Annotated in this window: 53 protein-coding genes and 3 tRNA genes (2 of these 56 cut by a window edge); 22 read left to right on the forward strand and 34 right to left on the reverse strand. The window is 34.5% G+C overall.

Annotated elements, in window-relative coordinates; genetic code table 11:
• A protein-coding gene (locus ACXX80_RS02895) for a hypothetical protein (RefSeq protein WP_458551910.1) crosses the window boundary here: on the reverse strand, window positions 1–382 show its start. 1,262 nt of this gene lie to the left of the window's left edge; the window shows 382 of its 1,644 coding nt (coding positions 1–382); the start codon lies at window positions 380–382; its stop codon lies beyond the left edge, outside the window.
• A gap of 180 nt (window positions 383–562) precedes the next feature.
• On the opposite strand from ACXX80_RS02895, the gene fabD reads away from it, so the two are divergent.
• Both fabD and ACXX80_RS02905 read left to right on the forward strand, forming a co-directional pair.
• Entirely contained in the window at window positions 563–1,438 is an 876-nt protein-coding gene (gene fabD / locus ACXX80_RS02900; RefSeq protein WP_458551911.1) for an ACP S-malonyltransferase, read from the forward strand.
• Window positions 1,439–1,546: 108 nt separating this feature from the next.
• Window positions 1,547–1,798 (forward strand): hypothetical protein, encoded by a 252-nt coding sequence (locus ACXX80_RS02905; RefSeq protein ID WP_315206576.1) that lies wholly within the window; start codon window positions 1,547–1,549, stop codon window positions 1,796–1,798.
• Window positions 1,799–1,833: 35 nt separating this feature from the next.
• Here ACXX80_RS02905 and galE read toward each other — a convergent pair whose 3' ends face one another.
• Both galE and ACXX80_RS02915 read right to left on the reverse strand, forming a co-directional pair.
• Window positions 1,834–2,847 (reverse strand): UDP-glucose 4-epimerase GalE, encoded by a 1,014-nt coding sequence (galE, locus tag ACXX80_RS02910; protein ID WP_458551912.1) that lies wholly within the window; start codon window positions 2,845–2,847, stop codon window positions 1,834–1,836.
• Window positions 2,848–2,927: 80 nt separating this feature from the next.
• On the reverse strand, window positions 2,928–4,058 hold the full coding sequence (locus ACXX80_RS02915) for a DegT/DnrJ/EryC1/StrS family aminotransferase (protein WP_458551913.1): 1,131 nt from the start codon (window positions 4,056–4,058) through the stop codon (window positions 2,928–2,930).
• A 229-nt stretch (window positions 4,059–4,287) separates the two neighbouring features.
• Between ACXX80_RS02915 and ACXX80_RS02920 the strand changes: the two genes are divergently transcribed.
• The 4 genes from ACXX80_RS02920 to ACXX80_RS02935 all read left to right on the forward strand — a co-directional run bounded on the left by ACXX80_RS02920 (window position 4,288) and on the right by ACXX80_RS02935 (window position 8,567).
• A complete protein-coding gene (locus ACXX80_RS02920; RefSeq protein WP_458551914.1) occupies window positions 4,288–5,529 on the forward strand; it encodes a 3-deoxy-D-manno-octulosonic acid transferase in 1,242 nt (413 codons plus the stop codon).
• Window positions 5,516–5,962, forward strand: coding sequence for a GNAT family N-acetyltransferase (locus ACXX80_RS02925; RefSeq protein ID WP_458551915.1), 447 nt, complete (start codon window positions 5,516–5,518; stop codon window positions 5,960–5,962). Before ACXX80_RS02920 ends, ACXX80_RS02925 begins: the two co-directional genes overlap by 14 nt.
• A gap of 23 nt (window positions 5,963–5,985) precedes the next feature.
• Complete coding sequence (locus ACXX80_RS02930; protein WP_458551916.1) at window positions 5,986–8,154, forward strand: S46 family peptidase; 2,169 nt, start codon at window positions 5,986–5,988, stop codon at window positions 8,152–8,154.
• A 188-nt stretch (window positions 8,155–8,342) separates the two neighbouring features.
• Window positions 8,343–8,567 (forward strand): hypothetical protein, encoded by a 225-nt coding sequence (locus ACXX80_RS02935; protein WP_099714386.1) that lies wholly within the window; start codon window positions 8,343–8,345, stop codon window positions 8,565–8,567.
• 166 nt (window positions 8,568–8,733) lie between these two features.
• Here the strand turns inward: ACXX80_RS02935 and ACXX80_RS02940 are convergent, their stop codons facing one another.
• The 4 genes from ACXX80_RS02940 to mutS all read right to left on the reverse strand — a co-directional run bounded on the left by ACXX80_RS02940 (window position 8,734) and on the right by mutS (window position 12,168).
• Window positions 8,734–9,081 carry a DUF1508 domain-containing protein gene (locus tag ACXX80_RS02940; protein ID WP_458551917.1) on the reverse strand — a complete coding sequence of 116 codons (348 nt, stop codon included), beginning with the start codon at window positions 9,079–9,081 and terminating at the stop codon, window positions 8,734–8,736.
• Window positions 9,082–9,209: 128 nt separating this feature from the next.
• Window positions 9,210–9,295, reverse strand: a tRNA-Leu gene (locus ACXX80_RS02945).
• Window positions 9,296–9,307: 12 nt separating this feature from the next.
• A tRNA-Gly gene (locus ACXX80_RS02950) sits at window positions 9,308–9,383 on the reverse strand.
• Window positions 9,384–9,531: 148 nt separating this feature from the next.
• Window positions 9,532–12,168 carry a DNA mismatch repair protein MutS gene (gene mutS / locus ACXX80_RS02955; protein WP_458551918.1) on the reverse strand — a complete coding sequence of 879 codons (2,637 nt, stop codon included), beginning with the start codon at window positions 12,166–12,168 and terminating at the stop codon, window positions 9,532–9,534.
• 157 nt (window positions 12,169–12,325) lie between these two features.
• Between mutS and ACXX80_RS02960 the strand changes: the two genes are divergently transcribed.
• From ACXX80_RS02960 to ACXX80_RS02970, 3 genes are all read left to right on the forward strand, one after another.
• Window positions 12,326–12,775, forward strand: a complete 450-nt coding sequence (locus ACXX80_RS02960; RefSeq protein WP_458551920.1) for a DUF1573 domain-containing protein — start codon at window positions 12,326–12,328, stop codon at window positions 12,773–12,775.
• Window positions 12,776–12,844: 69 nt separating this feature from the next.
• Window positions 12,845–13,381, forward strand: coding sequence for an RNA methyltransferase (locus ACXX80_RS02965; protein ID WP_458551921.1), 537 nt, complete (start codon window positions 12,845–12,847; stop codon window positions 13,379–13,381).
• Between the two features lie 40 nt (window positions 13,382–13,421).
• A complete protein-coding gene (locus ACXX80_RS02970) occupies window positions 13,422–17,918 on the forward strand; it encodes an FIDD domain-containing protein (protein WP_458551923.1) in 4,497 nt (1,498 codons plus the stop codon).
• Between the two features lie 14 nt (window positions 17,919–17,932).
• On the opposite strand, the gene folK is transcribed toward ACXX80_RS02970, so the two are convergent.
• Window positions 17,933–19,069, reverse strand: coding sequence for a 2-amino-4-hydroxy-6-hydroxymethyldihydropteridine diphosphokinase (gene folK / locus ACXX80_RS02975; protein ID WP_458551924.1), 1,137 nt, complete (start codon window positions 19,067–19,069; stop codon window positions 17,933–17,935).
• A 138-nt stretch (window positions 19,070–19,207) separates the two neighbouring features.
• Here folK and sppA point away from each other — a divergent pair, with 138 nt between their 5' ends.
• Window positions 19,208–20,968: a signal peptide peptidase SppA gene (sppA, locus tag ACXX80_RS02980; protein ID WP_458551925.1), complete on the forward strand. Its 1,761-nt coding sequence runs from the start codon at window positions 19,208–19,210 to the stop codon at window positions 20,966–20,968.
• Window positions 20,969–21,156: 188 nt separating this feature from the next.
• Window positions 21,157–23,769, forward strand: coding sequence for an AsmA family protein (locus ACXX80_RS02985; RefSeq protein WP_458551927.1), 2,613 nt, complete (start codon window positions 21,157–21,159; stop codon window positions 23,767–23,769).
• Window positions 23,770–23,946: 177 nt separating this feature from the next.
• Here ACXX80_RS02985 and ACXX80_RS02990 read toward each other — a convergent pair whose 3' ends face one another.
• Window positions 23,947–24,741 carry a DUF2797 domain-containing protein gene (locus ACXX80_RS02990; RefSeq protein ID WP_458551928.1) on the reverse strand — a complete coding sequence of 265 codons (795 nt, stop codon included), beginning with the start codon at window positions 24,739–24,741 and terminating at the stop codon, window positions 23,947–23,949.
• A 94-nt stretch (window positions 24,742–24,835) separates the two neighbouring features.
• On the opposite strand from ACXX80_RS02990, the gene ACXX80_RS02995 reads away from it, so the two are divergent.
• Together ACXX80_RS02995 and ACXX80_RS03000 are read left to right on the forward strand one after the other, a co-directional pair.
• Entirely contained in the window at window positions 24,836–26,359 is a 1,524-nt protein-coding gene (locus tag ACXX80_RS02995) for a GH3 auxin-responsive promoter family protein (protein WP_458551930.1), read from the forward strand.
• Between the two features lie 11 nt (window positions 26,360–26,370).
• Window positions 26,371–26,520, forward strand: a complete 150-nt coding sequence (locus ACXX80_RS03000) for a hypothetical protein (protein ID WP_458551931.1) — start codon at window positions 26,371–26,373, stop codon at window positions 26,518–26,520.
• Window positions 26,521–26,576: 56 nt separating this feature from the next.
• Here ACXX80_RS03000 and serB read toward each other — a convergent pair whose 3' ends face one another.
• From serB to ACXX80_RS03035, 7 genes are all read right to left on the reverse strand, one after another.
• Window positions 26,577–27,815: a phosphoserine phosphatase SerB gene (serB, locus tag ACXX80_RS03005; RefSeq protein ID WP_458551932.1), complete on the reverse strand. Its 1,239-nt coding sequence runs from the start codon at window positions 27,813–27,815 to the stop codon at window positions 26,577–26,579.
• 193 nt (window positions 27,816–28,008) lie between these two features.
• On the reverse strand, window positions 28,009–28,443 hold the full coding sequence (locus ACXX80_RS03010; protein WP_458551933.1) for a VOC family protein: 435 nt from the start codon (window positions 28,441–28,443) through the stop codon (window positions 28,009–28,011).
• A gap of 24 nt (window positions 28,444–28,467) precedes the next feature.
• Window positions 28,468–28,908: an SRPBCC family protein gene (locus ACXX80_RS03015; protein ID WP_458551934.1), complete on the reverse strand. Its 441-nt coding sequence runs from the start codon at window positions 28,906–28,908 to the stop codon at window positions 28,468–28,470.
• Window positions 28,909–28,919: 11 nt separating this feature from the next.
• Window positions 28,920–29,330, reverse strand: coding sequence for an SRPBCC family protein (locus ACXX80_RS03020; protein ID WP_458551936.1), 411 nt, complete (start codon window positions 29,328–29,330; stop codon window positions 28,920–28,922).
• A 176-nt stretch (window positions 29,331–29,506) separates the two neighbouring features.
• Window positions 29,507–30,739 (reverse strand): ATP-dependent Clp protease ATP-binding subunit ClpX, encoded by a 1,233-nt coding sequence (gene clpX, locus ACXX80_RS03025; protein WP_417950574.1) that lies wholly within the window; start codon window positions 30,737–30,739, stop codon window positions 29,507–29,509.
• Between the two features lie 85 nt (window positions 30,740–30,824).
• Window positions 30,825–31,499, reverse strand: coding sequence for an ATP-dependent Clp endopeptidase proteolytic subunit ClpP (clpP, locus tag ACXX80_RS03030; protein WP_039108847.1), 675 nt, complete (start codon window positions 31,497–31,499; stop codon window positions 30,825–30,827).
• A gap of 409 nt (window positions 31,500–31,908) precedes the next feature.
• Entirely contained in the window at window positions 31,909–33,234 is a 1,326-nt protein-coding gene (locus tag ACXX80_RS03035; protein WP_099714372.1) for a trigger factor, read from the reverse strand.
• A gap of 493 nt (window positions 33,235–33,727) precedes the next feature.
• On the opposite strand from ACXX80_RS03035, the gene ACXX80_RS03040 reads away from it, so the two are divergent.
• From ACXX80_RS03040 to ACXX80_RS03055, 4 genes are all read left to right on the forward strand, one after another.
• Window positions 33,728–34,156 carry a hypothetical protein gene (locus ACXX80_RS03040; RefSeq protein ID WP_458551937.1) on the forward strand — a complete coding sequence of 143 codons (429 nt, stop codon included), beginning with the start codon at window positions 33,728–33,730 and terminating at the stop codon, window positions 34,154–34,156.
• A 436-nt stretch (window positions 34,157–34,592) separates the two neighbouring features.
• Window positions 34,593–34,853: a hypothetical protein gene (locus tag ACXX80_RS03045; RefSeq protein WP_458551938.1), complete on the forward strand. Its 261-nt coding sequence runs from the start codon at window positions 34,593–34,595 to the stop codon at window positions 34,851–34,853.
• Window positions 34,854–34,914: 61 nt separating this feature from the next.
• The gene (locus ACXX80_RS03050) at window positions 34,915–35,637 is read left to right on the forward strand and encodes a hypothetical protein (RefSeq protein ID WP_458551939.1); all 723 of its coding nucleotides are present in this window, start codon (window positions 34,915–34,917) and stop codon (window positions 35,635–35,637) included.
• A gap of 268 nt (window positions 35,638–35,905) precedes the next feature.
• Window positions 35,906–38,092, forward strand: coding sequence for a T9SS type B sorting domain-containing protein (locus tag ACXX80_RS03055; protein WP_458551940.1), 2,187 nt, complete (start codon window positions 35,906–35,908; stop codon window positions 38,090–38,092).
• 233 nt (window positions 38,093–38,325) lie between these two features.
• On the opposite strand, the gene ACXX80_RS03060 is transcribed toward ACXX80_RS03055, so the two are convergent.
• The 18 genes from ACXX80_RS03060 to ACXX80_RS03145 all read right to left on the reverse strand — a co-directional run bounded on the left by ACXX80_RS03060 (window position 38,326) and on the right by ACXX80_RS03145 (window position 54,229).
• A complete protein-coding gene (locus ACXX80_RS03060) occupies window positions 38,326–38,703 on the reverse strand; it encodes a hypothetical protein (protein WP_458551942.1) in 378 nt (125 codons plus the stop codon).
• 56 nt (window positions 38,704–38,759) lie between these two features.
• The gene (locus ACXX80_RS03065; RefSeq protein WP_458551943.1) at window positions 38,760–38,888 is read right to left on the reverse strand and encodes a hypothetical protein; all 129 of its coding nucleotides are present in this window, start codon (window positions 38,886–38,888) and stop codon (window positions 38,760–38,762) included.
• Window positions 38,889–39,318: 430 nt separating this feature from the next.
• A tRNA-Glu gene (locus tag ACXX80_RS03070) sits at window positions 39,319–39,390 on the reverse strand.
• Window positions 39,391–39,835: 445 nt separating this feature from the next.
• Window positions 39,836–39,970 (reverse strand): hypothetical protein, encoded by a 135-nt coding sequence (locus tag ACXX80_RS03075; RefSeq protein WP_458551944.1) that lies wholly within the window; start codon window positions 39,968–39,970, stop codon window positions 39,836–39,838.
• 515 nt (window positions 39,971–40,485) lie between these two features.
• On the reverse strand, window positions 40,486–40,989 hold the full coding sequence (locus ACXX80_RS03080) for a CAP domain-containing protein (protein WP_458551945.1): 504 nt from the start codon (window positions 40,987–40,989) through the stop codon (window positions 40,486–40,488).
• Window positions 40,990–41,732: 743 nt separating this feature from the next.
• A complete protein-coding gene (locus ACXX80_RS03085; RefSeq protein ID WP_458551947.1) occupies window positions 41,733–44,378 on the reverse strand; it encodes a multicopper oxidase domain-containing protein in 2,646 nt (881 codons plus the stop codon).
• Window positions 44,379–44,386: 8 nt separating this feature from the next.
• Entirely contained in the window at window positions 44,387–46,921 is a 2,535-nt protein-coding gene (locus ACXX80_RS03090; protein WP_458551948.1) for a heavy metal translocating P-type ATPase, read from the reverse strand.
• A 56-nt stretch (window positions 46,922–46,977) separates the two neighbouring features.
• Window positions 46,978–47,427, reverse strand: coding sequence for a heavy metal-binding domain-containing protein (locus ACXX80_RS03095; RefSeq protein WP_458551949.1), 450 nt, complete (start codon window positions 47,425–47,427; stop codon window positions 46,978–46,980).
• A 106-nt stretch (window positions 47,428–47,533) separates the two neighbouring features.
• Window positions 47,534–48,094: a helix-turn-helix domain-containing protein gene (locus tag ACXX80_RS03100; protein WP_458551950.1), complete on the reverse strand. Its 561-nt coding sequence runs from the start codon at window positions 48,092–48,094 to the stop codon at window positions 47,534–47,536.
• Window positions 48,095–48,099: 5 nt separating this feature from the next.
• Window positions 48,100–48,828, reverse strand: a complete 729-nt coding sequence (locus ACXX80_RS03105; RefSeq protein WP_458551951.1) for a DUF3347 domain-containing protein — start codon at window positions 48,826–48,828, stop codon at window positions 48,100–48,102.
• A gap of 98 nt (window positions 48,829–48,926) precedes the next feature.
• Window positions 48,927–49,736: a hypothetical protein gene (locus ACXX80_RS03110; RefSeq protein ID WP_458551952.1), complete on the reverse strand. Its 810-nt coding sequence runs from the start codon at window positions 49,734–49,736 to the stop codon at window positions 48,927–48,929.
• Window positions 49,736–50,266, reverse strand: a complete 531-nt coding sequence (locus ACXX80_RS03115; RefSeq protein ID WP_458551953.1) for a heavy-metal-associated domain-containing protein — start codon at window positions 50,264–50,266, stop codon at window positions 49,736–49,738. Before ACXX80_RS03115 ends, ACXX80_RS03110 begins: the two co-directional genes overlap by 1 nt.
• A 6-nt stretch (window positions 50,267–50,272) precedes the next feature.
• Window positions 50,273–50,743: a TlpA family protein disulfide reductase gene (locus ACXX80_RS03120; protein ID WP_458551955.1), complete on the reverse strand. Its 471-nt coding sequence runs from the start codon at window positions 50,741–50,743 to the stop codon at window positions 50,273–50,275.
• A gap of 20 nt (window positions 50,744–50,763) precedes the next feature.
• Complete coding sequence (locus ACXX80_RS03125) at window positions 50,764–51,639, reverse strand: DUF3347 domain-containing protein (RefSeq protein ID WP_458551956.1); 876 nt, start codon at window positions 51,637–51,639, stop codon at window positions 50,764–50,766.
• Window positions 51,640–51,793: 154 nt separating this feature from the next.
• Window positions 51,794–52,165, reverse strand: coding sequence for a hypothetical protein (locus ACXX80_RS03130; protein ID WP_458551957.1), 372 nt, complete (start codon window positions 52,163–52,165; stop codon window positions 51,794–51,796).
• A gap of 87 nt (window positions 52,166–52,252) precedes the next feature.
• Window positions 52,253–52,597, reverse strand: coding sequence for a phage holin family protein (locus ACXX80_RS03135; RefSeq protein ID WP_091165627.1), 345 nt, complete (start codon window positions 52,595–52,597; stop codon window positions 52,253–52,255).
• Between the two features lie 54 nt (window positions 52,598–52,651).
• Window positions 52,652–53,410, reverse strand: a complete 759-nt coding sequence (locus ACXX80_RS03140; protein ID WP_458551958.1) for an alpha/beta fold hydrolase — start codon at window positions 53,408–53,410, stop codon at window positions 52,652–52,654.
• Between the two features lie 105 nt (window positions 53,411–53,515).
• On the reverse strand, window positions 53,516–54,229 hold the full coding sequence (locus ACXX80_RS03145) for a pyridoxine 5'-phosphate synthase (RefSeq protein ID WP_282727453.1): 714 nt from the start codon (window positions 54,227–54,229) through the stop codon (window positions 53,516–53,518).
• Window positions 54,230–54,343: 114 nt separating this feature from the next.
• Here ACXX80_RS03145 and ACXX80_RS03150 point away from each other — a divergent pair, with 114 nt between their 5' ends.
• The 5 genes from ACXX80_RS03150 to ACXX80_RS03170 form a co-directional block, all read left to right on the forward strand.
• Window positions 54,344–55,003 carry a CBS domain-containing protein gene (locus ACXX80_RS03150; protein WP_458551959.1) on the forward strand — a complete coding sequence of 220 codons (660 nt, stop codon included), beginning with the start codon at window positions 54,344–54,346 and terminating at the stop codon, window positions 55,001–55,003.
• A gap of 84 nt (window positions 55,004–55,087) precedes the next feature.
• Window positions 55,088–55,972 carry an NAD kinase gene (locus ACXX80_RS03155; RefSeq protein WP_315206437.1) on the forward strand — a complete coding sequence of 295 codons (885 nt, stop codon included), beginning with the start codon at window positions 55,088–55,090 and terminating at the stop codon, window positions 55,970–55,972.
• A 168-nt stretch (window positions 55,973–56,140) separates the two neighbouring features.
• Window positions 56,141–56,824 carry a type IX secretion system protein PorG gene (gene porG, locus ACXX80_RS03160; protein ID WP_458551960.1) on the forward strand — a complete coding sequence of 228 codons (684 nt, stop codon included), beginning with the start codon at window positions 56,141–56,143 and terminating at the stop codon, window positions 56,822–56,824.
• 4 nt (window positions 56,825–56,828) lie between these two features.
• The gene (gene uppS, locus ACXX80_RS03165) at window positions 56,829–57,569 is read left to right on the forward strand and encodes an undecaprenyl pyrophosphate synthase (RefSeq protein WP_458551961.1); all 741 of its coding nucleotides are present in this window, start codon (window positions 56,829–56,831) and stop codon (window positions 57,567–57,569) included.
• Window positions 57,502–57,671, forward strand: partial view of a BamA/OMP85 family outer membrane protein gene (locus ACXX80_RS03170; protein WP_458551962.1) — the 5' end (the start) only. It continues 2,542 nt past the right edge of the window; the window shows 170 of its 2,712 coding nt (coding positions 1–170); the start codon lies at window positions 57,502–57,504; the stop codon falls past the right edge of the window. The genes uppS and ACXX80_RS03170 overlap by 68 nt, the downstream gene beginning before the upstream one ends.

Below are 57,671 nucleotides of genomic sequence, written 5' to 3' on the forward strand. Positions count from 1 at the left end.
CCTCATCGACCACACGGATTTTATCAATAGAAATTGGAGCAATGTGATTGGTGATTTTTTGACCGTTTTTAACCTCACCAATTAATTTTTGATACGAATCGATTCGGAAAATTTTTATGCTGGTTACAAAAGGAAGCGCAATACAATATACCAAAAGTACTCCTGCCAAAACGAATAAAATCTTGTTTGGCTTAGAGACAATCTTGACCTGCTTTGTTTGCTGCGAGACGGTTAATCCAAGAGAAAATACAGTCGCAAGAATTACTAAAATAAGCAAAATAAAGGCAAAACCCGTAAATCCATAATTGATTACCGGAAGGATGCCATAAAATAATAAAAACCCAAAAAGGAATAAGAAAACAATACCAACTATCTTTTTCATAAAGCTATTTTTTTATACTTCAATATTAGTCTTTAATACTACTGAATGTTACACTAAAAAAGTGTCAATTTTAAAGAAAATAGGAACCTTATTTACAATACCGTAAAAAATAGTATTTTTGCAGTCAGCTTGAAATTCATTTTTCAATCTATACATTTTTTCAATCTTTAAATTAGACACATGAAAGCATACGTATTTCCAGGTCAAGGCGCACAATTCACAGGAATGGGTAAAGACTTATATGAAAATTCTGCACTTGCAAAAGAATTATTCGAAAAAGCCAATGAAATTTTAGGTTTCCGCATCACAGACATCATGTTTGAAGGAACTACTGAAGAATTGAAAGAAACCAAAGTGACACAACCGGCCGTTTTCTTGCATTCGGTGATTTTAGCAAAAACGTTAGGCGATGATTTCAAACCAGAAATGGTAGCGGGACATTCATTAGGTGAATTCTCAGCTTTAGTGGCGAACGGAGCTTTATCCTTTGAAGACGGATTAAAATTAGTTTCACAACGCGCTTTGGCAATGCAAAAAGCCTGCGAAATAAAACCTTCAACTATGGCAGCTGTTTTAGGATTGGCTGACAATATTGTTGAAGAAGTTTGTGCTTCAATTGACGGAATTGTAGTGGCTGCAAATTACAACTGCCCGGGACAATTAGTGATTTCTGGAGAAACATCAGCAGTTGAAAAAGCATGTGAAGCGATGAAAGCAGCGGGTGCAAAACGTGCGTTGTTATTACCGGTTGGTGGTGCTTTTCACTCACCAATGATGGAACCGGCTCGTGAAGAACTGGCTGCAGCTATTGAAGCAACCGCTTTCTCTACTCCTATTTGTCCGGTATATCAAAATGTGACGGCAAACGCAGTTTCAGATCCAAGCGAAATCAAGAAAAATTTAATTATCCAATTGACAGCTCCGGTAAAATGGACGCAGTCTGTTCAACAAATGATTGCTGACGGTGCTACTTTATTTACTGAAGTGGGTCCTGGAAAAGTATTGGCAGGATTGATTGGAAAAATTGATAAAGAAGCGATTACTACAAATGCATAATTAGCCTTTAGTGTTCAAAATAGTATCCTCATAAACTCTGGTTTATGAGGATTTTTTTTATCTTTATAAAACGAGTTCAAAATAATTTTAATTTTTAAAATGAAAAAAATGAAAAAAGCACTTTTAGGATTAGCATTTATTGCAACTTTAATGACTTCTTGCAAAAAAGAAACAAAAGACGAAGTAAAAGAGGCTACTGAAGCCGTAGGTAATGAAATGGAAGATGCTATCGATACAGCAGCTGTAAAAGTTGATGCTGCAGCTGATTCCACAAAAGTTAAAGCAGGAAAAGTTCTTGAAAAAGGAGCTGACAAAATGAATCAAGCCGCTGAAAAATTGAAAGAAGCCGCAAAAAAATAATTCAAAAAAATAGGCTGTCAATGACAGCCTATTTTTTATTTCCTAATTTTCTGTTCCCATTTCCAGGCACTGGCCATCGCTTCTTCTAGCGTAGATTGTGCTTTCCATCCCAGAACAGTATTGGCTTTATCCGTATTGGCATACGCTGAAGTTATATCTCCTTCTCTTCGTCCTACTATTTTATATGGCAATTTTTTACCGCTTACTTTTTCGAAAGTGTGAATCACTTCTAAAACAGAGCTTCCGGTTCCGGTTCCTAGATTAAAGGTTTCTACTTTTTCCGTGTTTTTTTTATTCAGTAAGCGTTGCAAAGCGATTACATGGGCTTTCGCCAAATCTACTACGTGAATATAATCACGAACTGCTGTTCCGTCTGGAGTTGGGTAATCATCACCATAAACCGAAAGTTCTTTACGCAATCCAAAACCGGTTTGTGTAATAAACGGCACTAAATTCTGAGGAACTCCAATTGGTAATTCTCCAATTTCAGTAGAGGAATGCGCCCCTATTGGATTAAAATAACGCAATAAAATAGCGCTGATATTCGTGACTTTGGCAGTATCAGTAATAATTTCTTCTCCTATTTGTTTCGTATTCCCGTAAGGAGACATCGCAGTTTGAATTGAAGCATTCTCAGTTATCGGCATGGTTTCCGCCTGACCATAAACCGTACATGAGGAGCTGAAAATGAAATTTGCTTCCGGTTTTTGCTGTAATTCCTGCAAAATATAGACCAGCGCATTGATATTATTTTCATAATACAGCAATGGATTTTCTACGCTTTCACCCACCGCTTTTGAAGCTGCAAAATGAATTACACCTGAAATATCATGATGTCTTTTGAAAAAATCCTGAACCTTTTCTTTTTCGCGCAAATCTAATTTTTCGAAAGCTGGAACTTTACCCGTAATATTCTGAATTCCGTCCAACACATCCATTGATGTATTCGATAAATTATCGACAACGATAACTTCATAACCTTCGTTTTGCAATTCCACTACGGTATGTGAACCTATGAAACCCAAACCACCTGTAACTAATATTTTCATGATTTCTTTTTTGTACCGACACGATGTATTGCGTCTTCTCGTTTAAACAAAAGACACGATAAATCGCGTCTCTACTATAATTATCCTAAATATTCTAAAACTGAATCCGTGATAAATTTAATTTGCTCGTCATCTAATTCTGTATGCATCGGTAATGAAAGTACTTCCGTCACTAATTGATTGGTTACTGGAAAATCTTCTTCTTTGTAACGAGAATCAGCATATGCTTTTTGCGAGTGCAAAGGAATTGGATAGTAAATAGCACATGGAATGCCTTTGTCAAGCAAATGTTGCATCAAACCGTTCCTGTCAGCATCTATAATTCGCAATGTATATTGATGGAAAACGTGACAGTCGCAAATATCACAAATACTTGGCGCAACGATATTTTTATGCCCTTCAAAAGCAGCTGAATATTTTCTGGCAGCCTCTTGTCTTGCTCTTCCATATTCATCTAACAAAGGTAACTTAGCATTCAAAACCGCAGCCTGAATACTGTCTAATCGAGAATTAACACCTACTACATCGTGGTGGTATCGCTCGTACATTCCGTGATTTACAATGCCGCGAAGTTTGTGAGCTAATGCATCGTCATTCGTGAAAATCGCTCCACCATCGCCGTAACATCCCAGATTTTTGGAAGGAAAAAATGAAGTCGCTCCTACATGTCCAATCGTTCCCGCTTTCTTTTTAGTACCATCCGAAAATTTACAATTGGCACCAATAGCTTGCGCATTATCTTCAATAACGTATAAATTATATTCTTTAGCGATAGCCATAATAGCCTCCATATTAGCGGCACGGCCAAATAAATGAACTGGCACAATCGCTTTTGTTTTTGGTGTAATCGCTTTTTTAATCCCTTCGATAGAAATATTCATATTATACATATCCACATCGACTAAAACGGGTGTCAATTGCAGTAAAGCAATTACTTCCACTGTCGCTGCAAAAGTAAAATCGGCTGTTATTACCTCATCGCCGGGTTTTAAATCCAATCCCATCATCGCAATTTGCAACGCATCAGTTCCATTTGCACAAGGAATTACGTGTTTTACGTCAAGATATTCTTCTAATGATTTTTGAAACTGATGAACTTGAGGTCCATTAATGTAAGTATTAGTATCTAAAACTTCCTGAATAGAAACATCAACGGTGTCTTTTATTTTTTCATATTGACTTTTTAAGTCAACCATTTGGATTTTTTTCATTGTAATTTTTGTTTAATGTTCGAAAGATTACCGTTTCTAAACACAGCAAATACTTTCTTAAAACGAAGAACAAAAATAGTTATTTATGAGTTTAAACCAATGCAACCCACATTAAAAAAAGATATTATTCCAATGAAATAAAAAGTAGGTTCCTGACAACCAAAATTTATATATTGCTGCGGAAGAAATAAACCTAAAGAAAACGTATTTTAGCCCCAAAATTTCAATGATGCTTTTTCTTTATAATCTAATTGTTCAAATTGCTGCATTTTTATTAAAAATAGTGGCTCTTTTCAGTCCAAAAATGAAACTTTTTGTGGACGGCAGGAAAGAAGTTTTTCCTGTTTTGGAACAAAAAATAAAACTTACTGACAAAACAATCTGGTTTCATGCTGCCTCTTTGGGCGAATACGAGCAAGGTTTACCCGTTATTGAAAAGATAAAAGAGCAATTCCCATTGCACAAAATCGTGGTTACTTTTTTTTCTCCTTCGGGTTATGAAGTTCGTAAAAACAATACTGTTGCTGATGTTACGGTTTATTTGCCTTTGGACACCCAGAAAAATGCACAACAATTTCTACAACTCGTTCATCCGGATTTAGTATTTTTTATCAAATATGAGTATTGGCCAAATTATTTATCTGAACTCAAAAAACGGAATACCAAAACCTATTTAATTTCTGGAATTCTCAGAAAAAATCAACTGTTTTTCAAATGGTACGGTGGTTTTTATAGAGACGCGCTGGATGCGTTCACCTACTTTTTTGTTCAAAATGAAACTTCAAAAAAACTACTGCAACAAGTAGGTAAAACGAATGTTTCGGTTTCTGGAGATACTCGATTTGACCGAGTTGCCACAATTTTAGAAAAAGACAATTCCTTGGGTTTTATTTCTCAATTTAAAGACAACACATTAACTATTGTAGTGGGAAGTTCTTGGCCAAAAGATGAAAATTTATTAGTGGATTTTATTAATTCGAATACATTAAATATCAAGTTTATAATTGCGCCGCACAATATTAAAGAAGAACAAATTCAGGATTTAAAAAATTCAATTACAAAAAAAACAGTTTTGTTCTCTGAAAAAGAAGGTAAAAATCTCGCTGATTTTGACGTTTTTATAATTGACACAATTGGTATTTTGACAAAAATCTACAGCTATGCCGATATTGCGTATGTAGGCGGTGGTTTCGGGAATTCCGGAGTTCATAATTTACTGGAACCGGCAACTTTTGGAGTTCCAATTCTCATTGGCCCCAACTATTCGCATTTTGCAGAAGCTACTGCACTGGTAAATATGGAAGCGTGTATTTCTATTAATAATAGTAAAGAACTAGACGAAGCATTTAAAAACCTAATCCAGAATGATGACATTCGACAAGAAAAAGGACATATGTGCAGCACTTTTGTTCAAATGAATAAAGGAGCCACTGCCAGTATTTTAAAACACATCTTGAATGATTCAATTTAAACCATTAGCAATTGCTGACATTGAAACGATTGTGACCATGATGCAAGAGTTTTATGCAATTGATAATTACCCCATTGACATTGACGTTTCCAAAACTTTATTTGAGGAATTTATTAAACATGAAAATTTAGGAAAATCATGGCTCATTGTATCTGATAATGAACTTATAGGATACATTATTCTAACCTTTGTTTTTAGTTTTGAATACCAAGGAAAAATTGCTTTTTTAGACGAATTATATCTTACCGAAAAAGTGAGAGGCAAAGGAATTGGCGGTAAAGCGCTCGAATTTATTCAAAGTGAAAGTCATAAACTATCGTTAAAACTGATTTATCTGGAAGTGGAAAAGCACAATGAAAAAGCACAAAAATTGTACCTTACGCACGGTTTTGAATTGCACAACAGAAAATTGATGAAATACAGAATCAGATAAAATTACACCCTAAATTTAATACCATGAAATTTTTAAAATTATTCTTATTACTATTTGTCATTCAGGCGCAGGCACAGCAAGGCGGCATGTGGATTCCTTCACTTTTGAAAGGAATGAATGAAACAGAAATGAAAAACTTAGGCATGAAAATGTCTGTGAAAGAGATTTACGATGTCAATCAATCGAGTTTAAAAGATGCGGTTCCGCACTTTAATGGAGGTTGTACCTCTGAAGTTATCTCTCCAAAAGGTTTGATTTTAACGAATCACCATTGCGGATTTTCACAAATTCAATCACACTCTACAGTAGATCATGATTATCTGACTGATGGATTTTGGGCCTACAAAATGGAAGATGAATTACCAAACGAAGGTTTGACAGTAACTTTTATGGTGAAAATTGAAGATGTAACAACATCTGTTCTAGAAGGCACTGCAACTCTTACTAACGAAGCTACTAAACAAAAGAAAATTCAAGAAAACATTACGGCATTATCTAAATCGTTGCCAAAGGAAAATTGGCAGGAGAATAAAATTAGGACTTTTTTCGAAGGCAATCAATACATCCTTTTTGTAACGGAAACCTTTACGGATGTCCGTTTAGTTGGCGCTCCGCCTTCCGCTATCGGGAAATTTGGTTCTGATACTGACAACTGGGTTTGGCCACGTCATACCGGAGATTTCTCATTGTTTAGAATCTATGCTGACAAAAATAATCGTCCGGCAGCCTATTCTAAAGACAACGTACCATACACCCCGAAACACTTCTTGCCTATTTCACTAGATGGCGTAGCCGAAGATGATTTCACATTAGTTTTTGGTTACCCAGGAAAAACAAACGAATATTTACCTTCGGTTGCGATTGAGCAAATTGTAAACGAACTGAATCCAGCAAAAATCGAAATCAGAGACAAAGCATTGAAAGTGGCTGATGGTTTTATGAGAAAAGACAATGCAATAAAAATTCAATACGCCTCTAAATATGCAAGTATTGCCAATTATTGGAAAAAATGGATTGGCGAAACACAAGGATTAAAAAAATCAAATGCAGTCGCCGTAAAAAAAGAATCTGAAAAAGAATTCCAGCTAAAAATTGTAAAAGCAGGCAAAGAAAAAGAATACGGAACACTTTTAGCTGACTTTGACAAAAACTACACGGAAATTAATCCTTATGCAGTAGCAAGAGACTATTTTACAGAAGTAGTACTACGTAATACTGAATTACTAAGTACGGGACATAAATTATACCAATTGGAAGAAGTTTACAAAAGTAAAGGAGAACAGTCTTTCAATGACCGAAAAAATAATTTAATAACTGGACTGGCTGATTTTTACAAGAATTTCAATGCAACTGTTGATGAAAAAGTTTTTGAACAATTGATTGAATTATATGCTACCAAATCTCCAAAACAATTTTTGCCACAAAGTTTAATGAATGTAAATGCTAAGAATCTGGCTTCTGAAATATATACCAAATCCAAACTTAAAAATTATGCAGGTCTAAAAGAATTATTAACCGGCGACACGAAAACCGTTTTAACGAGTTTAAATAATGACCCAGGTTTTTTACTGGTAAAGGAACTAGCTGACAAATATTCGAAAGAAGTTGCGCCAAAATACGACGAAATCAATTTAAAGATTACTGCGCTACAACGCACGTACATGAAAGCGCAATTGGAATTGAATAAAGACAGTAGAATTTTTCCAGATGCCAATAGTACATTACGAGTTACTTATGGAAAAGTAAAAGGTTACGAACCGAAAGATGCTGCGCTTTACACACCTATAACTTACTTAGATGGAGTAATGGAAAAATACATTCCCGGAGATTATGAGTTTGATGTTCCAGCCAAATTAATAGATCTATACAAAACCAAAGATTACGGTCCTTATGGTGAAAACGGAAAAATGCCTGTTAACTTTATCGGTACAAATCATACTACTGGTGGTAACTCCGGAAGTCCAGCGCTAGACGCTAATGGAAACTTAATAGGACTTAATTTTGACCGGGTTTGGGAAGGAACCATGAGTGATATCTATTACGACACAAGTATTTGTAGAAACATTATGGTAGACATACGCTACGTCCTGTTTATTATGGATAAATATGCTGGTGCAAAAAACTTGATAAGTGAGCTAAAAATGGTTCACCCAAAGAAAAGCAAACCTTTGAAAAAGAAAAACTTAAAGTAAAATCAAGGACTCCACAACGATATAAAGTATTTATTAATTATTTGACTAAATTGGCATAATAATTGTAATTTGTTTCTGCGTTGACAAAAAATATTATTTTTTAAAAAAAAAATAAAAAAATATTTTACATATTAAAAAATTTATATCTTTGCCACGAATTAATAATTAACCTTTTATATTAAATTAAGATGAAAAAAGTATTTTTAAGTTTAGCTGCTGTTGCCGTATTGACTGTTGTATCATGTAAAAAAGCTGATGCTCCTGCTGAGGACGCTGCTGCTGTAGTTGATTCTGCTGCTGCTGTTGTTGATTCTGCTGCTGCTGTAGTTGATTCTGCTGCTGTTGTTGTTGATTCTGCTGCTGCTGTTGCTACTGAAGCTGCTGCAACTGCTACTGAAGCTGCAAAAAAATAATTAGAACTCAAATTCTAAAAATTTTAAAGCCATCCGCTATGCGAGATGGCTTTTTTAATTTGTAACATTTCCAATCCTTTAATAAGAGAAGTACAAATAAAAAAGAGAGTCGTGAAATTTAAATTTCACGACTCTCTTTTTTATTTACCCGTTAATTCAAAAACCTTTAATCCGAAAAAATAAAATCATTTCCAGAAAAATCCAACACCTCTGAATTTGAACCATACCGTACAATTTCATCAATTCCTTTTTGGAGACGTAACGAAGTGGTATATTTTCTACTTGTTGCAAAATGATTTCCTTCCAACATCAATTTAAAATAGAATTTCCCACCAGAAGACTTAAACTTTAAAAAGTCGGCAGTTTCAATCGTAGCTTTAAATTTATCAATATCTTCCTCACACTCAAACTTAAGTTCGTAACTCAAACTTGCAAAAACAACTTTCCCCTTCCTGGAAGTAAAAACAAATTTATATTCGTCGTTATATCTTTTACTAATTACAAAAGCCCCCATAGTTTATTAAAATAAAAAAATTCAAATTATAAATCACAAAAAAGAAGGAGTTGATATTAGTTCCAATAGATTTAGTTTTATGAAAAACCATAAAACAAAAAAAAACCGCTTCAATTGAAGCGGTTTAGTACTCAGAGCGGGACTTGAACCCGCACGAACATTGCTGTTCACTGGATTTTAAGTCCAGCGTGTCTACCAATTTCACCATCCGAGCATTATGTGGTGTTGGAGCGAAAAACGGGGCTCGAACCCGCGACCTCGACCTTGGCAAGGTCGCGCTCTACCAACTGAGCTATTTTCGCATTTTCAATTCTTAGAAAGAACCGCGATACTTGTTCTGTATTGCGGATGCAAATTTAGGACATTTATTGAATTATACAAGCCTTTTTTATAAAAAAATTACAGATAAAAGTTAATACTCTGATAACCTAAACTTTAAAATAAAATAAATTATTTTCTAGTCAACATTCTTTTAATTTCGTTCAATTTCATGAGCGCTTCCATAGGCGTAATGGTATTAATATCCAGACTTATAATCTCTTCTTTGATTTCTTCTAACAAAGGATCATCCAGATTAAAAAAACTCATTTGCATTTGCTCCGCCTGTTCGCCTTTCAGGCTCGAGCCATCTTTTGAAGCTTTAATTCCGTTCAGCGCATCACTGGAATGATTTTTTTCTAATTTCTTCAAAAGCTTCTGCGCTTTCAAAATTACAATCTGAGGCATTCCGGCCATCTTCGCCACATGTATTCCAAAACTGTGTGCGCTCCCTCCTTTTACCAATTTTCGAATAAAAAGCACGGTATCTTTCAATTCTTTCACAGCCACATTATAATTCTGAATTCTAGGCAATGATTCGCTCATTTCATTCAACTCATGATAATGCGTTGCAAATAAGGTTTTGGGTTGTGAAGGATGCTCGTGTAAAAATTCTGCAATTGCCCAAGCTATGGAAATTCCGTCATAGGTACTGGTTCCTCTTCCAATCTCATCTAAAAGCACTAGACTCCTATCAGAAATATTATTCAAGATAGAGGCAGTTTCATTCATTTCAACCATAAAAGTAGATTCTCCCATCGAAATATTATCACTCGCTCCTACTCTGGTAAATATTTTATCTACAATTCCCATTCTAACGCTGTCTGCAGGAACAAAACTTCCCATTTGAGACAAGAGTACAATCAGCGCCGTTTGACGCAAAATAGCTGACTTTCCAGACATATTTGGACCTGTAATCATAATCAATTGCTGTGTTTCTCTATCCAAGAAAACATCATTGGCAATATAAGGCATTCCAACCGGCAATTGTTTTTCGATAACAGGATGCCTTCCGTTTTTGATTTCTAATTCGAAAGTTTCGTCAAGTTCAGGACAAACATATTTATTTTCGATAGCCAATTGTGTAAAAGAACACAAACAATCCAGTTGCGCCACCAGATTAGCATTCATTTGAACCGGCTTTATATACGTGCCAATCCAGCTAACCAATTGTTCGAATAATTCTACTTCGATTTTATGAATTTTTTCTTCGGCACCAAGAATTTTTGTTTCATATTCTTTTAATTCCTCAGTAATATAGCGTTCCGCATTAACCAAAGTTTGTTTTCGAATCCATTCCGTAGGAACTTTATCCTTATGCATGTTCCGTACTTCGATGTAATAGCCAAAAACATTATTAAAGGAAATTTTCAACGAAGAAATTCCCGTTAATTGTGATTCTCGCTTTTCAATTCCTTCCAAAAATTCTTTTCCAGAAGTTGATATCGCACGCAACTCATCTAATTCTGCATTGATTCCTTTGGCAATCGCATTTCCTTTGGCAATAGCCACAGGCGCATCTTGATTTAAAACGGTTTTTATTTTTTCGCGCAACAATTCGCAACTGTGCAAACTGTCACCAATTACTTTTACGGCTTCTTGCGGACTTTCTAACGCCAAAGTTTTTATTGGAATAATGGCATCCAATGATTCTTTCAAATAAACCACCTCCCTAGGCGATACTTTTCCGGCAGCAATTTTTGAAATTAAACGCTCCAAATCAGAAATTTGCTTGATTTGATTCTGAATATTCTTTAAAACATCTTGATTATCTTTTAAATAAGAAACTACTTGGTGACGACTTTTTATTTTAGCACTGTCTTTCAAAGGAAGCGCCAACCACCTTTTTAACAAACGCCCACCCATTGGCGAAAGTGTTTTATCAATAACATCGAGAAGCGTCACCGCGTTTGGATTATAACTGTGGTACAATTCCAGATTACGAATGGTAAAACGGTCCATCCAGACATAGGCGTCTTCAGCAATACGCTGAATCGCTGTTATATGTTGCACTTTATTATGCTGCGTTTCGGATAAATAATACAAAATGGCTCCGGAAGCAATAATTCCTTCTTTCAATTCTTCGATTCCAAATCCTTTTAAGGAAACCGTTTGAAAATGCTTGGTTAAGGTTTCGAATGCGTAGTCTTCTTTGTAAATCCAATCTTCCAAATAAAAACTATGGTAATCATCTCCGAAAATTTCCCGGAAATCATTCTTATTATTTTTTGGAATCAGAACCTCACTTGGATTAAAATTCTGTAACAATTTATCAATATATTCTGCATTGCCTTGCGCCGTTAAAAATTCACCTGTAGAAACATCTAAAAACGAAATTCCTATAGATTTATTGGCAAAGAAAATGGACGCTAAAAAGTTATTCGTTTTTGATTGTAAAACCTCGTCATTCATAGAAACTCCCGGAGTCACCAGTTCAGTAACACCACGTTTTACAATGGTTTTAGTCATTTTTGGATCTTCGAGTTGATCACAAATTGCTACACGAAGTCCTGCTTTGACTAATTTTGGTAAATAGGTATTCAAGGAATGATGCGGAAAACCAGCCAACGCCGTTTCAGTTTCAGAACCTGCTCCGCGCTTCGTTAAGACAATTCCTAATATTTTTGAAGCACGAACTGCGTCTTCTCCAAATGTCTCATAAAAATCCCCAACACGAAACAAAAGACAAGCATCAGGGTACTTTCTTTTTATCTCATTGTACTGCTTCATTAACGGAGTTTCCTTAACTACTTTATCTTTAGATGCCAATTGTATTTGTGTTTAAAAATGAAAAAATATCAGCGAATTTATATATTTTAAAACAAATAAATAAGGGGTTCAAAAAATTAAACTATTTTAAGAAAGATTTAAGTCATAATTTCTATTTTTTATTTAGATTTGTGGATACTTTTAAATTGAAAGAGATATGAAAAAAATAATTACCCTAGCTATGCTAGTTGTTTTAGGAGTAGCAACTTCTACTGCACAAGAAACTTCAAAAAAATTGAAAGCAACTACTGCTAAAGTTGCTGCTGCAAAAGTGAATGGCGCAGGAATGGTTTTCGTAACTGAAACTATTGACTATGGTACTGTTGCTTATAACTCTGATGGTAAACGCGAATTTGTTTTCACAAATAACGGTAACAAACCTTTAATCATTACTAATGCTCAAGGATCTTGTGGTTGCACAGTTCCTACTTATCCTAAAGAGCCAATTGCTCCGGGAGCAAAAGGAGTTATTGGAGTAAAATATGACACTTCAAGAGGTGGTCAAGCTTTTACTAAAACAGTAACATTGACAACTAATGCTGTTGTTCCTACCAAAACACTTACAATAAAAGGAAATGTTTTAGCCGCTGAATCTTCAAAAAGCTAAATTTTAACTAAATATACAAAAAAGCTTCCATTAACTTCGGAAGCTTTTTTTTTGAATAATTTACAAAATATGAGAAAGCTAGAAAACAGCGAACTAGATCGAAAATCTATTGAAGCATTTAAACAATCTGAAAAAACACCGCTGATTTTAGTATTAGATGATATTCGCAGTTTGCATAATATTGGCTCCGTATTTAGAACTGCCGACGCTTTTCTAATTGAAAAAATATATTTATGTGGTATTACTGCCACACCACCAAACAAAGAAATTCATAAAACCGCACTTGGAGCCACTGAAACTGTTTCTTGGGAACATCACGAGAATGTTCTTGCCGTTATTGAAAAATTAAAAGCGGAAGATGTAATGACACTTGCCATAGAACAAGTGGAAAGCGCAATTTTTCTGCAAAATTTTGAGGTTAAAAAGGGAGAAAAATATGCTTTAGTTTTTGGAAACGAAGTATATGGTGTTTCTCAAGAAGCAGTTGCACTATGCGATGGCTGTATTGAAATCCCACAATTAGGCACGAAACATTCTTTGAACATATCAGTTAGTGCAGGAATTGTAGTTTGGGACTTATTCCAAAAACTGAACTGGCCAAAATGATTTTTTTAATTGAATTTTCCTAATTTTTTTCTATCATTTCATGAAAAAGCTATACCATCTTATTACACTATTCTCTGTTTTTTTTTGCTGTGCCCAAAATACTTTGATTCCAGATGTGAATTTTGAAAGTGCACTAATTAATAAAGGCATTGATATTGGTGCTATTGATGGAAAAGTGCTTACTAGTAATGTGAGTGGAATTACCAGTTTGGACATTTCGGCTAACAATATCAGTAATTTAACCGGAATACAGGATTTTGTAAGTTTGACTTTTTTAGAGTGTTCCCGCAATAAATTATCGAGTTTAGATTTAACTAACAATACATCATTAACTCTATTAAATTGTTGGGGTAACAACATAACGAATTTAGATCTTACAAGAAACACCAAGCTGACCTACTTGTCTTGTTTCCAAAATAAATTAACAAGTTTAGATCTTAGCAAAAATACCCTTTTGACTCAACTATTTTGTAGTTGGAATGAACTGACTAGTCTAAATTTAAAGAACGGCAACAATAGAGATTTATTCGCTTTAAATGCATTTAATAATCCAAATCTAAGCTGTATTCAAGTAGATAATGAAGCAGTTTCAAATTCTTGGGATCCTTCCAAAAAAGATGCCACCGCCCGCTATTCTGAAGATTGTAGTAAAACCGCAGCTACAATCGATCCGCCCAAAATTACAGCAACAGGAAATCAAACCTATTGCCCAGGAACTTCTTTAAAAATAGTTGAAACCATTTCTATTACCAATGACCCTTCTGAACCTAGCACCAATGCTATTTACATTCAAATCTCTTCAGGATATGTTTCTGGTCAGGATTTATTGAAACTCGCCAACTTAACAGCACATCCCAAAATAAATACAATTTGGGATGTAATTACTGGAAAGCTAAAGTTATATAGTCAAACGGGTTTGCAAATACCTTATGCAGACTTTGTCTCAGCGATAAAAGATGTTGAGTTTAGCAATGCATCGCCTTCACCTTCAGGAACTCGAAGTTTTTCCATCACAATTGGACAGGCAAATTTCCTTCCCTCCACAGGTCACTATTATGAATTTGTCTCTAATGTGGGCATCACTTGGACTGCTGCAAAAACAGCCGCAGAAGCACTTAATTATTATGGCTTAAAAGGGTATTTAGCCACGATTATGGCCGCAGATGAAGCGCAAATCTCTGGCGAACAAGCCAAAGGAGCGGGATGGATTGGTGGAAGTGATGCTACGACAGAAGGTGTATGGAAATGGGTAACAGGTCCAGAAGGCCTAGCAAATGGCGGAACTGGAATCACTTTTTGGAATGGAGTTGCTAATGGCTCTACTCCCAATTATGCCAAATGGAACACAGACGAACCCAACCAATATAATGGTGCCAATGAAGATTATGCCCATATTAAATCCAATAATGCACCAGGGATTCCTGGTTCTTGGAATGATTTAACCAATACCGGAGATGCAAGCGGCAATTATCAACCCCAAGGTTATATAGTTGAATATGGCGGTATGCCAGAAGATCCAATTCTTCAAATATCAACAAGTACGACAGTTACAATACCTAAAATAACCAGCACAACTCCCAGTTCTATTTGTGGATCAGGGGTTGTTACTCTTCAAGCAACTTCAACTGATGGTATCGTTAGTTGGTATACTTCAAATACTAGTAAAACTCCGACAGCAACAGGAAATTCATTTACAACTCCAACTCTTACCACTACAACTTCTTATTATGTTGATGCCTCAAATGGAAATTGCCCAAATGGTCCAAGAACTGAAATTATCGCCACTATAAAAGCTTTGCCTAGTTTACCTCAAATCGCAATATCTTCTACAAGTCCCGTTTTATATTGCCTGAATGCACCAGCTATTCCTTTAGCTGCAACCGCCTCGACAGATTGCTTTTTAAATTGGTACACTTTGCCAACTGGAGGAGTTCCTTCAACTACAAGTCCTACACCCCTTACAACAGTTGCAGGTTCCACCACTTATTATGTAAGCCAAACGAACACAGTAAACGGTTGCGAAAGTCCTCGAGCTGCAATTATAGTAACTGTAAATCCATTGCCTACTGCACCAATTGTGAGTAATGCAAACTATTGCAATAATGAATCTGCTGTGTCTTTATCAGCAACAGCTTCTGCAAATTGCACTTTAAATTGGTACACAACAGCTTCGGGAGGGACGTCTAGCCCAACAAGCCCTACACCTTCTACTACAACTTTAGGCTCAACAAATTACTATGTGAGTCAAACCATAACTTCCACAGGTTGTGAAGGACCAAGAGCTGAAATCATTGTAATTGTAAATCCATTACCGACGGCTCCAATAACAAGTAATATTGACTATTGTCATAATGAAGTTGCAATTCCTCTAACGGCAACCGTTTCGGCAAATTGTACTCTTAATTGGTACACAATTCCAACAGGCGGGACATCAAGCGCAACAAGCCCTACTCCATCGACGGCCACTGTAGGCACAACAAAATATTACGTAAGTCAAACCATCACAGCTACTGGATGTGAAGGACCGAGAGCTGAAATCTCAGTAATCATTAATCCATTGCCGATAGTAAAAGATGTTGAAATTATCCAATGTGATACTGATTTAATTGTAGATGGAAGGACATTATTTAATTTAACCGTAAATAACAATGCAATTTCAGCAAACTCTATTAATGAAAACTTTACTTATTATACTTCTTTAAACGGAGCAAATAATGCCGTTTCAGCAGATTTGATTTCAAATGAATTGGCTTTTGAAAATACAACTCCAACAATAATGGATATTTGGTCGAGAGTCAGTAACAAAATAACAGGTTGTTATAGTGTTGCGAAAATCACTTTGAAAGTTCCCGCTACGAACATTATTCCAAACTACAAAATTACTTTTCCTCCTGTTTGCGATGACTTTTTGGATGTTAATGGAAATAATAATGGAAACAATAACAATCGTGATGGGATTACCACTTTTGATTTCTCTTCGACAAAAGCGATTATAGAAGGACTATTACCTACTTCTGATGCTTATACTATTACTTACTACAAAAACGAAACTGATGCTTTGGCAGAAACTAACGTAATTACAGATATTTCGAATTATAGAAATATTGGCTACCCTAATTCTCAAGATATTTGGATACGGATTGACAGTGATTTGGATAATGCTTGTTACGGTCTTGGCCCGTATTTAACTTTAATTGTTGAAGCTTTACCTGTTGCAAATACAGTTGTTATTCCTCGACAATGCGACGATAACAACGATAGAATATTCACATTCAATACTTCTTCGTTGGAATCTGATTTATTACAAGGACAAACCAATGTAACGGTTACTTATTTCGATCAAGCCAACAATCCTCTGAAAGATGCCAACGGAGTTTCGATTACAAGTCCATTTCCGGTAAATTTCACAGCAACCTCGCAAACCATTAAAGCGGTTGTAACCAATAATACAACTCAACAATGCTTTGATGAAACCATCATAACATTTATTGTAGATGCTTCGCCAATTGCTAATGCTGTTCCTTCAGCCCTTACAACAACTTGTGACGACGAAGCGAATCCAATCAATCAAGATGGTCAATTTGCTTTTGATACCTCATCATTCGAAACCACCATTCTTGGCGGACAAACTGGAATGATTGTCAAATATTACGATCAAAATAATATGCTTTTGCCAAGTCCATTACCCAATCCATTTGTAACCAAAACACAAAATATTACTGTAAATGTTCAGAACCAATTAAACACAATTTGTACGGCATCGACGACATTAAATTTTGTTGTCAACCCTATTCCTAATATTGACTTGAATTTAGATGGCCTTTCAAACGAACTAGTTTGCTCCAATCTTTCGAGCTTTTTTGTAACGCTGGATGCAGGTGTATTAGATGGTTCGCCAACAAGTAATTACGATTATATTTGGACGAAAGATGGAATAATTGTCGGGACAAATTCCCCAACATTAGATGTAAATACCGTGGGAGATTACACCGTTGAAGTAATCAATAATGTAGGTTGTAGCAGAATTAGAACCATTACTGTCACTGCATCAAATACAGCAACTATAAACTCTGTGGATGTTGTAGATTTAACAGACAATAACACCATAACTATCACCGCAACTGGACCTGGAGATTACCAATACAGTTTGGATGAACCAAATGCATCTTGGCAAGACTCTAGTTTTTTTAATAATGTACCTGCAGGAATCCATATAGTGTATATCAATGATAAAAATGGGTGTGGTCTTGTTTATCAAGAAATTATAGTTGTTGGCGTGCCAAAATTTTTCACACCAAACGGCGATGGCCATAATGATTATTGGAGTATAAAAGGGGTGAATGAAACTTTTAATTCTAAATCTATAATCTACATTTTTGATAGATATGGCAAGCTACTAAAACAGTGGGTTCCCTCTTTAAATCCAGGTTGGGATGGCACTTTTAATGGGATGCCCCTACCAGCAGATGATTATTGGTTCACTCTAAAACTGGAAGACGGCCGAGAAAAAAAAGGACATTTTTCTTTAAAGAGATAAATAGCTAAAGTAAACTATTTTTGAATTTTTAGTTTTATTTCATCTAGAATGTACAGATAATCTTCTTGATTTTTTACAAAATCCTTATCAGAAACATCAATAATTAGAACATTCAAATCGGTTTGTGATTTAATATAATCGAGATAACCGCTATTGATTTTATCCAAATATTCCGCTGGGATTTTTTGTTCGTAGCTTCTGCCGCGTTTTTTAATATTTTGCAAAAGCCTTTCTGAATTTTGATACAAATAAATGTACAAATCCGGTTTTGGCATTTCTCTATAAATGATATCAAAAAGATTGCGGTACAAACGATATTCATCTTCAGCCAGTGTTATTTTGGCAAAAATCAAAGACTTAAAAATATGATAATCGGCAACCAGAAAGTCTTTAAACAAATCAAATTGCGCCAAATCATCTGATAATTGCTGATATCTGTCCGCAAGAAAAGACATTTCAAGTGGAAATGCATATCGGTTCTGATCTTTGTAAAATTTGGGTAAAAAAGGATTATCAGCAAAACGTTCCAATACTGTTTTCGCATTAAAATCCTCAGAAATTTTTGTCGCCAAAGTTGTTTTTCCAGCTCCAATATTCCCTTCAAAGGCAACATAATTAAATTGCTCTAAAGAAATATTTTGCAAAGGACTTACCAAATCCTGAACGACCTCACAAACACTGTCATCTGGAGATACAATCAGCAATTCAGTAATATTTTTTTGAAGAATGGGATGTTTCCAATCTAAATTTAAATCTTGAATAGGCAACAAAACAAAATTCCTGTTTTGCATCAAGGGATGTGGAACCTGCAGTTTTTCGGTAGCAATAATTTCGGAATCGAAAGCAATCAAATCAATATCAATCGTGCGAGATTGGTATTCTTGAGTTTTGTTTCGCAAACGACCCAATCTTTTTTCGATTTTTAAAATCTGAGTCAGAATTTTATGAGCAGAGGAAAAAGTGTGTAAAACTAATGCACAATTATAAAAAGCATCGCTTTCAAAACCCCAAGCTGGAGTTTCGTATAATCTGGAAACTTTAATTACAGTACCAATTTCTTGATGTATCAATTCTAAGGAACGCTCGATATTTTCCAAACGATTGCCTTGATTACTACCTATAGATAAAATGACCTGATGTTGTGATTTCATAATTAGGTGCAAATTAACTAAAAGAATTTTAGAATTAGCAATATATTTGCATCCTGTGTTGATAATTAAACTAGAAAATACCAAACGATTGTTTGTAACATTTCTACCTTTTTTGCGACATATTAAAAAAATATAATTATGAGATTTTTAGGAAATGTATTGGCGACCATTATAGGTATTTTTGTTTTTTTCATGTTGTTCTTTTTTGGAATCATACTCATTGGAGCCATTTTTGGCGGTGAATCTGAAGGCATTACAGTGAAGAATAATTCTGTGATTGAATTGAATTTGGAAGACATAAGAAATGATTATGCCGGAAAATATAAAGATCCGTGGGTGACTATTTTTTCAGAAAACAAAAAAGTAGGTTTATCAGACATTATAAATGCTATCGAAGAGGCTAAATCAGATAATGACATCAAAGGAATCTCTATTTTAAATAACGTTTCTTCGCTGGGAATGGCGCAAAGTAAAGCGCTGAGAGATGCTCTGGAAAGCTTTAAAAAATCAGGCAAATTCGTTATGGCTTATGCCAATTCGTATTCTCAAAAAGAATATTATCTAAATTCTGTTGCCAGCCCAATTTATATCAATCCGGTTGGAGAATTGGATTTCAAGGGATTATCTTCTGAAATTATGTTCTTTAAAGATTTTCAGGAAAAATCAGGATTAAAAATGGAAGTCATCCGTCATGGGAAATATAAAAGTGCTGTAGAACCGTTTTTAGAAAATAAAATGAGTGATGCCAACAGAGAACAAACTACCGCATTATTAAATTCTGTTTGGAATTCTATCACCGCTGATATTTCTAAAAGTAGAAATATATCAGTGGCTAAATTAAATGAAATTGCCAATGGGCTTCTTGCTCGAACTCCGGAAATGGCAAAATCCCAAAAATTAGTTGACATTATTGCCTATGAAGATGTGTATCATAACGCGATAAAAAAAGCACTTAAAGTGGCCAATGACGAAGACTACAATAAAGTGTCTGTTATTGATTATGCTCAAAAAATAGCTACTACTTCACAAACTTTTGATAGTGAAGACGAAATCGCCATTATTTATGCGCAAGGAGAAATTCTAGGTGGTGAAGGCGATGTGAATGTGATTGGTGAAGGTTCTATGCGCCGTTCGTTACAAGAGGCTCGAAAAAATAAAAATGTAAAAGCTATTGTACTCCGCATTGACAGTCCAGGTGGAAGTGCTTTGACTTCTGATTTAATTTGGAGAGAAATTGAATTAACTAAAAAAGTAAAACCTGTCGTGGTTTCTATGGGAAATTATGCAGCTTCAGGCGGATATTATATTGCTTGTAATGCCAACACCATTTTTGCCGAAGAAAATACAATTACCGGTTCAATAGGCGTTTTTGGAATATTACCTAATTTCACACCATTAGCCACTAAAATTGGAATTCATACCGAACAAGTTAAAACGCACCAAAACTCAGCAAACTATAGTCCTTTTGTTCCAATCGATGAGAATTTCAAAGCAGTTACTTTAGAAGGTGTGGAACACATTTATAAAACTTTTGTTACACACGTGGCACAAGGTCGAAAAATGACATTTGCACAAGTGGATGCTATTGCACAAGGAAGAGTTTGGACAGGTTCTGAAGCCTTAAAAATTGGACTTGTAGACAAAATTGGAGGTTTAGATGATGCTATTGCAAAAGCCGCTTCTTTGGCAAAAGTAAAAAGCTATAGCACCCAAAATTATCCGGAATATGAGAAAAACTTTAATGATCTTTTAGCTAATCTTCCTTTTGCAAAATCGAAAGCTGACATTATAAAAGAAGAAATTGGGGAAGAAAATTATCGTATGATGCAGGAAATAAAAAAACTGCAAGCCAGAAAAGGGGTGCAAGCCATAATGCCATTTGAAATCAACATGCATTAAATAAATAATAAAAGCTTTTATACTACATCCGTTTTCGCACTTGCTGAAACGGATTTTTTCATCCATTAAAGTTAAATTATTGTTTATAAAAACGCCGCAAAAGGTAAACTATACTAAAAATACTATTTTTGTAAAAGAATACAAGGCAGCATTGTTGCTAAACTTATAAATCTAAAGACAATCAAATTATGCTAAAGAAAGTTTTAAAAATCATTGGAATACTTTTTATCCTAGTCATCGTAACTTTATTTGCAGCGCCTTATTTATTTAAAGATCAAATAAAAACTAAAATTTCTGAGGCTATCAATGCCAAAGTAGATGCCAGAGTCTCTTTTGCAGAAGCGGATTTAAGCTTATTCAAAAATTTTCCAAATGCGAATGTAACTTTGGAAAAATTAGTCATTATCAACAAAGCTCCTTTTGAAGGTGATACTTTGATTTCACTTGGTGAATTGAATTTAAAAATGTCTATCAAAGAACTTTTTAAAGGCAAAAACGAAGCGATATCTATTGACGGAATCACTTCGAAAAACGGATTAATCAATATAATTTTCAACAAAGATGGAATCGCGAATTATGACATTGCTTTGAAAGAGGAAAACACTGTAGCAAATGGAAAAAGCAGTCCGTTATCATTAAAAATCCAAGAGTATAAAATTGAGAATTTTAAGTTTCGTTATTTTGACGAAAGTTCAAAAATAAAAATGGTAATCGACAGTTTGAACCATGAAGGAACAGGCGATTTTGCAGCACAAAAATTAGATTTGGTTACCAAATCAACTGCAAAAGTATCGCTGGATATGGACAAAGTCAATTACATGAATAATGTTGCTTTGACCTTGGACGCAGTTTTGGGAATTGATTTAGAAAAAAGTAAATACACCTTCAAAGAAAACAAAGCTTTAATCAATCAATTGCCGTTAGAATTTGATGGATTTATTCAAATGGTGGAAGCCGGTCAACAGTATGATTTGAAATTTAAAACGCCAACTTCGTCTTTCAAAAATTTCTTGGGAATCATTCCTGCAGCGTACGCCTCGAGTTTAGATAACGTGAAAACAACCGGTGATTTTACCGTTGCGGGTTTTGCAAAAGGCTTGTATTCTGACACAACAGTGCCAAAATTCAACATTGAAATTGCTTCCAATAACGCATCGTTTCAATATCCTAATTTACCTAAATCAGTTCAAAATATCGTTATTGACACTAAAATCATCAACGAAACAGGGATTCTAAATGATACATACGTTAATTTGGACAAGCTCTCTTTCAAAATAGACCAAGATGTTTTTAATGCCAAAGCCAACATTAGGAACATCACTCAAAATGCAATCGTTGATGCTGCTTTAAAAGGAACTATCAATTTAGCCAATCTTTCTAAAGCGTATCCTATAAAGCTGGACAAACCACTATCCGGAATTTTAAAGGCTGATGTGACTACAAAATTTGATATGCAATCAGTTGAGAAAAGTCAGTACCAAAACATCAATAATGCGGGAACCATGAGTTTATCTGGTTTCAACTATGTGGATGAAAACGGCAAAACAATGAACATCAGCACTGCTTTAGTTCAATTTAATCCTAGCCAAGTCAATTTGAAACAACTGAACGCAACGACAGGAAAAAGCGACATTAGTGTAACGGGAATTTTGGGGAATTTTTACGGATTTATATTTAGAAACCAAGAATTGAAAGGAAATTTCAACATGAATTCCAAGCAATTGGCTGTTGATGATTTTATGACAACCGGTGAAACCACTAAAACCACAACAAAAAAAGCAGAGGCAATGAAGATTCCTGCTTTTTTAAATTGTACGCTTACCGCAAAAGCGACTACGGTTTTATATGATAATTTGACTCTGAAAGATGTTTCCGGAAAACTAATCGTGAAAGACGAAAAAGTAACTTTAGAAAATGTAAAAACCTCAATTTTCGGTGGAACAATTGGAGTAAATGGAGCTGTTTCCACAAAAGGAAAAACGCCAGTTTTCAATATGGATTTAAAATTAAATCAAGTCGATATTGCGCAATCGTTCACCCAACTGGACATGTTGAAAAAAATAGCACCAATTGCGGGAATCATCAACGGAAAATTAAATTCAAGCATCAAATTGAACGGAAATCTTGATGCAACAGAACTAACTCCTGACTTGAAAACGCTTACCGGAGATTTATTAGGACAACTGCTTTCTACGACTGTAAATTCCAGTAATTCGACTTTATTGACCGCTTTAGGCTCTAACTTGAAATTCATTGACGTGAGTAAAATCAATTTGAATGATTTGAAAGCTGCGGTAACTTTCAAAGACGGAAAAGTAAATGTAAAACCATTTGATATCAAGTACAAAGATATCAAAGCAACAATTGGAGGCACGCATGGTTTTGACCAAAGCATGAATTACAATCTAAAATTTGATGTTCCTGCTAAATATCTGGGCTCAGAAGCGAATGCGCTAATCGCAAAATTATCTGCTGCCGATGCTGCAAAATTAGAAAGCTTTCCTATAAATGCTGTATTAGTAGGTAATTTTACAAATCCAAAAATTACAACCGACATCAATAGTGCGGTGACTAAATTGACGACTCAATTAGTAAACCAACAAAAAGATAGACTGGTAAAACAAGGAACATCGGCTTTGACGGATTATATAAATAAAAACAAAAAACCTGGAGATACTACAAAAACAGCAACTCCTATTAAACCTGCCACAAAAGAAGAGGTAAAAGCTAAAGCTGCCGATTTGCTCAACGGTTTATTTAAAAAGAAAAAGAAAGCAGTAGATACTACTAAAGTAAATTAAGACCGCTTTATGAAGCAAAAAAGAGGAATTTCACCAATTGAGATTCCTCTTTTTTATTGAATTTTATACTTGAATCTAAACAACGAAACTATTTGCTTTTGAGATTTTACCATTAAGGAATTAAGAAAAATTAAGCTCAAAATCTTAATTCCTTAATGGTTAAAAAACCTGTGTTTCTTATATATTAATCGTCACTACATATCCTTCGGAACCACGAATATTAAAAACCGTTCCGTCTTCAAAAAGTAAATATTGCCCTTTTATTCCGGTAAGTTTTCCCTGAAACTGCGGTGTTTTATCCAAGCTCAAACTGTTTACTTTGGTTGGATACTGTAAAACGGGATAATGCATCTCGTACAAATCATTCTTCTGAGAATAAAAGTATTCCTGAACTTCCGATGGAATCAAATTCTCTACTTTTAATCGCTCCGCAACTAAGTCAATTTGCTCCACATTATTCGTTAGCATTTTTCGCCAATTGGTTTTATCGGCATAATGATTTTTCAATGCCACCTCTGTAATTCCTGCTAAATAGCGATTAGGAACTTCCACAATCGAAATGGCTTGGGTCGCGCCTTGATCAATCCATCGTGTTGGCATTTGTGTTTTTCTGGTCACACCTACTTTTACTTCGCTGGACAAGGCTAGATACACAATATGGGGTTGCAATTGTACTTTTTCTTCATACGCCAAATCACGATCCTGAATTCCAAGATGAGCGGTACTCAACTCCGGTTTCATAATCCAATCGCCAACGGCTGCGCTGGAATAGAAACAATCGTAACAAAATCCCTGACGGAATATTTTTTTCTTTTTTCCACAATTTAAACATTGGTATCCCACAAAATTGACCTCAATCTCTTTATTCAGCAACTGATTCACATTTAAAAAACTATTCTCAAAAACTAAGTAATATTGAATTGGGTTTCCAAATTCGGTTTGCATTTTTGTAAGTACGCCTTCGTATGTCATTGTGATTAAAGTTTCGGGTTTAACGCAACAGTTAAACAAATTTTGTTATTTTTGGTAAAGTTATAACTCACAATTCATAATTCATAATTTAAAAATGCCTCTAACCATAATCAATTCGTTTGCTTCTTGGGTTCTCAAACAAAGAATTCATCAGATCGAACTTTTCCTAAAATATCCAAATGAGGTTCAGGAAGAATTGCTTATGAATTTAATTCACTCTTCTAAAAATACTGCTTTAGGCAAAGAATATGAGTATGCTTCGATACATTCCTACGCGACTTTTGCCGAAAGAATTCCTATTTCAACCTACGAAGAATTACAGCCATTGATTGAAAGAACCCGCAAAGGCGAACAAAATGTTTTTTGGGAAACACCTATAAAATGGTTTGCCAAATCAAGCGGAACTACCAATGCCAAAAGTAAATTTATTCCGGTCAGTAATGAAGCCTTGGAAGATTGTCATTATAAAGGAAGTAAGGATTTATTGTGTTTGTATTTAAATAACAACGAAGATTCAGAACTGTTTCTTGGGAAAAGTCTGCGTCTTGGCGGAAGTTCCCAAATCTATGAAGACAACAATACGTTCTTTGGCGATTTATCCGCAATTTTAATCGAAAACATGCCTATTTGGGCGGAGTTCAGCAGCACACCAAGTAACAAAATTTCCCTGATGAGTGAATGGGAAACTAAAATTGCTGCTATAATAAACGAAACAAAAAACGAAAATGTAACCAGTTTCGCTGGAGTTCCTTCTTGGATGTTAGTTTTAATGAATAAAATGCAGGAAGAAACCGGAAAAGGAAATCTATTCGAACTTTGGCCGAATTTGGAAGTGTACTTTCACGGAGGCGTAAATTTTGAACCGTACCGAGAACAGTACAAAAAAATACTGCCGAATAAAGAGTTTCAATATTACGAAATATATAATGCTTCTGAAGGCTTTTTTGCCATTCAGGATCTAAATAATTCCAGTGATTTATTATTGATGTTGGATTACGGGATTTTCTATGAATTCATTCCAATGGATACTTTTGGTACACCGGATCAAAAAGTTATTCGATTAGCAGATGTAGAATTGTTCAAAAATTATGCTTTGGTGATTACAACGAATTCTGGTTTATGGCGCTATTTGATAGGCGACACCGTTCGTTTTACGTCATTAAATCCGTACCGAATTCGGGTGACGGGCAGAACCAAGCATCACATTAATGTTTTTGGCGAAGAATTAATGGTCGAAAACACCGATCAGGCTATAGCCAAAGCGTGTAAACTAACCCAAACCGAAGTGGTTGATTACACCGTTGCACCTATATTTATGGAAGGCAAAGAAAAAGGTGCCCATGAATGGATGATTGAATTCAAAGACAATCCGGCTGATGTATCTCAATTCCAGAAAGCATTAGATGAATCCATACAATCCTTAAACTCCGATTACGAAGCGAAACGCTACAATAACATGACGTTAAATCCGTTAATAATAAATATAGCCCGTAAAAATTTATTTTATGATTGGTTAAAAGACAAAGATAAATTGGGTGGACAACACAAAATTCCAAGATTATCCAACCAAAGAGATTATCTAGAACAACTGAAAAGCATGCAGTTTCAAGCTGTATAAAAAACGATAAGATGAAAAACACCTTCTACATCTTGATAACACTTTTTTTCTTGAGTTCCTGCGGACCTCATAGAATGAGTTGTGGTGCCAGAGGAATTTGTAAATCTCCAGAAAAACAAACACCAGAAAAACTTGAAAAAGTGTTTACCCTTAAAGCATAAAAAAGGCAGTACAAAATGATTCTGGTACAGCCCTTTTTATTTTTTATAATTATATATTACTCTTCCTCCATCATATCAATATGCCTGTCGTGGTATCCTAACAGGTATAAAACACCGTCGAGACCCAAACTGGATATTGAACTTTCTGCCTTTTCTTTTACCGTAGGTTTGGCATGAAAAGCAATTCCTAAACCTGCTAAATTCAACATCGGCAAATCATTGGCACCATCACCCACTGCAATAGTTTGGTTAATATGAATACCTTCTTTATCGGCAATGGCTTGAAGATATTCCGCTTTCTTTTTACCATCAACAATTTCGCCAAGATAATTACCTGTCAATTTTCCCTCTTTGATTTCCAATTCGTTAGCGTGAACGTAGTCAATACCTAATTCTTTTTGCAAGTATTTCCCAAAAAAGGTAAATCCTCCGGACAGAATAGCCGTTTTATACCCATAATATTTCAAGGCCTTCATCAAGCGATGCGCACCTTTGGTAATTGGTAGATTTTCAGCAACATTTTGCAGCACGTCCTCACTCAAACCTTCTAACAGAGCCATGCGTTGCTTGAAGCTTTCGCTAAAATCGATTTCGCCGTTCATCGCTGCTTCTGTAATGGCTTTTACTTGCTCACCCACTCCCGCCAACTCTGCTAATTCATCAATTACTTCGGTTTGAATCAAGGTCGAATCCATATCAAAACATACTAAGCGTCTGTTTCTTCGGTACATATTGTCTTCCTGAAATGAAATATCCACATCTAACGTTCTAGAAATTTCCATAAAACTCGCCGTCATAAACGTTTTATCTACAATCGTTCCTGTAACTGATAATTGGATACAAGAACGTGGAAATTCTTCTTTCTCCAAAATAGAAACCCTGCCGGTTAATCTTTTGATTGCGTCAATATTTAAATTTTGGTTGGATAATATTTTGGTTACCGCGGCCAATTGTACTGCCGTTAAGGTTTCGCCCAAAACATTGATCGTATACCTTTGTTTGCGTTGTCCTTTGACCCATATTTCATAATCCGCAATAGAAATTGGTATGAACTTTACTTTCACACCCAATTCATAGGCTTTAAACAATAAATCTTTTAGAACAGGAGCGGAAGAAGAACCCGCTTTTATTTCAAATAAAATACCTAAAGAGAGTGTATCATGAATATCTGCTTGACCAATATCTAAAATAATAGCATCATAATTCGCCAAAATGGATGTCAAACCTGCGGTTACTCCGGGTTTGTCCTGACCTGAAACTTTTAGTAAAATTACCTCAACATCTTCTATTTGCATTTTATATTTATTTGATTTAGTATGGACAAAAATCGACAATCTGACGTTGATAAAAAAAAATAATGTTCCTTTTTTTAAACAATAACAAATAGTTTAAATTACCCATAAAAAAACCTACCCAAATGAATGAACAGGTTTATTTTTTTGAGAAAAATGCAATCCAATAGTACACCAATATTTGTTTTAATGCTAATTACTTTTCATTTTCATCAAAATTCACCATCCAACCGATTCCAAACTTATCAGCAAACATTCCAAAATAAGCGCCCCAAAAGGTTTGACTCATTGGCATGGTCACCGTTCCTCCTGCCGAAAGTCCGTTAAACAATTTGTCTGCTTCTTCTTTACTTTTCGTATTTATAGAAATTGAAATATTTTGTCCAATAGTAACTTCGCCACTTGCCGAATTACTGTCACTTCCCATCAGGACAGATCCGTCACCAATTGGTAATGAAACATGCATAATTTTATTCCCATCTGCTTCAGAAAGCACGGGATTTCCATCTGCTGGTGGCATGTCTTTAAATTTACCGATATAAGGGAATTCCCCACCAAATACTGATTTATAAAACAGAAATGCCTCTTCGCAGTTTCCATTAAAAACTAAGTATGGATTAATTGCTGCCATGATTGTAATTTTTAAATTAATATATTATTTTTCTTCTGAAAGTTTCTTTACCAAATCTAGCGCTTTTGGCCATGTCGTTTTGAAATAATCGATATACTTTTCGACTGAATCCATTTTTGCTTCTAAAACAGTAATTCCTTTATCTTCGGTCAAACGGTACATTTCCCTAGCGCCAACCCATTCTTGAGTCGCATCATCAACAGGTTTTTCCTCAAATTTTTTGATTTCACTCAAATGTTTAAAAGCCATGTATTCATTATCAATTTTCTTGTAAATAATGCTATTCATTCCGTCTCCGTTTGGAGACAAAAATTGAATTTTACTACCTTCTTTCCAATCGCTTACTGCATAAGACCCTTCACAAAAAATGGAGGTCCATTGTTTGTATGTTTCTTCATTCCATAAAACGTCCCAAACTTTTTCTTTGGGAGCATTTATCTCGATTTTAAATTCCAGTGTTGTCATTTTGTTAGTTTTTAAAGGGTTGAATTTTCAACATATTTTTTAAAATTATCCAAAATTGCCTGCCAGCCATTTTTCTGCATTTCTTCAGGATTTACTGTTTCCGGATCAAAACTTTCTATTACTTTTATACCTTCTGCATCTTTTTCAAAAACAATTTTCACTTTTCTCCCATCAGCCATTTCGTATTCTATTAAAGAAGGATTCACCACATTCGTATAAACTCCTTCGAAATCAAAACGCATTGTACCGTCTGTTGAAGCCATGGTGTATTTGAATTTCCCACCCACTTTCAAGTCATTTTCTGCAAAAGGAGTATGCCAATCCTCTGAGGCATTATTCCACTTCATGACATGTTCCGGAGCAGTCCATAATTCCCAGACTTTTTCAATTGAAGCATTTATTGTATTTTGTACTGTTATCATTTCTCGATTCTTTTTTAAATTTTGGATTATAAATTTACAAAATATTTGAAATCGGTTCTCTTTTATAAGCAAGAATATAACTTTTAAAACATTCCATAAAAAAAACCTGCCCAAATGAATGAACAGGTTTTATATTTTTAGAAAAGATTAAAAATTAATCTTTATCCGAATTCAAATTATGATGCAATCTCCAAACGTTTCAATAAATTTTTGTTCAACGTTTCTTTAGCATATTCAACATCAATTTCTAATGTTTTATCATCAGAACTTGGCAGTTCATACATCGCATCCGTTAAGATAGCTTCACATAAAGAACGCAATCCACGAGCTCCTAATTTATATTCTAACGCTTTATCCACAATAAAATCCAAGGCTTCATCTGTGATGGTAAAAGCTACCTCATCCATCAAAAACAATTTCTCGTATTGTTTGATTAACGCATTTTTAGGTTGTGTCAAAATCGCACGCAATGTTTCTCTGTCTAAAGGATCCATGTGTGTCAAAACTGGCAAACGACCAATAATCTCCGGAATCAATCCAAAATCTTTGATATCCTTTGGGATAATGTATTGCAACAAATTGTCTTTATCGATATTATCCACATTTTTAGAAGTCGAATAACCCACGGCCTGACGATTCAATCGTTTCGAAATAATTCTTTCGATTCCATCAAAAGCACCACCGGCAATAAACAAAATGTTCTGTGTATTTACCTCAACAAATTTTTGATCCGGGTGCTTGCGTCCTCCTTTTGGTGGCACATTCACAACGGTTCCTTCTAATAATTTCAATAATGCTTGTTGCACCCCTTCACCCGAAACGTCACGCGTAATAGACGGATTGTCACTTTTACGTGCAATTTTATCTATTTCGTCAATGAATACAATTCCGCGTTCTGCTTTGGCTACATCATAATCAGCTGCTTGCAAAAGACGTGTCAAAATACTTTCAACATCTTCCCCAACATAACCTGCTTCTGTAAGAACGGTAGCATCAACAATAGCTAAAGGCACATCCAACATTTTTGCAATGGTTTTAGCCACCAATGTTTTTCCTGTTCCTGTTTGTCCCACCATGATGATATTACTTTTTTCAATCTCTACCTCATCGTCTAATTGCTGTTGCATCAAACGTTTGTAGTGATTGTAAACCGCAACCGACATTACTTTTTTAGTTTGGTCCTGTCCAATAACATATTGATCCAAGAACGCTCTGATTTCTTTTGGTTTCTTCAAAATCAAATCTCCAACCAGTTTTGAACTTCCGCTGGATTTTAATTCTTCTAAAACAATTCCGTGTGCTTGTTCGATACATTTATCACAAATATGTGCATTGATACCAGCAATCAACAAATTGGTTTCTGGCTTCTTTCTTCCACAAAACGAACACTCTAATACTACTTTTGCCATTCTTTTTTTGTTTAAAGTTTAAAAGTTTAAAGTTTAAAGTTCCCGCAGCAACCTTAAACCTTAAACCTTAAACTTGTAACTATTTTTATCCTCTTATTAAAACCTCATCAATCATTCCGTATGCTTTTGCTTCTTCAGCAATCATCCAATAGTCACGCTCACTGTCGTTGTGTACTTTCTCGAAAGTTTGTCCGGAGTGGTGAGAGATAATTTTATATAACTCATCTTTCAGTTTCAACATTTCACGTAAGTTGATTTCCATATCTGTTGCAACTCCTTGAGCTCCTCCTGATGGCTGGTGAATCATTACTCTTGAATGTGGCAAAGCCGAACGTTTTCCTGCAGCACCAGCACATAACAACACTGCTCCCATAGAAGCTGCCATTCCTGTACAAATTGTTGCTACATCTGGTTTGATGTATTGCATCGTGTCATATATCCCTAATCCTGCGTAAACGCTTCCTCCTGGAGAGTTCAAATAAATTTGAATATCCTTAGAAGCATCAGCGCTTTCAAGGAACAATAATTGTGCTTGAACGATGTTTGCGATTTGGTCATCAATTCCTGTTCCAAGGAATATAATTCTGTCCATCATCAATCTGGAGAAAACATCTAATTGTGAAATATTCAACTGACGTTCTTCAATGATATATGGAGTCATGTTTTTAGGAGTCATTGCGCCTACGATTTTATCGTAATACATAGAGTTTACGCCGTGGTCCTTTGTAGCAAATTTTTTAAATTCTTTACCGTAGTTCATATTTTTTTGTTCTAAGTTTTACGTTATATCTTGTGATTCCATTTAATGCAAAGGTCATACCTCTTTATAAATGATGTCAATATGTCTTATTTTTTAGCCCAGATGGGAGTAGAAAGCTTTTTGAATTCCGTTTTTTAGTTTTTTTATTCTTGCAAAGCGACTGGAAGAAGCTCTTGCAGGAATTTAAAAAACAGAAACGGAAGAAAAAACTTGAAACGTACAGCTGGATTGGCTCCTGAAATTAATTCAAACAAAAGAGCGCCAAAAAATATTTTTTCTGACGCTCAAATATAACTATTTTTTATTGTTTACAATCTGTAATCAAATCATAAAATTTGAAACAACTAACGAAATTGTTTTCCGTTTTTTCAACTTTTGACTTTATGACATTTGACTTTAAGACTAGGATTTATTCTCCGTAAGAAGCAGCAATAAATTCTTCGTAAGTAACTTCTTTAGTTGTTGGATTTGCTTTTTCTTTGAACAATTCCAATAATTTCTCAGCAACAACTTGGTCAGAAAGTCTTTTCACTTCGTCTTGGTTAGACAAAACTCTAGCTACAATTCCTTGAACTTCTTCGTCAGTAGGATTTGTTTGCCCGAATTGCGCCATTTGTTGACGGATATTTTTTGTAGTGAATGTTTTCAAATCTTCAAAAGTGATTTTGATGTCCGATTGAGCCATTGCTCTACCTTCGATCAATTGAAAACGCAATCCTTTTTCAGAACGTGCATATTCTACTTCAGCTTCCTCAGGAGATAATTTTTTCTCACCAACAGTTTGCAACCATTTTTTAAGGAATTCAGCTGGTAAATCAAATTTTGTGCTTTCGATTAAAAACTCAGTTACATCACCTAATAATTTTTGGTCAGCTTGTTGTGCAAATTGATTTTCAGCATCTTCTTTGATTTTTGCTTTCAATTCTTCTAGTGAAGAAACAGTTCCAGCTCCAAACAATTTATCAAACAATTCTTGGTTCAATTCTGCTAATTCAGCAGTGTTGATTGCTTCGATTGTGAAGTTTACATCAACATCTAAACCGTGAACGTCATCATGACTTACTTTCATCACGTCCATCAATTGGTGGTCGTCTTCAAATAAACCTTTAGTATTTACAGTCACTACATCACCTACTTTTTTACCTATGAACAGGTCAAAAGTTGCTTTGTCTTTGAAAAGATCAGCAGCAATAGTGGTAGCGTTATTAATTCCTTTTTCTTCGTTAGTGAATGTTCCAGTTACATCTGAATCTGCAGCAACAACTTCTTGAGGAATTGCAGTTCCAAATTGTTTTTGGATTCTTTCCACTTGACCGTCGATTAATTTATCGTCAGCAGTAACCACATATTTCACGATGTCGTTTTTAGCATCTAAGTCTAAAGTGAAGTTTGGAACCAATCCAATTTCATATTCAAAAACCAATTCTTCAGCATCCCAAGAAAAATCTTCGTTTACTTTAGGAAGTGGCGTTCCAAGAAGGTTTAATCTTTCAGATTGTACGAAACGCTCAAGAGCTAAATCAACAACTTTCTGAACTTCTTCTTGCTTTATTGCTTTACCGTATTGTTTTTCAACAAGATCTTTAGGCACCGCTCCTTTTCTAAATCCTTTAACAGTTGCCAAAGGCATTTTTTCGTTTATTCTTTTTGCAACTTGTCCTTTGTAATCCATGTGAACAACAGTCATTACAATTGTTTCATTCACAGCGTCTATTGCTACTCTTTTGATATCCATCTTCTTCTTTAATTTACATAATAAAATTGGGTTGCAAAATTATAAAATTTTTGCAACCCAAACAAGCTTTTTATTCACGATCCCGAAGCTTCGGGACGGGATTGAATTTTAGGCAGTTATTTGACAAAATCACAGGCCGAAAAAGGAAAATAATTTGGGCGTGTCCCTGCAGATTGCTTCGTCGTTCCTCCTAGCAACTTTGGGTCAGGCTGTTCGTTCCCGCTTTTTATCGCCTGCCCAGAAAAAGGCAGCCCATAAAAGAGCTCCACTGCCATCCTTCACGCGAATTTGTGGTATATGACAATATGAAGTTGCTTTAATAATTTGTAATAATTTATTTATATATTTGAAAACAGATAAAACGAAACAAAGCAGCGCAAAGCCAACCAAAATTGAACGTATTATCGCAAATTTGTCGGGAACAAAAAAGTTAGCCCCAAGATAAAAAACTCATTAATCAATTTTAATTCTATTAATAACTTAAATTTTAACAATGACTAAAATTATATTAAAAGCAATTTTCATTTTTTCTCTTCTTTTTTCTTTCAATGAGACGCAAGCACAAGTAAGCGTTTCCTATTTTGGAAATTCAACCAATACAAAAATTGGTGTCGGATACGATTTTAATGAAAAATTATGGACAGAATTACGTATTTATTCAGGCACATCATTAGCAAATACAACTGCAGAAGCAGTTCTTAATTATAATTTTTTAAGAAAAGAAAAATTTCGCACTTATGTTGGAGGTGGAATCGTTGTAAATAACTTAAACGGAATTGTAGTTCCTGTTGGTGTTCAATTTACTCCATTTGAAAATTTGAATAATTTCTCTTTTCATATTGAATTACAACTAATGTATGAAGTAGATTATGAAGATATGTTCGTTAACGGATTTGGTGGAATCCGATATAAATTTAATTAGAGAATATTTGTACCTGAATAATTTTAGAGGCTCACATTGTATAAAAACCATGCTACTATAGTGCTTACCAAAAAAATTGGTACTGGCTTGTAACACCAGCTCCACAAAGTATTCTTTCAAATAATCAATTTATCATATACGCTAAACAAACGTCTCTGGCTTTGCATCTACATTTATATAAGAATTATAAAAAAGGATGACGCGATTTTGCAAATCGTGTCTATAAACGAGAGCAGTGTCTCGTCCTAAAAAAAATATTCTAATTTAGCTTTCGCTTAAAAATAATCATGAAACTAAAAAACTTTTTTACACTGCTTGTATTGTTTAGTGTATTTACGCTTTACTCACAACAATGGAAACAAAATTTTAAAATTGTTGCCCCGCTCGTGACTTAAACAAAAGCAGGAAAGAACATTAATCTAAAAAACAGGAAACAATGAAAAGTGAATGGATTGCAAAATACGAAGAAACCGAAATTAAAGTAACTAATAATTGGTTTAGTGGTGAAAAACTTTATGTAAATAATGAATTGCAAGATGAACAATTAAGTTTTATTACACCCAGTAATATGACCGGTAATCTAATTAACAAGGAAGGAGAAAAGCTGAATATTAAAACAAATATTTCAGGTTTCTTTTCTGTAAGCTGTAGATTATTTATTGACAACCGAAAAGTAGAATTAAAACAAACTAAATAGAAAAAATTGTGGACATCAGCGGGGAGAAACGCTTTCAACAATGTCGTCAAACTTAACATCTATGTACACAATCAACACTAGAAGATCATTAATATTTATACCTATTACTCTATTAATAGTCTATTTTTGTGCTGGAGTTTTTTATAATCCGGCACATATAATTTATATTAAACCTTTTATAATCCCAACTTTTATAATTTATGCCGTATTGAGTAATTTTCAGAAACTTACTCTAAATTATTATTTATACGTTTTTTTCTTTTATCTAAATGAGATATTACTTTTGTTGTGGGAAGATTCAATACCGCTGTACAGAACTGCATTAGTGGCATCCTTCTTTTGTTATTCAGCACTAATAAATTTAGGCTACAATTCAATCAAAACTAAAAAACTTTACACGATACCAAAAGGATTTTCACTTTTTATATTAGTCATAAATTGTGTGTTTTTAGTAGCAATCTTATATGTTTTAATGTCTATTATTGATGATAATTTTCTTAACATCATTTTGATTTTTAATGCAATAGTAGCTGTATTTCTTGGAGTTACAGCAGTTTTATATCTGGGGAAATTTGGAAACAAAAAAGCGTATTATTACTTTTTTGGTGCATTTGCTTTAATTTTTAACGATATTTTTGCCGCTATTGGAACTTATTTTATTGAAGATGTAGTTTTGAACACCTTTGATAGAATATTGCATTTCACTTCGTTTTATCTAATTTATCGATTCATTATAAATGATACAATAAAGGTTGAAAATCTTTCGACAGATTCTCAACCTTAAACTTTATTATCTTTAATTTTGTCCACAATTTCAAGATTCAATAAAGTAGCGGTATCTCCAAAATTAGAAAAATACCCAGCTCAGCAAAGTGTTCATTCAAAGCATCAATTTTTCGTATACGCTGTGCAAATGTCTCTGACTTTGCGCCCACATTAACATAAGGGCTATGAAAAAAGGATAGCGCGATTTTGCAAATCGTGTTCATAAACGAGAGCAGTGTCTCGTCCTAAAAAAAATATTTTAATTTAGCTTTCGCTTAAAAATAATAATGAAACTAAAAAACTTTTTTACACTGCTTATATTGTTTAGTGTAGTAACGCTTCACTCACAACAATGGAAACAAAATTTTAAAATTGTTGCTCCCATTAGATCCATTGATAATGCCTTTGGTTCCTCAATTTCTACCTATGATGGTTATGCAGCATTCGGTGTTGATCAAGAAAATATCGGAAGCATAGAAAATGCTGGCAAAGTTTATATAGCAAAACAAGATTGTGATGGATGGTCTATTTATCAAGAATTAAAACTTTCAGAAAGCGAAGGGTACTGTGGTTTTGGCGCTTTAGTTGTAATGGAAGGTAAAACGCTTGCGGTTTATGGTTGTGATCCGCTTACGCCGAGAGGAGGAAATGCTATCTATATTTACGAAAGGGATGCTAATGACTTGTATGTATTTACTCAAAAAATAGCTAAACCTGAAGATGTTTTATGGGATAATTTTGGTATAAAAATTGCGCTGTCAGGTGACCAAATGGTTGTTGGTGCTTCCTATAATAGTACTGATCGTTCCTTAATGAATTTCTCTGAGAATGCAGGTGCTGCATATATTTATTATAGAGATAGTGCCGGCGTTTGGTCATTAACTCAAAAAATTGTGGCAAGTGATAGAGGGCAGAGAGACAACTTTGGTGGTTCTGTAGCTATTTCCGGAAATACTATTGTAATTGGTGCAGAAAACGAAGGGATTAATTGGGCTGGAGCAGCTTATGTTTTTGAAAAAAATGCAAATTCTAACACCTGGAGTGAGATTAAAAAATTAATTACCTACGATTACAGAGGATTACAAGACAGATTTGGTGGAGTTGTTAAAATTAATGAAGATATCATTACTATTTCGGCTAGCCGCGAGGATGATTACGATTCCAACTTAAGTGGAGACGGAGGAGGCCCTCTAACATCTCTGGGGTCGGTTTATATTTTTAAGAAAAATTCAAATGGTGATTGGGCAGGACATCAAAAAATCAGGGCATCAGATGGTTCAATTAATCATTTCGATTTTGGTTCCAGAATGGAAATTTATCAAAATAAAATAGCCATTAGTGGAACTGAATACGAATACGACTCCAATGGGAATTTATCAAAAGTTTATGGTCGAGTCTATATGTTTCAAAAAGACAACAATGACAATTGGAAAGAAACTCAAATTATTCAACCAAAAATAAGGCATAACAGCGATTATTTTGGCGGCTCCCTTTCCTTGCACGGAGAGAATTTGTTTGTAGGGGCTTTCTGGGACGCTTTGGATGCTAATGAACAAAATTACATAGGTTATGCTGGATCTGTTTACCTTTTTAATACATATGATTACACTCAAATAAAAAAACCTGAATTAAATGCTATACCAATTTTGACATCTTGCGCTGATTTAGGAAATGGTCTTTCTTCTGGTTTTGATATGTCATCATTAGAGAAAGATCTAGTTGAAAATCCAGATGACTTTATTTTCTCTTACAAAAACAAATTAGGTAATAATCTTCCATCTCCTTTGCCTGAAAATTATTCTAATAAAGATCCTTTTTCTGAAACCATCTATATTCGTGTAGGAAATAAAAACAACCCAAATTGCTATAAGGATACGCAGATTGAATTACAAACTACACCTTCTTTTACTTTAAATAAAATTCCAGATTTATATGCATGTGAGCCTACTGGAAGTGGATATGCAGTATTTAATCTATCAAAAATAAGTTCTCTTCTAGTTGACGACACTACACTTTATAAGTTTTCATATTTTGATAGCACTGGAAAAGATATAAGTGCTCTAATAAATGAATCGTATAAAAATACTACTAAAGGTTATGAAGAAATAACACTAAAGATTACTGATATCAGTACTCTTTGCACTTTAAAAACAAAAATAAATCTAAATGTTTCTGATGTTGGTGTAGATTGTGATATAGAAAACAATGGGGATTCTTTAATGTATAATATACCGAAGTTTTTTACTCCAAATAATGACGGTATAAATGATATCTGGAAAATTACTGAAATAACTAATCAAAATTATAGTATTTACATTTATGATCGATATGGAAAACTTTTAAAAAGTTTGGGTTATAATGAAGGCTGGGATGGAAGTTTAAATGAAAAACCTTTACCGTCTACAGACTATTGGTTTCAAATAATTTTTGAGAATGGAACCAATAAAATGGGTCATTTTTCATTAAAAAGATAGTATATATAAATACTAATTATATCCTTAATTTAATTTAAAAAACTCGTTTTGCTCTTAAACACGACGTATTGAGGAAACAAGCTACGCAAAACGTTCATTCAAATAATAAATTTATCATTTAAGCTAAGCAAACGTCTCTAACTTTTCTCTCCATAAAAATGCCTCCAAATAGCTTTTGACTTTTTTGGAGGCATTTCATTTAACCAATAAAAAATAGTTTTTTCTTAAAGCGATTAGTTGAACTGTGCAGCCACATATTCAATTAAACGTTCATCATCCATTTTATTAGAAGTACTTTCTTTAGTCTCAACATTTTTATACTGTGGAGTCTCATTCAAATATTTAATAAATTGTTCTTGAGCAGTACCCGTTCCTGTCACATGCAATTCATCAACATTTTGCATATGAGCCGTAATGTTTTTGAATAGTTTATGAAGTAAATCTCTTTCAGCATTGTTTGCTGCGTTTTCGCTTGAATTACGACCTTGTCCGTCAACTTTTTCGTGACCTAATATTACGAACTCACCTGAATCTACATTTTCTCTTCCTACAATAGTTGCATGATGTAAATCCATCCAAACACCAAATTGTTTTTTGTTTTTCTCTGACATTATTATATATTTTTATATTAATACTTAATTCTCATCCTAGCATAATTTCTAATTATTTAAACTCCTTTTACAGTTGCTCCTACTACCAAAACAAAGAAACCAACAAGCAATAGTGTATAATTATGTTCTGTTAAAACCTGAACATCTATGAAATGTCCAATAATTCCAAGTATACCGCAAATCAACCCTATAATTCAGGTTATTTTCTTTGGTGCTAAGGGATTATTCGTGTAAATAATTTTAAATGATGATTCAAATAATTTGATACTAAGAAGCAAAAATAACCCTATACATTGGCAAAAATGTAATACAATTTTTAGCAATAATTGTATAATTCACACGTTCCCAACAAACAAGCGATGCAATCGTCTCTTTGCGACCATAATAATGATCAAATAATAACGTGAGTGTAAAGTGTTACCGGCAGATAGGATTTGGTACAAAGTCTTGCAATCCTGAGTAGCCTAAAAATGATTTCTTGATACTAACCTACATTTCTTATAGAGGAAGTATGCTCTTATTTCATATAATTAAAAAAAGAATAGCCAAAACTGGCACTAAAAAAAGCCTCGAAAAATAATTTTCGAGGCTTTTTTAGCTTGTGTTTATGAGTTGTAGCCCGTAGCGGAATCGAACCGCTCTTACATGGATGAAAACCATGCGTCCTAACCGATAGACGAACGGGCCATTTTCATTGTTTCGGGTGCAAAAATAGTACTATTTTTGAGATGCGCAAAGCCAAACTCAAAAACCTTTCAATAAAAACGGTCTTTATTGAATTCGCAAATTGTAATCAATTCATAGCTAGCACCTACGAATAATACGATTGTTTTTTAAACAAGCTGATTTTTCAAAGAACAAATCTAAAAACTAATGACAAGGTGCCGATTGTGAACGCAAATAATAAAAAATAGCCATTAATTCAACGTTACTTTTGTACTTTTGAAATAATAATTAAAACTAAATAAATTGACAAAGTATTTAAAATATCTCCTTTCTCTCTTTCTGGCTTTTGGCTTGATGGCGAATGATGGTACTTTAGATTCTCAATCCAATTCGGTTGAATATTACCAATTCTCTAGCGTAATTCTAAGAAGAGAGTTAAACAGTAAGCGTTCGAAATTATACATGTTCAATCCGATAAATTCGGTTGAAAAAACTTCATTCCAATTTCAGTTAGCTTATCTCCAATTTCAAGATAGTTACAGTCTTCAAATTCCGGTTCTTCTACAATTACAGACACTGCTTTATCAAAAAGTAAGTTCATTTACAATGCAACACATCTTCATAAACGAGATGATTATTTCCCGAAACTCCTATAAAAGTTTATACACAGCCTAGAAATTTTTTCTATGCATTTATGCAATTCAATGCATAAAGATGATACCAAATGTCTAATCATTTATCATTTACAAAATGTATAAACACAACAACAAAGCACGTTTAGAGCAACCTAAACGCCCGATTCTTTGGGCAAAAAGAAAAATCATGCTAATCATTACCGCCTTTATGATTGGTATGTCAAACGGTATGAACGTGGGAGATCATACAATTAACGGAAATCAAAATCACACAGAACAACATAAAAAAGATTAATTTGATTCCTTACAATTATATCAAACAATGCCTTTTTTTTACAGGATTAAGCTATTTTTTTTTTAATAAAGAAACGTTTTATATTAAAAAACGAATATGGATTGTAGGTCAATTAAATTATTTAAACCAAACAAAAAAGAGACTGTCTTTCGGGGGGAAGACAGCTTCTTTTTACTCAAAACTAAATTATATTCTAACAAAAATATTTGTGTAATACTTTTTACCAGTAGCAGGATTTTCCTTTATTGCAATACCAAAATGAGTAAAATTACCTTCAATATTTTCTTTATGTCCAGGACTTGCTAACCATGCATTTAAAGCAGATTGAGCTGTACTGTAATTATAAGCTATATTCTCACCTACCATTTTGGCCGCTAATACTTTCTTTATTTCTTCCGAACGAGATGTAAAACCATCATGACTAACAACATTATTAGCGATCATGTAATTGTTATGTTCGTCTGATTTTAATGAGATAAAATCTATTTTTCCCAAAACATTTAATCCAATACTGGTTCTGTATCCATTTATCAATTTCATTGTTTCAATCTCAGATGTAGTGTAATTATAACTAAGTATCTTTTGAGTTGTGGTCTCCACTGTTTGAGTTTCAGCGGAATCAGATGAGCAAGAATTCATCGTAAAAATTACTGTGATGAATAAAACGGTACGTAGAAAATAGAAGTTCATAATATTTAGATTTTTTTTCGAGAAAATTGCATCCCAAAATGATTGCTATTGTTTCCTAATTGTTTAACAAAGCTATTATCAATACCGACAAAAAGTAAAAAAAATCGACGAAATGCACTTATCTATATTCAAACGAGCCATTATACTCCTTTGATTAGAAAACAGTTAACTGCAAAAAAGTGAGTTATCTTAAAATATATTGCAACTCTAAAGACAGTATACAATCCCTTCCAAAACAGTAAAGCACAAAAAAAAGCCATGAACAAATCATGGCTTTTTTTATATTTTTACATAAACAGTAGCTCCACAGCTTTAAATCTTAATTTCCTTAATGCCCTTTACCACTCTTAAATTTAAACAACTTTCTTTTTCAATATAACCACAACATCGCCAACACTAACACTTCCCTCCTGCTTTGCAATTTAATTACACCTAATGATTTTACAGGATAAATCCAGATTTCTGAAAGTTGTAACATAACACTATATTTTCCTCAAAATCACAAAAACAAAGTATTCTACCTTTAGTGTCTAATTCAGTTTGTTTAATTTTTTAACCGCATAAAAACATAGATTTTACAATTTTGAAAAGCGTTTCACTTTTTTAGAGAAAACCATAGCTATGTGAACCCAATAATTGGACTATGCGACTCATTTTTTTCTATGTTTCTATGTGGTTCAATTTTTTTATTTAAGATTATATGAAATTTTTATTAACTACACCCAACTTATAGTATTCCGTTTTTAATAATTCAAACTCAATCCAAAACCCATTCCCATATCACTGTCGTAATGCGTGGTAATCCCAAAATTTCTCTTAACAATGTACCGTAATCCCGCCATGTATTCATTGTCTGTATTCCACATTAAATTCATGCGTAATCTTTTGGAAACCGGAATATCCATACGTTCAAATTGCAATCTAAAATTCCCGTCGGTATACACTTCGGCTTGTGCTTTTATGAGCATTGGCAACATATATTCGACTCCGGCACTGAAAACAGCACGATTGTCTTTGGTATTGGCTTGACCAAAAAGATTCTCTTCCGTTTCTCCCATTTCCATTTTTCGATACCTCCAGTCAAAACCAATGAACGGCATCAGCCATTGCATTTTTCCAATGTAACGTCCGATATGTGTTTCGGTTTCATAACCGTGATGATTGGTGTAGCCCAAACTCCATTCCGTACCAATACTCCAACGAGTGTTTTGAATCATCAACATTCCGTCATTTCCATTGGTGGCAAAATCATTTTCGGCCATCACATGAAAAGCTCTGTCATCAGCAAATAATTTGCGTTGCGCTAATTTTGGATTTGGAATCAAAGGATTTGGCTCTTGATTTTCATAACTAAAAACGCGACCCATTCCCGCCATCATGTGATAGAGAATGTGACAATGAAAAAACCAATCGCCTTTCACATTAGCATTAAACTCAATTGTATCGGTTTCCATCGGCATGATGTCGATGATATTTTTCAGCGGCGCGTACTCTTCTTGACCGTTCAGCACTCTAAAATCGTGTCCGTGTAAATGCATCGGGTGACGCATCATCGAACCGTTGAAGAGCACAATTCGGACGTTCTCGCCTTTTTTAATTAGAATTTTATCGGCTTCCGAAACTACTTTATTGTCAAGACTCCAAACATAACGATTCATATTTCCGGATAATTCAAAACGTAATTCTTTTACCGGTGCGTCTTTGGGTAATGTTGTTGTAGTGGGTGATTTCAGCATCGCATAATTCAAAGTCGTGATTTCTGAAAGTTCGTTGCTGTTATAATCGGCTTCGGTCATTTTCATGTTGTCCATTTTTGGAGAAGAATCATCCATTTTCATTTTCCCCATGTCGTGCGAGGAATGATCTATTTGAACTTCGTTTTGAGCTTCTCCCTTATCGCTTAAAGGCCCCGTAATTTCTGGATACATCACCACATTCATGTCCATTTGATTCAGCGACATTTTCATGCCCATATCGTCTAAATCTCCATTCATTTTCATCATGCTGTTCATCATTTTCATCCCTTCAAAATACTTTAATTTAGGCATAGGCGAAATCAATTGCTTGATTCCATCTCCTAAATACAACGAAGCCGATTTGGTTCGGTCTTCCGAAGTGACTAAAAACTCATACGCCGTTTTATCTGCTGGAATCGTAACAACAACATCATACGTTTCAGAAACAGCAACTATTAATCGATCGACTTCAACAGGCTCCACATCATTTCCATCACTAGCCACCACCGTGATTTTTCCGCCGGCATAATTCAACCAAAAATACGTTGATGCACCACCATTAGAAATTCTTAAACGCACTTTATCACCCGCCTTGAATTGCGAAAGTTGGCTTTCATTTTTCCCGTTGATCAGAAATTTATTGTAATACACGTCACTGACGTCCATAGCGTTCATTCGCTTCCATTCATTGGTGACTTTAGTCTTAAAATGCCCGGCTTTTATAGCTTCAGAATAACTTTGCGTGGTTCCTTTTTGAATCGCAAACCAGTCCGTGGCATTGTGTAACATCCGATGCACGTTTTCCGGTTTCATATCTGTCCATTCGCTGAGAATAATTGGAACTGTCGGTAAATCATCAATTCCTTCCCTAAAGGTTGGGTCTTCGTTTCTTTTATTCATGACAAAAGAACCGTACATCCCAATTTGCTCCTGCAAACCCGTATGACTGTGGTACCAGTGCGTTCCGTTCTGAATAATTGGAAAGGTATATTTATGTGTTGTACCCGGTTTGATTGGCATTTGTGTCAAGTAAGGTACACCGTCTTCTTTATTGGGCAAAAACAATCCGTGCCAGTGCAACGAAGTATCTTCATTTAATTCGTTATGCACATAAATCTCGGCAATATCGCCTTGGGTAAACGTAAGTGTTGGCATTGGGATTTGTCCGTTTACGGCAATCGCTCTTTTTGGTTTATCACCAAAAGTTACAATCGTATCCCGAACATATAAATCGTAACGCACGGTTCTCGAAGGAACATTTTTAACAATCTTTTTTACCGGCTCTTCTATAACTTTAGCATTTTTTGCAGGAACATTGGTATGATTTTGATGTAAATTATCACTTATTGTTTTAGTTTCAATAACGGTTGCTTTTACAGGCACAGCTTTTTTTACAACTGCTTTTGGCACTTGCTTTTTTGACACAGATTTTTTTACCGTTTTTGCTTTCTCTTTGATCAAATCCATGCCACATTTGGGACATTTTCCCGGTTTAGCGGCATGAATTTCAGGATGCATTGGGCATGTATATGTAGTAGGCTGTACCTGAAGAATTTCTATTTTTTTTGAAACAATTTTTTTATTTACATTTTCCGCTTTTGCAAAAGGTGAAATAAGAGTCAGGAATACGATTAATAATATGGTACTTTTCATGTTTTTATTTAAAATTTTAAACTTCTTAGTCTTAATGCATTTGCAATTACAGAAACAGAACTGAAACTCATTGCCAAAGCCGCAATCATTGGCGAAAGCAAAATGCCAAAAAACGGATACAAAACGCCCGCTGCAATTGGAATTCCCAATACATTATAGAAAAAGGCAAAGAATAAATTTTGCTTAATATTACGCATCACCGCATGACTTAAGTTTTTGGCTTTTACTATTCCTTGTAAATCGCCTTTTACCAACGTTATTTTCGCACTTTCAATAGCCACATCCGTTCCGGTTCCCATCGCAATTCCTATATCAGCTTGCGCCAAAGCCGGAGCATCATTGATTCCGTCGCCTGCCATGGCTACAATTTTTCCTTCGGCTTGTAATCTTTTAATTTCTTTGAGTTTATCTTCTGGCAAACAACTCGCCTTAAACGAACTCAAATTCAATTGTGTCGCCACTGCTTTTGCCGTATTTTCGTTATCGCCTGTTAACATGATCACCTCAACACCTTGACTCATCAGTTCTTTTATGGCTTCAACACTAGTTGCTTTTATAGCGTCTGTAATCGACACAAACCCTACCGCGATTCCGTCAACTGAAATATAAGAAACCGTTTTTCCGAGTTTTTGCTCGGCTATAATTTGATTTTCTAATTCCTCCGAAACCTTGGCATTCACTTGCTCCATCAATTTTTTATTTCCGAGCGCCACTTTTTTATTGGTTACTGTGCCTGTGACTCCTTTTCCGGAAATGGCTTCAAAATCCTTGACTTCAATTAATGAAACGTTTTTCGCTTTCGCAAAATTAACTACGGCTTGCGCCAAAGGATGTTCGCTGTACTGATTTAACGAAGCAATACTTTGCAATAAAGAATCCTCGTCATTATTAGTAGCGAATATTTTCTCTACAGAAGGTTTTCCTTCGGTGATGGTTCCTGTTTTATCGGTAATCAGAACATTTACTTTGTTCATGTTTTCCAATGCTTCGGCGTTTTTTATCAAAACTCCAGATTGTGCTCCTTTCCCAACACCAACCATGACTGACATAGGTGTGGCCAATCCCAAAGCGCACGGACAAGCAATAATCAATACGGCAATTGCATTGATAAATCCATAAACCATTGCAGGTACTGGACCAAATTGTTCCCAAACAAAAAACGTAATTACCGAAACAAAGACTACAATTGGTACAAAATATTTAGCAATTCTATCCGCTAATTTTTGGATTGGTGCTTTAGAACGGCTGGCAGTATTGACCATTTGTATAATTTGCGAAAGCAAGGTTTCCGAACCAACTTTTTCGGCAATCATAACAAAGGATTTATTGCCGTTGATGGTTCCGGAACTAATGCTGTCGCCTATTTTTTTATCAACAGGAATAGGTTCACCTGTAATCATCGATTCATCAATAGTGCTTTCACCATCAGTAATTTTTCCATCCACAGGAATTTTATCTCCCGGTTTTACACGCAATAAATCTCCTTTTTTGATATCATGAATGGAGATTACTTTATCAGCTCCGTCGATTACCAAAGTGGCTTCTGTTGGTGCTAATTTCAACAACTCTTTTATCGCTCCACTCGTTTGGCTGTGCGCTCTGGCTTCGAGTAACTGTCCCAATAAAACCAAGGTTAATATCACCGTTGTTGCTTCAAAATAAAGATGAACTGCTCCGTTATGCGTTTTAAATTCATCCGGGAAAATGGCGGGGAAAAATAATCCAACCAAACTAAACAGAAAAGCAACACCAGAACCAATTCCGATAAGGGTAAACATATTTAGATTCCAAGTAACTATGGATTTCCAAGCGCGCTCAAAAAACATCCAACACGCATAAAAAACAACTGGAAGTGAAAGTAGCAATTGCACCCAATTCCATTTTTCTGCATCCATCATTTTCATTAATGGATTATTCGGAATCATATCTGACATCGCAATAATAAAAATAGGAACCGTACACACTACCGCTATTTTCATTTTGCGCACTAAGTCATTATACACCTTATTTTCTTCAGAATCGTTGGGTTCCATTGGTACTAAATCCATTCCGCAAATGGGACACGAACAGGGACCGTCTTTGATTACTTCGGGATGCATGGGACAAGTGTACAGTGTTTTTGCCAAACTCAATTCTGGAACTTTTTCCAGATTCATTCCACACACCGGGCAACTTCCTGGTTTATCATAAACTTTTTCACCTTCACAATGCATCGGACAATAATATTTGCCTTGTGCAGTAGCGGGTAAAATTATTGTTGGTTTCTCTTGTGGTTTATTCGAACTGCAACAGGATTTCTCGATTGGCTTTTCGGCAGTTCCATGAGAATCAACCGCTTTATTCATTTCTATCGTATAGTTTCCGGCTGTAGTTAAAGCCTCTTGTAATTGAGTAGTCGGGATGTGTTTATCCATTGTTATTGTTGCTATTGGCGGATCCAAAGTAAGTGTCGCTTGAATCCCATCGATAGCGTTTAATGCTTTTTCCACTTTAGAACGACAACCGTCGCAAGACATCCCGGTAATAGTATAGGTATGTTTCATAATGTTGAATTAAAAAAAAAGGGTTCTATAAAGTATAGAACCCTTTTAAAAAAAATTTAATGTTGATGATTGTCTTCTTTTGTGTCACTTGCTTTTGGAGTCATCTGCATACCACATTTTGGACATTTTCCAGATTTATCACTCATTTCTTTCGGGTGCATTGGACAAGAATATCCCGATTTTTGAGCTTCTTGAGGAATCATTTTCATTCCGCATTTAGAACATTTTCCAGGTTTATCAGCAGTTGTTCCATCCATTTTGCAAACGTATTTTGAAACTACCTGTGTTTTTTTCCCTTTAGCTGAGGTGTCGTGTTTTAGTGTTTTTACTAATTTCATTCCACATTTACTGCACTCTCCTTCTTTACTGCTCATCTCTTTTGAATGCATTGGACAAGCATACATTTCTTTATGGGTTTCCTTTTGGGAAGATTTCACCACTTCTTGAGCTGATGCCATTGAATTTACTGCTAAGAATACGCTTAGTACGATAATTAATGTTTTCATTTTTTATATTATTAAAATATTAAACTAAAAATTCATTCCTACTGGTCAAAGGTACAAGACCTTATATTTTGACTTGTTGTAGAATTTTGGAAATGATTTGTAAGTTTTACACCAAATCAATTTGCAATCTGTTATTTTCTTTTAATTGTTTAAAATGAGTTGGCGTTACGCCCGTAATTTTTTTAAACTGATTACTCAAATGCGCCACATCGCTGTAATTCAATCTTATTGCAATTTCACTTAAAGTTAATTCTTTATACATTAATAATTCCTTTACTTTTTCAATTTTTTGAGCAATAAAATAATGCTCTATAGTTATGCCTTGCACTTCTGAAAATAAATTACTCAAAGTACTGTAATCTTGCCCTAATTGATCTGACAAATAGTGCGATAAATTGGTTTTTAATTCATTATTTTGATGGTGTACCAAATCAATAATTAGGCATTTAATCTTTTCTATAAGTATCGTTGTTTTGCCTTCTAACAATTCAAATCCAAGAGATTGCAATTTTATTTCAAACTCTAGCTTCTGATTCTCCTTGAAATTTTCTACTAGTTCGACTTCTCCTAACTCCACAGAAACAGGAATTATCCCAATCTTTTCGAGTTCGGATTTCACAACCATTTTACAGCGATCGCATACCATATTTTTGATGTAGAATTTCATCGCTATTAAATTGCTTCCACCATTCTGCCACAAGTTAACATCTCAGAACCGAAATATGGATTTTTAACGTCTTTGGTTTCGCTTATCCAATATCCATCTTTTCCTTCATTGTACATTGGGCAATAATCCTGATATAATTTTTGGTCTGTTCCAAAGGTTTTTATCAAATCATGTACGTCTTTGCTCAACAGCGCAAAATATTCTCTTTGATGATTGATTTTTCCAGCGTTATCGCCAATATGTTTCACATGTTCCTTAGCATTTTTGGCAATGTCATTGTACTTGTTTTTCAATTTTACATTTGAAATAGTATTAGAATTTACTTTGCCAAATGCAGCATACAAAGCTTTTCCAGCATTAGCCGCGCCTTTAGAATCATCTTTTACTAATGCATTTTTAAGTTTTAAATAACTGCTTACAATTTCATTAATTGTAAACGAGGTTGCCGCAACTGTTTTAGTGGTTGCCCCAGCATTTTTCGTTTCTATATCAATGGTACTGGCATCATCTTTTTCCGTTGTTGCACTTTGCGCCACTTTCTCGGTTAGTTCCATGCCACATTCAGGACATTCTGCTCCTTTTTCGCCGGTAACTTCAGGATGCATCGGACACGAATACAATTCCGAAGTCGTTTTGGTTGCTACTGATGTGTCAGCTGGCGTTTCTTTGTTTTTTTGGTTACAAGAAACCGTCATTAATGCTAATGTGATTATTGATAGGATTGTATTTTTCATTTTAATAAATTATTTAATTATTAATTATTGTAGCGAATTACTATACTTTTTGAAGACTGCTATTTTGAGAATTCATTTGGTACTGATTATCACTTATTTTATTTTGAAACATTGAAAAAGTTATATTCTAAGTTCAGATAAAATCCATTTGGCGCAGACCGCAACATAGAACTGTATAATTCTTGTCTGTAAGCAACATCTATCCGTGCCTGACTGTTGATGATAAATTGAATGGAAGGCACAATATCCAAATATGATTTTCCATTTTCGTTTAATGTCTGACCAACAAACTCAAGCATTGTATTGATATTTGTTTGCTTAAAATTAGTGTATTTTTTTGGATACATCAATCTTCCTAACGATACTGTATAATTGGTTGCATTATCACTTTGCGCTTCAGGAAATCTGTAATCCGGCTTATTGTCAAACGCTTTTTCAAAACTAACCGAAGCACTTATGGCTACCTTTTTTATAAGTTGTGTAGCTACAATTCCTGTTTCGAAACCAGTATTATGCCCCATAATTTCTATCTGTTCCTGATGAATATCGGCATTATTAAAACTGTATCTTCCAAATGCTGCCATCCTGAAATGACTATGTAAATCATCAGTGGAAAGGAAGCGATATTTAGTATAAAAACTGGCGCCTTCAGTAACCAACTGATTGCTTCTATTACTCACAAACATGGATGTTCTCACCATCAAATTTTTATTGATTCCCCAAGTAACTTCGGGCATGAGATGATAACTATATCCTGATTTCATTTGTTCTTTAAAAATGGATTGTCCCAAACGAATTCCTAATGAACCCGCAGGAACATTACTTGCCGGATCTGTAACCACAAAAAGCTCTTGAGCCGATATTCCCTGAATTAGAAAAAGCGTAAATACGATTAATAATTTTCTCATTAAATTACAGTTTTAATATGGTAATCGTCTTCATTGTCTAGTGGATACGAAGCTGTTTTTGAAAAGGTTTTAAGCAGTTTTTTATGCTCTTTTTGGGTTACATAACCTTTATCATAAATTTTTAATTTTATTTCCCCATTACTGTTTTTAAGTTCTTCATTCAATAAAACGAAAGTGGAACCGTTTAATGAAATGGTTTTATTGTCTTCGATTTTTAAGCTTTCTGTAGGCATTGTAATTACTAATGAGCCAATAAAGAAACCTGCTTTTTCAACACCTTCTTTTAATACTCTTGGCATTATTTTACTTTCTTTTTTAAAATAAACCGTGAAGGTATTCGTGTTCAAATCAGTACTGACGCTATCCACACCAACAGTTGCTTTAAGTTGTTTGTTTATCGCATTGGAACACATCGAACACGTTAAACCTGTTGCCATTATTTCTGCTTTTGAGATTTGAGAGTAGGATTTTAAGCTTGTTACTAAAAGTAAACAAGCGATACCAATGAATTTTAAATTTATATTTTCCATTTTGCTTTATTTTTTGATTTGTATTATTATTTCTTGCTCCGTAGGATTGATGGCAACTAATTTTCCTGATGCATCAAATAGATACGAATTGGGTAATGCTTCCACTCCAAAAAGTAGTGCAGATTTCGCATCAAAACCTTTAGCATCGATTAATTGCTCGTATTCTAATTTATCTTTTTGAATAGCATTCATCCATTTCGTTTTATCTGTATCCAGCGATATCCCAACAATTTCAAAATTGTCATTTTTATATTGATTGTATAAAGGAACCAACTTTTTATTAGCCAGTCTACAAGGCGCACACCAAGAAGCCCAAAAGTCAATTAAGACCGTTTTCCCTTTCAGAGAGGCTAAATTTATGGCTGTCTCTTTATTATTTTTGAGTTGAAAATCAGGCAAACTGTCACCAATTTTCATTTGAGCAGTTGCAGTTGAAATACTGATTATTAAACTGAATAGCAGCATTATTTTTTTCATTTTATTTTCCCTTTAAACTCTTATTGAATCGTTTCTACCGTTTTTCCACAAGTCATCATTTGAGAACCGTAATATGGATTCTTAACTGCATTCTCTTTGCTCAACCAGTTTGCACCTTTACCGTCATTTGCCATAGGGCAAAACTGAAGATAAACCGGAGTTTCATATTTAGCCACTTTTATCAATTCATACATCGATTTTGAAAGTGGAATGAAAATTTCTCTTTGACGTTTGATGTCTTGCGTTTCCGAAATATTCTTGGCAGCAGCCATTAGACCGTTCATTTCTTTCATCCAAATCATGTGAACATCCATAGCAAGCACGTCCATTTTCACTGCGTTTAATGCTGTTAGAACGTCTTTTCCTACAATAGCAGCCGTTTTTCCGTCTGTTTTTACCAAAGCATCTTTCAATAAGAAATAGGTATCAAAAACAACTTTTAGTTTAGTGTCTATTTGCTGTTTTGCAATTGCAGTATCAGAATGATTGGCGTGATTTATATGATTTTCTGCAGCAGCGCTTTCCATTTTCATCTCTGTTGGAACGGCTACTTTAGCTTCTCTTTCATATTGACAACATCCATGTAATGTATCATAAGTAGCATCTGGTGCAAGAAATTTATCGCTGTCGTAACCGGCTAAAGCAATGCGTTTCAATATTTCGTCTTGACTCGTTTTAGTAGAATCATACGTAAGTGTTGCCATTTTAGAATCTTTATTCCACTCGACTTTTGCTACTTTTTTCAGGTTTCCGGCAGTTTCTATCTTGCTTTTACACATGTCACAGTTTCCGTATATTTTTACCGTTTCTGTTTTACCGTTTTTAATTTGCGCGCTTGCAATTGTAACTGAAAGCAATAGGATTATTGCCATCAATATTCTTTTTATTGATTTCATTGTATGAATAATTTTGAGGTGAATTAGCCGCAAAAACATTGAAAACAATAGCATGTTTTGCTACATTTCAAATTGTATTCGACTAAAATTTAATTATTATAAAAGCATAAAATGCTTTGAAAAAGACAGTCTTTTGGCTGTCAGAAAAAGGAATTTAGCTTATTTTAGGTGGAAGCCAAATAGAACGGAAATCTGAGGAAATAAAGATTTCTGAGTAATAGTAATTTTGTTTTTCTGTAGAAAAACTAAAGAGTTGATTATTCAATTCGGTGTAAAACAACGAAGTCATCCCTATATATACGGTTGAACTGCTGCAAGTAACATCTTTACAAGCTCCACTACAACCTTCATGAGATTCTTTTTTTGAAGACTGTTCTTTTTTACAACATTCTTTTTTATCCTTTTTTGAAGAGGATTTTTTTTTACAACATGCCTTCTCCGTTTTTGTTCCACATGCAAAAGCCACGCTCGGTGTCATAAAGAAACCAAGCATAACTAATAGCACTATGTAAAACTTTTTAGACATTGTTTATTTTATATAGGAACACAAAGGTATAAAATTAACAAATACTGTAAATTAATTCATTCACAAATACATGTTAAAAAAGAATTCTTATTTTCCTTCGCCCAATATTCCATTCATTATAGACTGCAATACTGACAAAATAATACTAAAGAATAAGGCGGTCCAAAAGGTGTCTACGCTAAATCCGCCCACAATTTTTGTACACAACAAAATCATTAATGCATTAATTACCAATAAAAACAATCCTAAAGTGATGATGGTAACCGGCAATGTAAGTATTACCAATATCGGTTTGATGAATATGTTAAGCAACCCAAGAACTATTGCAACGATTAATGCTGTAGTAAATCCCGCTACATGAACTCCCGGCATAAAGTTCGCAATTAGCAATACTAAACCCGAAGTGATAAGAATTTTGATCAGTAAATTCATGAATTTTTGTTTTAAAGTTTTAATAAATGTAGTGAAAATTTAAAATCATCACGTTTATTTTAGGAAAGAAGTCACTTTTTGATAAAATTCAGTTGGGTTTTCGGCATGAAGCCAATGCCCTACATTAGGAATCGTTTCGATGCTTGAATCTGGAAAATGTTGTTTTATATTTTCAAAATCGCTGTCCAGAATATACCTTGAATTTCCACCGCGAATGAATAATGTTGGCTTCTCGAAAATGGAATTCTCTGCTAAAGGAATTCCTATTTCATCCATTTTATGATTAAATACTGCCAAATTAAATCGGAAAGCTAGTTGTCCCGGCTCTTGCCAAAATAAATTTTTCATTAAGAATTGTCTGGTTCCAAAATCAGGAATATAACTTGTCATGATTTCTTCGACCTCATTGCGGCTTGGTTTTTTTGAGAAATCTACGGCGTTCAATCCCGCCAAAATATCCTGATGGTGTTGCGGGTAAAATTTTGGACCAATATCAGCCACAATTAATTTATCTACTAATTCCGGATGAGTCGTTGCCAAAAGCATAGCTATTTTCCCGCCCATCGAGTGTCCTATTATATTGATGTTTTCTAAATTTTGAGCCTGGCAATACTCGTAAACATCCTGAACCATGATTTCATAACTGAATTCTTCTGAATGTAAGCTTCGGCCGTGGTTGCGTAAATCGAGAATATGAACCTGAAAATCAGTCGCAAATTGCGTTCCGAGTGTTTTCCAATTATCAGACATTCCCAGAAATCCATGAAGGATTAAAAGCGGTTTTCCTGACCCTTCTATTTTTGAAAAAAGCATATAATTTTAGATTTTAACGTTATAATTTAAATTACAAACCATTAAGATATTAAGGTCATTAAGCTTTTGACTTAATCTATCTTAATTTCTTAATGGTTTAAAAAACTATTTTAATTTTTGCAAATACATATTCACCACATTGTCTAATCCCAAATAAATAGCTTCGGAAATTAAAGCGTGACCAATAGAAACCTCCAGTAATCCTGGAATGTTTTGTTTAAAAAACTGAATGTTATCCAAACTCAAATCATGACCTGCATTGATTCCTAATCCAAGTTCATTGGCCAAAATTGCCGATTCCGTATACGGTTTAATTCCATCTTGATTCCCTAAACTGTATTGATGAGCAAATGCTTCGGTGTACAATTCGATTCTTTCGGTTCCAATTTTCTTGGCGCCTTCAATCATTTCGAGAACAGGATCCACAAAAATCGATGTTCTGATTCCGTTGCGTTGAAATTCCTGAACGATTTCAGTTAAATAAGAGGCATGTTTTATGGTATCCCAACCCGCATTAGAAGTTATGGCATCAATTGCATCTGGTACCAAAGTCACTTGTGTCGGTTTTATCTCCAGAACAAGATCGATAAATGTTTTCTCTGGATTTCCTTCAATATTATATTCGGTGTAAACAATCGACTTTAAATCTCGGGCATCTTGATAACGAATGTGGCGCTCATCCGGGCGCGGATGTATGGTTATTCCTTCCGCTCCAAACTTTTGAATATCGGTGGCTACTTTTAATAAATCGGGGACATTTCCTCCGCGAGCATTCCGCAAAGTAGCTATTTTATTGATATTTACACTTAATTTTGTCATTAGAACACTTTTTGATTTTGATACTAGTATTTACTTGGAGCAAAAATACAAAGTAAAACTTAGGAGATTTTGCTTATTTTTGATTATTTTGCATGAAATATTGCCGATTGATTTATGACAGAAATTACAGAATATATTACCAATGATTTTAAAGCGATTGACAGCCACGATTCTATTGCGGCTATTCAAGACTTTTTTAGTGACTTACACTTTTCACATTTTCCAATTGTTGAAGAGGGCGTTTACATTGGCAGTATTGCATCGGAAGATATAGAGACTTTTGACAGTGATAAAAAAGCAGCAGATTATCGCTTTACTCTGGAGGGATTTTTTACCAGAACAAATACGATGTGGCTGGATGTTTTGGAAGTCTTTGCAAAAAATCACACTAATTTAGTTCCCGTTTTGGACGAAAACAATACCTACGTAGGATATTATGAAATAGAGGATATCATGAAGTTTTTTCATGAAACACCATTTTTAAAAGAACCAGGCGGAATTATTATTGTCAAAAAAGGAGTTTTGGATTATTCGATGAGTCAGATTACTCAAATTGTCGAAAGCAATAACGGCAAGCTTTTGGGTTTATTCATTTCGGAAGCCGATGTGGATAGTGTAGAAGTGACCCTAAAAATAACTTTGGGTGCGATGAATGAAATTATACAAACTTTTAGAAGGTACAGTTATGAAATCATATCGGAACATCAAGAAGACAATTATATCAATAATTTAAAAGAGCGCTCTGATTATTTAGATAAATACCTTAACATATAACCGCTTATTCGGAGATTTGATGATTCGGTAATAGCAACCACCATCTCAAACAACCCAATAATCAAATTAACGATTAAAAAAAAGATGAAAGTAGCGATCTACGGTCAATATTATCAGAACAGTACAGAACCCATCATAAACGACATCTTTGTTTTTTTTAACAAAAACAATGTAGAGATGATTATTGAATCTCATTTTTTGTTGATGCTTAATGAACGGAAGATTGTAGAAAAAAAATATAAAACTTTCACATCCCACACAGAGCTTGACGATAGTTTTGACATGCTGATAAGCATCGGTGGAGATGGAACTATACTAAGAGCCGCAACATTAGTGCGAGATTCTGGCATACCTATTTTAGGAATAAACGCAGGAAGATTAGGTTTCTTAGCTTCTGTACAAAAAGAAAATATTGCCTCGTTTATGCAATTTGTCATCGATAAAAAATACACAATTTCTAAACGAACTTTACTGAGTTTAACGTGTACACCTCCAAATGAATCCATTGACGCAATTAATTTTGCCATGAATGAAATTACGGTCAGCCGAAAAGACACTACTTCGATGATTACGATTGACACTTACTTGAATGATGAATATTTGAATTCCTATTGGGCTGATGGTTTAATCATTTCTACACCTACAGGATCCACAGGATATTCTCTCAGTTGTGGCGGTCCCATTTTGACACCTGACGTAAAAAGTCTCGTTATTACTCCTATTGCTCCTCACAATCTTACCGCAAGACCACTTGTAGTTCCTGATGAAACTGAAATCCGTCTGAAAGTTTCAGGAAGAGAAGAAAACTATTTAGTCTCCTTAGATTCCAGAGTTACCTCGGTAAAAAACGAATCGATTCTAACTTTAAAGAAAACGCCTTTTCAAATTAATATGGTCGAAATCACCGAAGAAACTTTTTTGAAAACACTTCGCAAGAAATTACTTTGGGGAGAAGACAAAAGGAATTAAATCATTTTAATCAAGCGCTATACGATTTTATCAATTTTCCCCGTTTTAGTAAAACTAATACTTAATTAGTGTGAGTTTAGTAGTTAATTATTAAAAAAACACACATTTAACTGAATGGGTATTGAATCGAATTGATAATTATTATATTTGCACGCAATTTTTGATTAAATGAACAAAATTTTTTATTTATTTTTTTGCTTTTTCACTTTAATGTCTACCAATGCTCAGATACACGAGGTTGGTGTTTTCATAGGGGGAAGTAATTTTATAGGTGATGTTGGCCCTACTGCGTATGTTTCGCCAAATGAACCTGCTTTTGGATTGCTATACAAGTGGAATAAAAGTGCCAGACATGCTTACCGGTTTTCTTACACGCAATCAAAAATCGTTTCAAATGATTTAGATTCAAAAGAGCCCGGTAGAAACCAGAGAGGCTATCGCTTCGAAAACGGTATAAAAGAAGTATCTTTAGGCCTTGAATTTAACTTTTTTGATTTTAATCTTCATGAAGCAAGTACTAAAATTACTCCTTATGTGCATTCTGGCGTAAGTTATTTTAGACATGACGAATTGTATGTATTGGACGGAGAAACTAAAAAAGACAAGAACACAGGTTCATTTGCAATACCAATGACTATAGGATTAAAATCAAATATTACTCCTAGTATAATATTGGCTGCAGAAGTTGGTGCAAGATATACTTTGACAGATAACATAGACGGAAATAATCCGGAAAACAAAAATTTGGAATCGCTCCGATTTGGAAATATAAATAATAATGATTGGTATGTTTTTTCAGGAGTTACTTTAACTTATACCTTTGGAAACAAACCCTGTTATTGTGCAGAATAAAAAAATGAATTTACTAGAGACTATCAACAAGAATAACTTGCCAAAACATTTAGCCATTATTATGGATGGTAATGGGCGTTGGGCAAAACAACAAGGGCTTTTAAGGGCTTTAGGCCATGAAAGCGGAACAAAATCAGTTAAAGTTATAATCGAATCGAGCGCTAAGCTCGGCATCGAATTTCTTACTTTATATGCTTTTTCCACTGAAAACTGGAACAGACCAAAACTAGAAGTTGAAACTTTAATGAAAGTACTGATCAACTCCTTGAAAAAAGAACTTGTAACACTCCAAAAAAACAACATCAAACTGAATGCTATAGGTAATTTAGAAAAATTACCAAAATCAGCACAAAAAGAACTCCTTGATGTTATTGATAAAACTAAAGACAACACACAAATGACATTGACTCTGGCGTTAAGCTACGGGTCCAGAGAAGAAATTGTCAACGCAGTCAGAAACATCTGTAATAAAGTTAAAAATAATATAATTTCAATAGACACTATTGACGATTCCATTATTAATGAGCATCTTTACACGCAAAATTTACCTGACGTAGATTTATTAATACGAACAAGTGGAGAACATAGGATAAGTAACTTTTTGTTGTGGCAGATTGCCTATGCAGAATTGTATTTTACTGATATATTGTGGCCAGACTTTAAAGAACAAGATTTATATGAGGCTATCATTAGTTATCAAAAAAGAGAACGTAGATTTGGAAAAACAAGTGAACAAATTAAATAATTTTTTAGTGTTAAATAAAAGCATAAAAATAGTCCTTACCGTTTTGATTTTTGGAAGTTTTTCACAAGTTAAAGCTCAAGAAAGAGTCCCTTTTGATCAAGG

Source organism: Flavobacterium sp. GNP002 (assembly GCF_054343795.1).

Bases quoted from the DNA above. Each gene is read 5' to 3' on its own strand.
- ACXX80_RS03140 (WP_458551958.1), bottom strand. From the start codon at position 53,410: ATGCTTTTTTCAAAAATAGAAGGGTCAGGAAAACCGCTTTTAATCCTT.
- fabD (WP_458551911.1), top strand. From the start codon at position 563: ATGAAAGCATACGTATTTCCAGGTCAAGGCGCACAATTCACAGGAATG.
- ACXX80_RS02925 (WP_458551915.1), top strand. From the start codon at position 5,516: ATGATTCAATTTAAACCATTAGCAATTGCTGACATTGAAACGATTGTG.
- ACXX80_RS02930 (WP_458551916.1), top strand. From the start codon at position 5,986: ATGAAATTTTTAAAATTATTCTTATTACTATTTGTCATTCAGGCGCAG.
- ACXX80_RS03035 (WP_099714372.1), bottom strand. From the start codon at position 33,234: ATGGATATCAAAAGAGTAGCAATAGACGCTGTGAATGAAACAATTGTA.
- uppS (WP_458551961.1), top strand. From the start codon at position 56,829: ATGAATTTACTAGAGACTATCAACAAGAATAACTTGCCAAAACATTTA.
- ACXX80_RS02905 (WP_315206576.1), top strand. From the start codon at position 1,547: ATGAAAAAAGCACTTTTAGGATTAGCATTTATTGCAACTTTAATGACT.
- ACXX80_RS02990 (WP_458551928.1), bottom strand. From the start codon at position 24,741: ATGACATACGAAGGCGTACTTACAAAAATGCAAACCGAATTTGGAAAC.
- ACXX80_RS03120 (WP_458551955.1), bottom strand. From the start codon at position 50,743: ATGAAAAAAATAATGCTGCTATTCAGTTTAATAATCAGTATTTCAACT.
- ACXX80_RS03085 (WP_458551947.1), bottom strand. From the start codon at position 44,378: ATGAAAAGTACCATATTATTAATCGTATTCCTGACTCTTATTTCACCT.
- ACXX80_RS03020 (WP_458551936.1), bottom strand. From the start codon at position 29,330: ATGATAACAGTACAAAATACAATAAATGCTTCAATTGAAAAAGTCTGG.
- ACXX80_RS02920 (WP_458551914.1), top strand. From the start codon at position 4,288: ATGCTTTTTCTTTATAATCTAATTGTTCAAATTGCTGCATTTTTATTA.
- ACXX80_RS02915 (WP_458551913.1), bottom strand. From the start codon at position 4,058: ATGAAAAAAATCCAAATGGTTGACTTAAAAAGTCAATATGAAAAAATA.
- porG (WP_458551960.1), top strand. From the start codon at position 56,141: ATGAACAAAATTTTTTATTTATTTTTTTGCTTTTTCACTTTAATGTCT.
- ACXX80_RS02965 (WP_458551921.1), top strand. From the start codon at position 12,845: ATGAGAAAGCTAGAAAACAGCGAACTAGATCGAAAATCTATTGAAGCA.
- ACXX80_RS03075 (WP_458551944.1), bottom strand. From the start codon at position 39,970: ATGAACTTACTTTTTGATAAAGCAGTGTCTGTAATTGTAGAAGAACCG.
- ACXX80_RS03125 (WP_458551956.1), bottom strand. From the start codon at position 51,639: ATGAAATCAATAAAAAGAATATTGATGGCAATAATCCTATTGCTTTCA.
- ACXX80_RS03135 (WP_091165627.1), bottom strand. From the start codon at position 52,597: ATGAATTTACTGATCAAAATTCTTATCACTTCGGGTTTAGTATTGCTA.
- ACXX80_RS03000 (WP_458551931.1), top strand. From the start codon at position 26,371: ATGAAAAACACCTTCTACATCTTGATAACACTTTTTTTCTTGAGTTCC.
- ACXX80_RS03095 (WP_458551949.1), bottom strand. From the start codon at position 47,427: ATGAAAACATTAATTATCGTACTAAGCGTATTCTTAGCAGTAAATTCA.
- ACXX80_RS03145 (WP_282727453.1), bottom strand. From the start codon at position 54,229: ATGACAAAATTAAGTGTAAATATCAATAAAATAGCTACTTTGCGGAAT.
- ACXX80_RS03110 (WP_458551952.1), bottom strand. From the start codon at position 49,736: ATGAGAAAATTATTAATCGTATTTACGCTTTTTCTAATTCAGGGAATA.
- ACXX80_RS03060 (WP_458551942.1), bottom strand. From the start codon at position 38,703: ATGTCAGAGAAAAACAAAAAACAATTTGGTGTTTGGATGGATTTACAT.
- ACXX80_RS03115 (WP_458551953.1), bottom strand. From the start codon at position 50,266: ATGGAAAATATAAATTTAAAATTCATTGGTATCGCTTGTTTACTTTTA.
- ACXX80_RS03100 (WP_458551950.1), bottom strand. From the start codon at position 48,094: ATGAAATTCTACATCAAAAATATGGTATGCGATCGCTGTAAAATGGTT.
- serB (WP_458551932.1), bottom strand. From the start codon at position 27,815: ATGCAAATAGAAGATGTTGAGGTAATTTTACTAAAAGTTTCAGGTCAG.
- ACXX80_RS03050 (WP_458551939.1), top strand. From the start codon at position 34,915: ATGTACACAATCAACACTAGAAGATCATTAATATTTATACCTATTACT.
- ACXX80_RS03080 (WP_458551945.1), bottom strand. From the start codon at position 40,989: ATGAACTTCTATTTTCTACGTACCGTTTTATTCATCACAGTAATTTTT.
- ACXX80_RS02995 (WP_458551930.1), top strand. From the start codon at position 24,836: ATGCCTCTAACCATAATCAATTCGTTTGCTTCTTGGGTTCTCAAACAA.
- ACXX80_RS03015 (WP_458551934.1), bottom strand. From the start codon at position 28,908: ATGACAACACTGGAATTTAAAATCGAGATAAATGCTCCCAAAGAAAAA.
- folK (WP_458551924.1), bottom strand. From the start codon at position 19,069: ATGAAATCACAACATCAGGTCATTTTATCTATAGGTAGTAATCAAGGC.
- galE (WP_458551912.1), bottom strand. From the start codon at position 2,847: ATGAAAATATTAGTTACAGGTGGTTTGGGTTTCATAGGTTCACATACC.
- ACXX80_RS02960 (WP_458551920.1), top strand. From the start codon at position 12,326: ATGAAAAAAATAATTACCCTAGCTATGCTAGTTGTTTTAGGAGTAGCA.
- ACXX80_RS02970 (WP_458551923.1), top strand. From the start codon at position 13,422: ATGAAAAAGCTATACCATCTTATTACACTATTCTCTGTTTTTTTTTGC.
- ACXX80_RS03040 (WP_458551937.1), top strand. From the start codon at position 33,728: ATGACTAAAATTATATTAAAAGCAATTTTCATTTTTTCTCTTCTTTTT.
- ACXX80_RS02935 (WP_099714386.1), top strand. From the start codon at position 8,343: ATGAAAAAAGTATTTTTAAGTTTAGCTGCTGTTGCCGTATTGACTGTT.
- ACXX80_RS03090 (WP_458551948.1), bottom strand. From the start codon at position 46,921: ATGAAACATACCTATACTATTACCGGGATGTCTTGCGACGGTTGTCGT.
- ACXX80_RS03105 (WP_458551951.1), bottom strand. From the start codon at position 48,828: ATGAAAAATACAATCCTATCAATAATCACATTAGCATTAATGACGGTT.
- ACXX80_RS03130 (WP_458551957.1), bottom strand. From the start codon at position 52,165: ATGTCTAAAAAGTTTTACATAGTGCTATTAGTTATGCTTGGTTTCTTT.
- ACXX80_RS03045 (WP_458551938.1), top strand. From the start codon at position 34,593: ATGAAAAGTGAATGGATTGCAAAATACGAAGAAACCGAAATTAAAGTA.
- sppA (WP_458551925.1), top strand. From the start codon at position 19,208: ATGAGATTTTTAGGAAATGTATTGGCGACCATTATAGGTATTTTTGTT.
- ACXX80_RS03150 (WP_458551959.1), top strand. From the start codon at position 54,344: ATGACAGAAATTACAGAATATATTACCAATGATTTTAAAGCGATTGAC.
- ACXX80_RS03055 (WP_458551940.1), top strand. From the start codon at position 35,906: ATGAAACTAAAAAACTTTTTTACACTGCTTATATTGTTTAGTGTAGTA.
- ACXX80_RS03155 (WP_315206437.1), top strand. From the start codon at position 55,088: ATGAAAGTAGCGATCTACGGTCAATATTATCAGAACAGTACAGAACCC.
- clpP (WP_039108847.1), bottom strand. From the start codon at position 31,499: ATGAACTACGGTAAAGAATTTAAAAAATTTGCTACAAAGGACCACGGC.
- ACXX80_RS02985 (WP_458551927.1), top strand. From the start codon at position 21,157: ATGCTAAAGAAAGTTTTAAAAATCATTGGAATACTTTTTATCCTAGTC.
- ACXX80_RS03010 (WP_458551933.1), bottom strand. From the start codon at position 28,443: ATGGCAGCAATTAATCCATACTTAGTTTTTAATGGAAACTGCGAAGAG.
- clpX (WP_417950574.1), bottom strand. From the start codon at position 30,739: ATGGCAAAAGTAGTATTAGAGTGTTCGTTTTGTGGAAGAAAGAAGCCA.
- ACXX80_RS02940 (WP_458551917.1), bottom strand. From the start codon at position 9,081: ATGGGGGCTTTTGTAATTAGTAAAAGATATAACGACGAATATAAATTT.